This is a genomic window from Prosthecobacter vanneervenii (assembly GCF_014203095.1).
Taxonomy (GTDB): domain Bacteria; phylum Verrucomicrobiota; class Verrucomicrobiia; order Verrucomicrobiales; family Verrucomicrobiaceae; genus Prosthecobacter; species Prosthecobacter vanneervenii.
The window spans coordinates 55779-113449 of the sequence record NZ_JACHIG010000007.1 but is presented as its reverse complement, the minus strand read 5'-3'; the positions used below and the strand labels follow the sequence as shown (position 1 = coordinate 113449).

37 protein-coding genes (2 of these 37 cut by a window edge) are annotated in these 57671 nt (G+C 59.8%); 22 read left to right on the top strand and 15 right to left on the bottom strand.

Annotated features, from left to right (window positions below; all coding sequences use genetic code 11):
• From HNQ65_RS16485 to HNQ65_RS16465, 5 genes are all read left to right on the top strand, one after another.
• Positions 1-5733: the 3' portion of a filamentous haemagglutinin family protein gene (locus HNQ65_RS16485; protein WP_184340896.1), read on the top strand. 5559 nt of this gene lie to the left of the window's left edge; 5733 of the gene's 11292 nt are visible here — the last part of the coding sequence; its start codon lies beyond the left edge, outside the window; its stop codon occupies positions 5731-5733.
• A gap of 11 nt (positions 5734-5744) precedes the next feature.
• Positions 5745-7478 carry a tetratricopeptide repeat protein gene (locus HNQ65_RS16480; protein ID WP_184340894.1) on the top strand — a complete coding sequence of 578 codons (1734 nt, stop codon included), beginning with the start codon at positions 5745-5747 and terminating at the stop codon, positions 7476-7478.
• A 324-nt stretch (positions 7479-7802) separates the two neighbouring features.
• Positions 7803-8630, top strand: a complete 828-nt coding sequence (locus HNQ65_RS16475) for a hypothetical protein (RefSeq protein ID WP_184340892.1) — start codon at positions 7803-7805, stop codon at positions 8628-8630.
• Between the two features lie 40 nt (positions 8631-8670).
• Positions 8671-10038, top strand: a complete 1368-nt coding sequence (locus HNQ65_RS16470; RefSeq protein ID WP_184340890.1) for a hypothetical protein — start codon at positions 8671-8673, stop codon at positions 10036-10038.
• 105 nt (positions 10039-10143) lie between these two features.
• On the top strand, positions 10144-10815 hold the full coding sequence (locus HNQ65_RS16465; protein ID WP_184340888.1) for a hypothetical protein: 672 nt from the start codon (positions 10144-10146) through the stop codon (positions 10813-10815).
• Between the two features lie 239 nt (positions 10816-11054).
• Here the strand turns inward: HNQ65_RS16465 and HNQ65_RS16460 are convergent, their stop codons facing one another.
• Entirely contained in the window at positions 11055-11585 is a 531-nt protein-coding gene (locus HNQ65_RS16460) for an RrF2 family transcriptional regulator (protein ID WP_184340886.1), read from the bottom strand.
• Between the two features lie 285 nt (positions 11586-11870).
• Complete coding sequence (locus HNQ65_RS16455; RefSeq protein WP_184340884.1) at positions 11871-12131, bottom strand: helix-turn-helix domain-containing protein; 261 nt, start codon at positions 12129-12131, stop codon at positions 11871-11873.
• 230 nt (positions 12132-12361) lie between these two features.
• Between HNQ65_RS16455 and HNQ65_RS16450 the strand changes: the two genes are divergently transcribed.
• Together HNQ65_RS16450 and HNQ65_RS16445 are read left to right on the top strand one after the other, a co-directional pair.
• Entirely contained in the window at positions 12362-13195 is an 834-nt protein-coding gene (locus HNQ65_RS16450; protein ID WP_184340882.1) for a hypothetical protein, read from the top strand.
• 65 nt (positions 13196-13260) lie between these two features.
• On the top strand, positions 13261-13659 hold the full coding sequence (locus HNQ65_RS16445) for a hypothetical protein (protein WP_184340880.1): 399 nt from the start codon (positions 13261-13263) through the stop codon (positions 13657-13659).
• A gap of 274 nt (positions 13660-13933) precedes the next feature.
• Here HNQ65_RS16445 and HNQ65_RS16440 read toward each other — a convergent pair whose 3' ends face one another.
• From HNQ65_RS16440 to HNQ65_RS16410, 8 genes are all read right to left on the bottom strand, one after another.
• Positions 13934-15376: a hypothetical protein gene (locus HNQ65_RS16440; protein WP_184340878.1), complete on the bottom strand. Its 1443-nt coding sequence runs from the start codon at positions 15374-15376 to the stop codon at positions 13934-13936.
• A gap of 16 nt (positions 15377-15392) precedes the next feature.
• Positions 15393-16952 carry a hypothetical protein gene (locus HNQ65_RS16435; RefSeq protein ID WP_184340876.1) on the bottom strand — a complete coding sequence of 520 codons (1560 nt, stop codon included), beginning with the start codon at positions 16950-16952 and terminating at the stop codon, positions 15393-15395.
• Positions 16953-17109: 157 nt separating this feature from the next.
• Positions 17110-18966: a MarR family transcriptional regulator gene (locus tag HNQ65_RS16430; protein ID WP_184340874.1), complete on the bottom strand. Its 1857-nt coding sequence runs from the start codon at positions 18964-18966 to the stop codon at positions 17110-17112.
• Between the two features lie 52 nt (positions 18967-19018).
• Positions 19019-19204 carry a helix-turn-helix domain-containing protein gene (locus tag HNQ65_RS27110; protein ID WP_408004804.1) on the bottom strand — a complete coding sequence of 62 codons (186 nt, stop codon included), beginning with the start codon at positions 19202-19204 and terminating at the stop codon, positions 19019-19021.
• Between the two features lie 48 nt (positions 19205-19252).
• On the bottom strand, positions 19253-20032 hold the full coding sequence (locus HNQ65_RS16425; protein ID WP_184340872.1) for a hypothetical protein: 780 nt from the start codon (positions 20030-20032) through the stop codon (positions 19253-19255).
• 30 nt (positions 20033-20062) lie between these two features.
• Positions 20063-21463: a tyrosine-type recombinase/integrase gene (locus HNQ65_RS16420; RefSeq protein ID WP_184340870.1), complete on the bottom strand. Its 1401-nt coding sequence runs from the start codon at positions 21461-21463 to the stop codon at positions 20063-20065.
• A gap of 542 nt (positions 21464-22005) precedes the next feature.
• A complete protein-coding gene (locus tag HNQ65_RS16415) occupies positions 22006-22941 on the bottom strand; it encodes a GNAT family N-acetyltransferase (protein ID WP_184340868.1) in 936 nt (311 codons plus the stop codon).
• Positions 22942-22944: 3 nt separating this feature from the next.
• Positions 22945-24348 carry a Gfo/Idh/MocA family protein gene (locus tag HNQ65_RS16410; RefSeq protein ID WP_184340866.1) on the bottom strand — a complete coding sequence of 468 codons (1404 nt, stop codon included), beginning with the start codon at positions 24346-24348 and terminating at the stop codon, positions 22945-22947.
• Between the two features lie 96 nt (positions 24349-24444).
• On the opposite strand from HNQ65_RS16410, the gene HNQ65_RS16405 reads away from it, so the two are divergent.
• Positions 24445-26016 carry a hypothetical protein gene (locus HNQ65_RS16405; protein WP_184340864.1) on the top strand — a complete coding sequence of 524 codons (1572 nt, stop codon included), beginning with the start codon at positions 24445-24447 and terminating at the stop codon, positions 26014-26016.
• 25 nt (positions 26017-26041) lie between these two features.
• Here the strand turns inward: HNQ65_RS16405 and HNQ65_RS16400 are convergent, their stop codons facing one another.
• The gene (locus tag HNQ65_RS16400; RefSeq protein ID WP_184340862.1) at positions 26042-28054 is read right to left on the bottom strand and encodes an alpha/beta hydrolase domain-containing protein; all 2013 of its coding nucleotides are present in this window, start codon (positions 28052-28054) and stop codon (positions 26042-26044) included.
• A 158-nt stretch (positions 28055-28212) separates the two neighbouring features.
• Between HNQ65_RS16400 and HNQ65_RS16395 the strand changes: the two genes are divergently transcribed.
• The 5 genes from HNQ65_RS16395 (at position 28213) to HNQ65_RS16375 (ending at position 35113) form a co-directional block, all read left to right on the top strand.
• Positions 28213-29664, top strand: coding sequence for a hypothetical protein (locus HNQ65_RS16395; RefSeq protein ID WP_221306193.1), 1452 nt, complete (start codon positions 28213-28215; stop codon positions 29662-29664).
• Positions 29665-29769: 105 nt separating this feature from the next.
• A complete protein-coding gene (locus HNQ65_RS16390; protein WP_184340857.1) occupies positions 29770-30561 on the top strand; it encodes a Kelch repeat-containing protein in 792 nt (263 codons plus the stop codon).
• 16 nt (positions 30562-30577) lie between these two features.
• Positions 30578-31987 (top strand): hypothetical protein, encoded by a 1410-nt coding sequence (locus tag HNQ65_RS16385; protein WP_221306192.1) that lies wholly within the window; start codon positions 30578-30580, stop codon positions 31985-31987.
• Between the two features lie 81 nt (positions 31988-32068).
• Positions 32069-33505: a DUF1501 domain-containing protein gene (locus HNQ65_RS16380; RefSeq protein ID WP_221306191.1), complete on the top strand. Its 1437-nt coding sequence runs from the start codon at positions 32069-32071 to the stop codon at positions 33503-33505.
• A 48-nt stretch (positions 33506-33553) separates the two neighbouring features.
• A complete protein-coding gene (locus tag HNQ65_RS16375) occupies positions 33554-35113 on the top strand; it encodes a N,N-dimethylformamidase beta subunit family domain-containing protein (RefSeq protein ID WP_184340853.1) in 1560 nt (519 codons plus the stop codon).
• A gap of 208 nt (positions 35114-35321) precedes the next feature.
• Here the strand turns inward: HNQ65_RS16375 and HNQ65_RS16370 are convergent, their stop codons facing one another.
• On the bottom strand, positions 35322-36512 hold the full coding sequence (locus HNQ65_RS16370) for a hybrid sensor histidine kinase/response regulator (RefSeq protein WP_184340851.1): 1191 nt from the start codon (positions 36510-36512) through the stop codon (positions 35322-35324).
• Positions 36513-36639: 127 nt separating this feature from the next.
• Between HNQ65_RS16370 and HNQ65_RS16365 the strand changes: the two genes are divergently transcribed.
• On the top strand, positions 36640-37119 hold the full coding sequence (locus HNQ65_RS16365; RefSeq protein WP_184340850.1) for a response regulator: 480 nt from the start codon (positions 36640-36642) through the stop codon (positions 37117-37119).
• 6 nt (positions 37120-37125) lie between these two features.
• Positions 37126-41277, top strand: a complete 4152-nt coding sequence (locus tag HNQ65_RS16360) for a PAS domain-containing protein (RefSeq protein ID WP_184340848.1) — start codon at positions 37126-37128, stop codon at positions 41275-41277.
• 19 nt (positions 41278-41296) lie between these two features.
• Here the strand turns inward: HNQ65_RS16360 and HNQ65_RS16355 are convergent, their stop codons facing one another.
• On the bottom strand, positions 41297-45295 hold the full coding sequence (locus HNQ65_RS16355) for a PAS domain S-box protein (RefSeq protein ID WP_184340846.1): 3999 nt from the start codon (positions 45293-45295) through the stop codon (positions 41297-41299).
• A 468-nt stretch (positions 45296-45763) separates the two neighbouring features.
• Positions 45764-47437 carry a response regulator gene (locus tag HNQ65_RS16350; protein WP_184340844.1) on the bottom strand — a complete coding sequence of 558 codons (1674 nt, stop codon included), beginning with the start codon at positions 47435-47437 and terminating at the stop codon, positions 45764-45766.
• A 357-nt stretch (positions 47438-47794) separates the two neighbouring features.
• On the opposite strand from HNQ65_RS16350, the gene HNQ65_RS16345 reads away from it, so the two are divergent.
• The 7 genes from HNQ65_RS16345 to HNQ65_RS16315 all read left to right on the top strand — a co-directional run bounded on the left by HNQ65_RS16345 (position 47795) and on the right by HNQ65_RS16315 (position 57555).
• Complete coding sequence (locus HNQ65_RS16345) at positions 47795-48502, top strand: sensor histidine kinase (RefSeq protein WP_184340842.1); 708 nt, start codon at positions 47795-47797, stop codon at positions 48500-48502.
• Between the two features lie 27 nt (positions 48503-48529).
• Positions 48530-49177 (top strand): response regulator transcription factor, encoded by a 648-nt coding sequence (locus HNQ65_RS16340; protein ID WP_184340840.1) that lies wholly within the window; start codon positions 48530-48532, stop codon positions 49175-49177.
• An 18-nt stretch (positions 49178-49195) separates the two neighbouring features.
• Positions 49196-50458: an OmpP1/FadL family transporter gene (locus tag HNQ65_RS16335; protein WP_184340837.1), complete on the top strand. Its 1263-nt coding sequence runs from the start codon at positions 49196-49198 to the stop codon at positions 50456-50458.
• Positions 50459-50600: 142 nt separating this feature from the next.
• Positions 50601-52052, top strand: coding sequence for a class I SAM-dependent methyltransferase (locus tag HNQ65_RS16330; protein WP_184340835.1), 1452 nt, complete (start codon positions 50601-50603; stop codon positions 52050-52052).
• Positions 52049-54736 (top strand): ATP-binding protein, encoded by a 2688-nt coding sequence (locus HNQ65_RS16325; RefSeq protein WP_184340833.1) that lies wholly within the window; start codon positions 52049-52051, stop codon positions 54734-54736. The genes HNQ65_RS16330 and HNQ65_RS16325 overlap by 4 nt, the downstream gene beginning before the upstream one ends.
• A gap of 15 nt (positions 54737-54751) precedes the next feature.
• Positions 54752-55990, top strand: a complete 1239-nt coding sequence (locus tag HNQ65_RS16320) for a response regulator (RefSeq protein ID WP_184340832.1) — start codon at positions 54752-54754, stop codon at positions 55988-55990.
• Positions 55991-56367: 377 nt separating this feature from the next.
• On the top strand, positions 56368-57555 hold the full coding sequence (locus HNQ65_RS16315) for a 3-keto-disaccharide hydrolase (RefSeq protein WP_184340831.1): 1188 nt from the start codon (positions 56368-56370) through the stop codon (positions 57553-57555).
• A gap of 72 nt (positions 57556-57627) precedes the next feature.
• Here HNQ65_RS16315 and HNQ65_RS16310 read toward each other — a convergent pair whose 3' ends face one another.
• A protein-coding gene (locus tag HNQ65_RS16310; protein WP_184340830.1) for an ROK family protein crosses the window boundary here: on the bottom strand, positions 57628-57671 show its end. The gene runs 895 nt beyond the window's last position; the window shows 44 of its 939 coding nt (coding positions 896-939); its start codon lies beyond the right edge, outside the window; the stop codon is at positions 57628-57630.

Here is a 57671-nt window from a genome sequence, read left to right as displayed (position 1 = left end):
CAGTCCATGAGCCTGCTGGGCCAGGTGGCCTCCGCCTCTCTGGGCGGTGCCGGACGCGGTGCAAACATCGACATTGCTGCACCGCTGAATTTCTCCATCACCAATGCCGCCAGCTCCTCCACTCCGGGCACCATCTCGCTGAATGCGGCGGCGCTCAGCGCCTTTGGCGCAGAGAGCCTCATCATCGGCGGCAAACGCACCGTGAGCAGCAGCGGCACCACCCTTACGGTGATGAGCACCGGCATCACGGTGGACAATGCGGGCTCCGCGCTCAGTGCCAAGGACCTGACCCTGGCCACCACGGGAGTGATCACCCTGGCGGCGAATGCGCAGATCATCTCCACGGGCGCGCTCGCCAGCACGGCGGCTAATTTCAGCGTCAGCGGCAATGGCTCTCTCATCCGTGTGGCGCAGAGCACCGCCGCCACCCTCACCCGCAGCGGTGCCACCAGCGGCTCCGGCCCCGCCATCAACATCGGCGCCAATGCACGGGTGCAGGGCACCAGCGCCACGTTGGACACCACCGGCACCGCCACCCTGGATCCCACGGCGGTGGTCAGCGCCTCCGCCTATGCCATCAACAGCGGGCGCATCAGCATCCAGCTGGGAAATCCCGGCACGCTGCAGTCCTCTCCGGGGCTGGTGATCAGCAGCGCCTTCCTCAGCAGCCTGCAGAATGCGAGCGCCATCTCGCTGCTGAGCTATTCGTCCATTGATGTGTATGGCACTGGCACGCTGGGCAGTGCGGGTCTGGCCTCCCTGACCCTGAGCACGGGAGAAATTCGCGGCTTCAACCAGGCCGGGGGTACCGCGCAGTTCATGGCGCAGACTCTTCTGCTGAACAATCAGGCCGGAGTCAGCACCATCCCCGGCAGTGTGACCGCCGCCACTGGCATGCTGACGCTCAATGCCGGCATCCTGCGCCTGGGCATGAACCAGGTGGCGCTGGACCAGTTTTCCACCGTCAACTTCCTCGGTGCCGCAGGCGTCATTGGCGAAGGCGCAGGCGGCGTGGCCGTGCAGGGCGTGCTGAATGTGCAGACGCCGCTGCTCACCGCCGCCGCAGGTGCGGCGCGCACGCTGGCCGCCTCGGGCAATCTGGCGCTGATCTCCTCCGCCGGTCCGGTGGGAGTCACACCGGGCCTGGGTGCCACGCTGGGGATGGCAGGATCTGGTGTGACGCTCTCTGCGCCAGTCAGCCTGCCCAGCGGCGTGCTCTCCGTGCGTGCCACCAGTGGGAACGTGAGCGTGGGCGCGCTGCTGGATGTCTCCGGCATGGCGCAGACCTTTTTTGACAAGACCAAGTACTCTGACGGCGGCTCCGTGCTGCTGACGGCGGACGCAGGCAGCGTGGACATCACCGCCCAGGGCGGGCTGAGTGTGGCGGCCAGCAGCGGCGGGGGCAATGCAGGCAGCCTCACCGTCTCTGTGGTGAACGGCACCTTCAGCAGCAGCGGCACACTCCAGGCGCAGGGCGGCGCTGGCGGCAGCAGCGGCAGCTTCTCGCTGGACACCTCCGCACTGCCCACCACCAGCGCTCTGGCGGCGGCGCTCTCCAGCGCCTCCTTCACGCTCAGCCAGACCATCCGCGTGCGCACCGGCAGCGTGACGGTGGACGGCGTGGTGAAGGCCTCCACCTATAATCTGGCGGTGGACCAGGGAAGCATCACCGTGACCGGCACGATCAATGCCGCAGGCACCACCGGCGGCAGCATTGATCTGGCGGCCAATGGCAGTGTGACGCTCAGCAGCGGATCGCTGCTCACGGTGGCGGGGCAGAATTTCAACAATGCCGGCAAGGGCGGAGACATCACGCTGGAGTCTGGCACGCAGCGCAATGGCGTGGCAGGCACGGGCTCGGTGGACATCCGCACCGGCTCCACGCTGGATCTCTCCGTGGCGGCCAAGGTGGCGGGAGCTCAGACCGTCGTGGGCTCCAGTGCGTATCAGGGGCAGTTCAGCGGCAGGCTGCACATCCGCGCCCCGCAGAACAGCACCTTCAATGACGTGCTGGTGAACCCGATCAACGGCACCATCATCGACGCCTCCAGCATCCTGGTGGAAGGCTACCGGCTTTACAGCTTCAACCAGGCCAACGCCATCATCCGCGCCGGCAGCACCGCGATCGCCAGCGAAGCCATCACCACCACCACGCTGCAGACGAATGCCAACACTTTCCTCGGCGCGGCGGGCAGCACCTCGGCCAATTACACGGCCATGACGAACCGCCTGCTGGCCAACAACTCCTCGCTGAGCTCCGTCTTTGTGCTGGCCCCGGGCGTGGAGATCGTCAATCGCGGCGGAGACATCTCCCTGGGCACCGCCGCCACCACCACCGCAGCAGACTGGGATCTCTCCGGCTTCCGCTTCGGAGCCAAAAGCGCGCCCGGCGTGCTGACGCTGCGCGCCTCTGGAAACATCAACTTTTTCAACGCCCTGAGCGATGGCTTCACACCCACGCTGGCCAGCACCCGCACGCAGTCCGACTGGCTGTGGCTGGCGCCGCTGAGCGCGCAAAACACCGCGCTGCCGGTGAACACGCAGTCGTGGTCCTACCGCATCACCGCCGGTGCGGACGTGCTGGCGGCGGACTTCCGCCAGGCGCTGCCGCTGGCCTCCCTGGGCAGCAGCGCGGGGTCGGTGATCATTGGCAAAAACGGCGGCCTCATGATCACCACCACGGGCATCAATGGAGTGACCTCGGCGGTGATCAGCGCCACCTCCGGCACCGGGCGCGGTCTCTACCAGGTGGTGCGCACGGGCAGCGGAGACATCGACGTCAATGCCGGGCGCAGCATCCAGCTGGCCAACCAGTTTGCCACCATCTACACGGCGGGCGCGCAGGTGGCGGACCCCACGCTGGGCGGCACCTTTGATGTGTCCACCTTCAGCCAGGCGGGCGGCACCACGCAGCTGGGCGCGGCGCAGCAGGGCTACGGCATGTACTTCGGCGTGGCGGGCGGCAATGTGACGCTGGCCGCCGGGCAGAACATCGAGCGCACCGGCTCCAGCTCCTCCCGCGAACTGCCGAATAACTGGCTCTACCGCCGTGGCTACGTGAACCCCACCACGGGCGCCTTTGATCTCTCCAGCTTTGGCAGCGCCATCACCTCCACCTCCTGGTGGGTGGACTACAGCAACTTCTTTGAAGGCGTGGGCGCGCTGGGCGGCGGGAATGTGAGCCTGCGTGCCGGAAACAACATCACCAATGTGGACGCCGTGGCGCCCACCAATGCGCGCATGAGCAAAGGCACCACGGCCAATCCGCTGGCGGTGAACCAGACGCTGCTGGAGCTGGGCGGCGGAGACCTCAAGGTCTATGCGGGCAACAACATCGACGCAGGCGTTTACTACGTGGAGCGCGGCCAGGGCACGCTGTTTGCCGGAGGCCAGATCACCACGAATGCCACCCGCTCCACCGGCAGCATCAACATCACCACCGGAGTCAATGCCGTGCAGGATTCCAACACCTGGCTGCCGACCACGCTCTTTGTGGGCAGGGGGGGCTTTGATGTCAGCGCGCGCGGCAGCGTGCTGCTGGGCCCGGTGGCCAATGCCATGCTGCTGCCGCAGGGCGTGAACAACACCTACCGCCTCAAAAGCTACTTCTCCACCTACGCTGCCAGCAGTTATGTCAATGTGTCCTCCCTCGGGGGAAGTGTGACGCTGCGGGAGGGCGCCACCGTGAACAACACCTTCCAGCCGCTCCTTCTGCTGTGGGCCTCCAGCCAGCAGCTGCGCACCAACAGCTCCAGCTCCAACTACCAGCCGTGGCTGCGCCTGGCCGAGACCCAGGTCACCCCCTTTGCCACCGCGCTCGCACTCATGGCGCCGACGCTGCGCGCCACCTCCTACAGCGGCGGCATCAACATCGCGGGAAACATCACGCTCTCCCCCTCCCCCACCGGCACGCTGGAGCTGCTGGCCCGCACCAGCATCAACGGCCTGCAGCCCAACGGCCTGTATTCCCCCGTGACAGGCACTTTTTACACCGCCTGGGGCGCGGCCTCCATCAATGTGTCTGACGCCAATCCTCAGTCCCTGCCGGGAGTGAACACCCCGTTTGCCTACCAGGCGGTGGTAGGAACTGTCACCGCCCAGGCGGCCACCACGCGCAGCAGCTTTCTCTCCTCCATCGACCAGCTCTTCAGCGAGACCGGCGCCACCAGCGGCACCACGGTGGAGGCACGCCAGACACTGCACAAGGCCGGCCTGCTGCATGCGGGCGACTCCCAGCCCATCAGGCTCTACGCCGCCGGAGGGGACATCTCCGGGCTGATGCTCTTCTCCCCCAAGGTGAGCCAGATCTATGCGGCGCGGGACATCACCGATGTCTCCCTCTACCTGCAAAACACCAGCACACAGGACACCAGCATCGTGGCCGCAGGCCGCGACATCAGCGCCTACAACGCCAGCTCAGCGCTGCGGCTGCTGGCGGCGCAGACGGGCAATATCGTGGTCTCCACTGCCAGCGCGCTGGGCGCGGTGCCTCTGGCCGGAGACATCCAGATCGGCGGCGGTGGCACGCTGGAGGTGCTGGCGGGCCGGAATCTGGATCTGGGCAGCGGCGCCACGAACAGCAACGGCACCGGCGCGGGGATCACCAGCATCGGCAACACACGCAATCCCTACCTTCCCTACGCCGGAGCCAGCATCATCGCCGGAGCAGGCGTGGGCGCGGCCACCAGCCTGACCGGCAGCGGGATGGATTTCTCCGCCTTCATCAGCGGCTTTGTACTCAGCCCGGCTGGAGCCAAGTATCTGGCCGAGGTGTCTCCCACTCCGGGCGCGCCGCTCACCGCCACATCCTTCTCCCTGCTGCCCGCCGAGACGCAGAAAAAGCTGGCGCTGGCCATCTTTTACCGCGTGCTGCGGGACACCGGGCGTGACTACAATGATCCGGACAGCGCAGGCTACCGCAGCTACGCGCAGGGTTTTGCGGCCATCGCCGCGCTCTTTCCCAGTACCACCTGGAGCGGCAGCATCAACACCCAGTCGCGCGACATCCGCACGCTCAATGGCGGAGACATCAGCCTGCTGGCCCCCGGCGGCGGTCTGCAGCTGGCCAGCAGCGTGATCGGCTCTCCGCTCACCCCGCCGGGCATCATCACCGATTCCGGCGGCAGCGTCTCCGTCTTTGCCAAAGACAGCGTGAACCTCGGCATCTCGCGTATTTTCACACTCAAAGGCGGGGACATCACCATCTGGTCCAGCACGGGAGACATCGCCGCCGGGGCCTCTTCCAAGACGGTGCAGGCCGCGCCGCCCACTCGCGTGATCGTGGACCCGCAGAGCGCCAATGTGGCCACCGACCTCGCAGGCCTGGCCACGGGCGGCGGCATCGGCGTGCTGGCCTCCGTGAAAGGTGTGCCGCCGGGAAGCGTGGACCTCATTGCGCCCGTGGGTGTGGTGGATGCAGGCGATGCCGGCATCCGCGCCACGGGAAATCTGAACATCGCCGCCGTGCAGGTGCTGAACTCCAGCAACATCGTCGCCGGCGGCACCACCTCCGGCACTCCGGTGGCCTCGGTCTCCGCGCCAAACATGGGCGCGGTCAGCTCCGCCGCCAGCGCGGGCGCCGCCACCGCCAATGCCTCCATGGCACAGTCTGCCGCGCAGACGCAGCAGCCGCTGCCGCGCCAGGAGCTGCCCTCCATCATCACCGTCGAGGTGCTGGGCTACGGCGGTGGCGATGATGACGATGACGAGCGCAAAAACACAGGAGCTGAATAACCCCCACCGCCATGGCTGACGAAACTGACAAAACCTCCGCACCTGCCGTCACCCGCCGGGAGCCTACAGAGATGACCCTGCCCGGCGGCTTTGGCAGCTCGGTCAAATTTCTCGGCGTGCTGCTGGTGCTCTTGGTGGCGGCGCTTGTCTTTGGAAAGAAGGCCTGGGACGCACGCACTCATGCCAGCAGCGCCAGCCTGCTGAAGACAGCGCGGGAGGCCATCTCCAGGCAGGACTGGACCGTGGCGGCTGAAAACATCCGCCAGGCCCGGGAGGCTGAGCCGGATGACCTGACACTGCTGCGTGTGATGGTGGAGTATCTGGACAAGACGGGGCTGGATCCCGCCTTTCAGCTGCAGGCGCTGCGGCGGCTGCACGAGGCCGGGCAGAGAGAGCCGGCGGACCTGTGGGTGGCCGGGCGCGCCAGCCTGCGCAGTGGCGATGTGGCCGGGGCGCGCACCCTTCTGGAAAAACTGCCCGCAGACCTGCAGGCCACGCCGGAGGCCCTGGAACTGAAGGCCGCCATCCTTCAGCAGGAAGGCGGAGACGATCAGGCTCTCAAGCTGCAGCATCTGGCCGCCGAACGCACGGCGGATGATCCGCTGGCCGCCGTCAGGGCAGCAGTGCTGGATGCGGAGAGCGTGCACTCGGTGCAGCGTGCCTCAGGCATGGAACGGCTGTGGACCCTGGCTGAGCGCACAGACAAAGCGGGACTGGCGGCCATGCGTTTCCTGGTGGCGCAGCCCGGGCTGACACCACCGCAGGTGCAGGAGCTGGCGCACAAGGTGCAGGCACACCGTGAGGCCGGACTGGCGGACCAGCTGGCGGTGCTTTCCGCGCAGCTCCGGCTGGAGCCAGCGCAGCGCAGCAGCCAGATCGGGGACCTCGTGGCCCGGCACCAGAGCAGCAGCCTGGAGGTGAAGCTGGTGCTGGCACGCTGGCTGGCCGCCGAGCGCGAGCATGAAATGCTGGAGCGGCTGATCCCATGGGAGGTCGTGCTGAAGTCCGAAGATCTCTTCCCCATCGCCATCCAGTCCCTGGCAGAAGCCGGGCGCTGGCAGCAGATGAGCGAGGTGCTGCGGCAGCACACCCTGCCCATGAGCGAGGAAGGGCTGGCCGTGTGGCGCGCGCTGGCAGCCAGCCGCCTGCAGCCAGACATGAACGAAGCCCAGGTGCAGCTCAAGACGGCCATCAAGCGGGCCGCCGCCACCGGAAACTACGGACCGCTGCGCGCCGCCGCCCAGGTGGCGGAGGATCTGGAGCTCTGGGAGCTGGCCCTGGAGGGCTACCAGCTTCTGGCACAGCCCAAGGCCGGGCATGAACTGGAGATGCTGGAGAAATGCTGGCAGGCGGCCACGCACCTGGGAGACTCCACCCTTCTGCTGGACACCGCACGCCGGCAGAGCACCCTGCGCCCCACCAGCGCTCTCTATGCGCAGCGCCTGGACTACCTGCGCCTGCTGCGCGGGGAGGAGATCGAGTCGGTGTCATCCACGGCAGGCGGCCCCGGCGCGCCCGCCATTCTCTCCGCACTGAAAGCCTACCGCCTGGGAGACAGGCGGCAGGCCGCCGAGCTGCTGGCCGCAGCGCAGGGCACGGCCGTGCTGGAGGCCGGCCAGCGCGCAGTTTACGCCGGGCTGCTGGCCGTGCTGGGAGACCAGGCGCGCGCCTTCCAGCTGGCGGAGAAAATCTCTCCGCGCCTGCTCATGGCGGAGGAGCAGGCATTCCTCCAGAAAGCCCTCTGAAAAGAAGGGTGGAAATATTTCAAAATCATACTGGACAGGTGGACTTAAAACGCTACCTAAATCACACTCACGTAGTATGAGTTTAGTTCCTGAGGTGTTGACGCCAGGGGGCTGCGGCTGATCCGGACCACGGAAGGCCCGATGCGGCAGGCCGCTTTCCCAGCCGGGAAAGAGCCCTGCCAGACCAAGAATCCATCAACACCGGACCACTCCTGCCTGGAGCGTCCCGCCCTAGCAACCTCACTGGAGACGGCGCCGCAGCTCCATCCGCAGCCAAACCGGACGACGCCTCTCCGCGCTCCAGCAACCAGACTCATCATTCCTATGAAAAAACACAAGCAAACTTGGCTGGCGGCCCTGGCGCTGGCAGCCGTAGCGGTGCTGCAGGTTCCTGCATCAGCCGCCATCACCTACAGCGATGGAGACATCGTGCTGGCGGTGCGCGCCACAGCCGGCGTGGGAAACACCCAGACCTACCTCGTGGACATTGGCAACGTCTCGCAGTTCACCGGAGTCACAGGCTCCATCAATGTCAACACCCTGAACTCGCTCGGAAACCTCGGGGCGGATCTGGTGGCCACCTTTGGCACCGGGGCGGGCAGCTCCACGGAATGGTACAACCGCAGTGATCTCTCCTGGAGCCTCTTTGGCAAGGACAGCCTCAGTCCGGCCAGCATCTGGGCCTCCAAAGCGGAGACCACCGTGGGCACGCCTGCCTCTCCCTGGGCTGCGCTGAATACCACGGCCAGAAACGGCACCCGCAACCAGATCGCCTCCGTGACGGCCACCTTTGCCACCGCCACGGCCACCGCCAACAGCACCAAGGCCTTCATCCAGACCAATGCGCTGAACTCCGCCAGCTACAACTATCAGGTGACCAACGGCGGCACAGCCTTCGGCACCCTGAGCCAGTGGACGACCAGCAGCCTGGAAGGAAACTTTGCCAACGGTTCCGCAGGCACGGCGCTGGATCTCTTCCAGTTCAACTCGTCTTCGACACCCTCGAATCTGGGCACCTTCACCATCAGCAACAGCGGTGTGCTGACCTTCACGGGAACGTCCGCCGTGCCGGAGCCCTCCCGCGCGCTCTTTGGCATGCTGGGCATGGCAGCCATGCTCCTGCGCCGCCGCCGCCCAGCCGCCCGCGCCTGATCCCCCACTCCATCTTTAATTCCAACTCATTTCAAGCCTTATGAAAGCTTTCAAATCCATTCTCTTCGGCCTGCTCGGCATGGCCATGATCACGCCCGCCTCTGCGGTCACGACGACCATCCGCATCACCGGCTCCAATGGCGACCGCGCTGCCACGCAGTCCGCCATCACCAAACTCCTGGCCAGCGGCTGGGTTTTCCAGGGAAATAAAGGCAACGCAACCTCGGCCTCCACGGCCAATGCCCTCTCTTCCAACTACGGTGCCTATAACGGCACCTGGAACGGCAACCCGGTCATCATCAAGGTCTCCTTCGCAGGTGCCCTGGCCGGTGTGGCCTCCGTGGCCGGAAATCTGGACGCACGCTATGTCGTGAGCAATGGCACCGGCACCGGTGCCGTGGCGGACCCGACGGCGAACACCTCCGTGCTGGGCACCGACTATGAAGTCGCCAAGCCGGACTTTGGTTTTTCCACGAACTTCCAGAGCACCTCTCCCTTCCAGGGCACCTACCTCGGCACCTCCTACGCCACCCTCATCGAGGAAGTGGTGGGCGTGTCTCCGCTGATCTTCTACGCCAGCCCCGGCTTCCCCGGCTCTCCGGTCAACAGCTTCGGCGCCACCTACGCCAACGGAACGTACCTGCCCAACATCACCACCCAGCTGGGCCAGCTGCTCTACACCACCGGCGTCATCCGCCTGTCCCAGTTCACCGGCGACAGTGCGCATGAAAAGTACACCGTATTCGCCATCGGCCGCAACACGGATGCCGGCCAGCGCTTTGGCGCCTACACCGAGCTCGGCCTGGGCACCACCACCGCCGTCAGCGTCTGGCTGCCCACCTTTTCCACCCCACAGACCGTCTCCGGCTCTCTGACCTACGGCGGCGTGGTGGGCTCCCAGCAGCTCTGGCCCGTGGGCACCAGCAACTCCATCTACCTGCCCGTGACAGACATCGGCAATGGCGGCTACCCCACCGGTGCCACGCTGGCTCCCACGCTCACCACCACCCTCTCCACGGCTGCTGCCCAAACCGGTGGCAACACGGACGCCCTCGGTGGCTTCTACATCGGCTACCTGACCCCCTCTGACGGCAACGCCAGCGTGGTCAATGCCAGCATCCCCACCGCCAATCAAGGTGTGGCGCTGAGGTACAACGGCGTCCCCTACTCCGCCGCCAATGTGAAAAACGGCTCCTACACCGCCTGGGTGTACAACCGCATCATCCGCCGCCCCGGCTCCGCTGCTGACCCCAGCTCCGCCGCCAGCACCGTGCGCGACTTTGCCAATGCGCTGCGTGATCAGATCCTGAATGTGGACGCCACCAACGGCGGCGGCATCCTGATCGACTCCACCTTCCGCGTGGCTCGCTACACGGACGGCGGTCTGGTCATCCCCACCTTCTACTAATCTCAAACTCCTGGTTCAGGAACATCAGCCGTTGTGGGTATCGCATCCACAACGGCTTTTGTCTGCTGAGCGCCCGGCCCACTCTCCCCCTTTTTTCCCGGCATCATGCGCATCGGACTCCCCCCCAAAATCACCGCCCTCCCGCTGCACCGATGGGCAGCCGGCCTGGCCCTCGTGCTGACCACCGGCCTCATCGGCTGGAGCCTGGGGGCTGGAGGCGCTGCGGGATCTCGTGTCACCGCCTCGACTGAAACCGTGAAGCCCCAGCCTGCGCCAGCGGTGCCTGCACAATCACGACCGGACCTGCAGGCGGCCTCCTGGGCAACAGCAGCCTCACCCGCCGCTGCGCCAGAGCCGCCCGTGCGCTCATCAGGATTGGCCTCCGGACTCCCGCTGGCATCTCCGCCACCGGCTTCAGCACCTGCCTCGGCAGCACAGGCGGCCCCGGCCATCCCCGTCGATCCTCACCTCCCATCGAATCACTTCTGGTCGGGAAATCAGCAGGTGGCCGTCCAGGGATATGAGCCCGCCGGACCCGGCAGAGGCCTGGCCCTGGATCTCTCCCTGACTCCAGCCTCCGCAGCACCATCCACCACACAGACAACGGCCAGCTCTGCCGCCACCGACACAGCCACCTCTGGCACCGGCCCCGTGTCAGATACAAACACCAACACCCGCCTGCAGCGGGGCCTCACCTATGAGGAACAGCTCTTCCGCTCCAAATGGGGCTGGTCCGCCTACGCTGCCGCCCAGCGCATGGCGCAGTGGGACAAGTGAATGACACAATAGCAGCCAAAACACGCCGCGCTCCCGGTCTGGGAGCAAAAGCACAAGCCAACGGAGGGGGATCATCTTGATCCCCACACCTGCAGCATGTTTACAGACGAATCGAACACGCTGGGCGATGCTAAAACGTGTGGGATCGGGACGATTCCACTCCGCCGGAGCGCTGACAGGCCGCATGAGTGCGGGCCACCACGGATGATGATCCCCGTTTTCAGCAGATTGTGGTGTGTCTAAGCCACCGAATCCAGCAGCGTGGCCAGAAAGCCATCCGCAGGGTCCGCATGCTTTTCGCGTCCCGTCTTCTTCTTGGCCGTCTTTTTGGCAGCCTGCTGCTTTCTCAGCGTCACCTCCACCACGTTTTCCAGGGTGTAACGGTCCAGAATGTTGGCAATGGCATTGCGCACATCGATCATGAGCATGCGCAGGCCGCAGTGCGTCTCGTCCGGGCAGGTGCACTTTTCATACTCCGTCTCACTGGCGCAGCCGATGGGTGCCAGCTTGCCGTCGATCAGGCGCACCACCTCGCCCATCTTGATGGCTTTCATCGGCTTGGCCAGCCGGGTGCCACCGTACTTGCCACGCAGGCTTTCCACATAGCCGGCGGTGCGCAGCTCAAAGAGAATGGCCTCCAAAAACTTGAACGGCAGATGCTCCTGCTCCGCCAGGGTGGAAACAGAAATGACCCCCTCCTGCTGGCGCTCGGCAATGCCCAGCCGGATCAGGGTGCGCAGCGCATATTCACCTCGTTTGGTCAGTCGCATGGTTTGTGCCCATGAGTATGCAGCCCCAAGCCCCACAGGGCAAGTAGGAATATGAGAGTAAAAAGAACAACGCCGCTTCACGAGAAACAGCTGTCGGCATAATCGGTGGGACAGATATTGTTCACGACAGGAACCTCGGACCGCCGGTCTTCGTGGGGCCTATTTTTTCGCCGCTGAACACCCAGTTCCTTGCCCCTAGAGCCAGGCTTTGAAGCGTGGCGAACGAGCTCAGGCGACCGCACATGAACGGAAGGAAGCGTCATTCACACTCCGGTCAACCACGCTTCACTTGCTGTGACGAAGCACTGGCAGAACCGCCTTGGTGGTTGCTGGGAAAAGGTCAGTGATTTTGCAGCCGAGAATTTTGGCAAGCATCATGACTTCAGCATCGTTCACCCGACGAATGCAGGCCTCGATCTTGGACAGGGTTTCACGGGACAAGTCCCAGCCGGCAAGCTGGCAGCGAGCTGCAAAAGCATCCTGCGTCAGTTCTTTTTCGACGCGAATGCGCCGAACTGCTGAGCCAATGATGTTCTGCTGCGCCATGTTTCTGGCCGCAAATAGTAGGGAGTGGTGGCCCTTTGATTGCTCCGATATCGGAGCAAAATGGCTTGACGTGTGTAGAGTGCTGAATTGAATGCTCAGTGAAGTGACACGATCCAAACCAGCCAGGTCGCATCGGAGACCAGAACGATATCAGCGACCGGTGCCTTCGTTCGACCAATACGCAGCAGCGAATAGCTTCAAAAGCTCACAATCACCGAAACACGACCGTTATGAAATCGCCCACATTCCTGATTTTGATCTTTAGCTTTTGGCTGTGCACTTCACACGCCGACACTATCGATATGGCGGCTCTCTCGGGGACGTGTCACAACGTGACAGGAAACGCTGATGGTCATTTAAAGATCGTGTTCAGTGAGGAAGGTGGCAAGCTCGGTGGCTTCGTGTCAGTGAGCGGCTGGCTGAGAGGCGGAGGAAAAATCGCCGGCACACGCAGTGGAATGAAATTCCGGTTTAATACCACAGATTACACAGGGCTGATCATCAAGTGGCAGGGGGACGTTCAGGATGGGAAACTGTCCGGGGAATATTATATCGACGCACAGGGAGGGATGCCGCAACAAAATGGGGAATGGAGTGTAGCGCCGGAGGGCAGCCGAAAAGCCGGCGCGCCTTGCAATGCGAACGTCACCCTCAGCCTGCTCAAAATGGTTCTTGAAACCAGCTTGAACGATCCTGTCAAACAGGCGGACGGAACAGACATTCCAGGTGCTCAGGACCTGTTTAAATCGATTCATCCTGCAGGAGCAGGGATCAGCATTTGGGTTGAGAGCCTTGATGTGGACTGGATTGCCGACACACAGAGCAGGTGCTATGAAGACATTAACAAATTTCGCCTCAATTGTGTTTTATACTGGCAGGGGATTCTCAGGCCCACAGGAACGACAAAATTGCGCTTTGCCTACAATGTCAAACTTAATGCCGTCACATCCGCTGAGATTGTCGAAAGCACAGGGACGACCAACAAGGACGTAAATAATGCCCTTCTTGGGGTGGGCTCATTTTTGGGAGAAGCGGCCATCAAAGGCCTTCTGGGCGGGAAATAACAACAACAGGTTTAATGGCGAGGCAAAAAAATACCTCGCCATTCCCCCACAAAAGCTGGCTAATCATGAGCGATCAAAATGCACAAACCCAAGGCGGCTATCCGCCAGTTCCACAGCCTGTTAGACATCCAAATGCCGGATGTGCTTTGGCAGCTGCATGCGCGGCCCTCATTCTCTCGGTGTTGGTGCTTTCAAATTTCGTCTTTGTAAGCCAGGAACAAAGGCTGGTTGAGCCAGGAATCCTTTTTCCAAAATACGAAACTGTAGCAGTCACATCCTGGCTGCCAGTCATCTTTTGGACCGCCATATTTTGCGGCATCGTCTATGCACTCGTGTTGTGGAAACGCAGCAAACCATTCATCTGGCTGGCTATGGCAATTTTCATTTGGAAGAAAACCTGGCTGGACGCACAGAGAAGCGCCAATTCAACCAAGCCCATCGTTCCCAGCTATCAATCGAGATAAGCAGTGCATGCTTCAACAGCACCTCTACGGCTGGCTATGGTTGCATAAGCAGGACGCATTTAAATTCGGGTGGACTCGCATTTTCTGCCCCCCTTCTGGGCAGGAGGAGGAGAGGAGGTCTTCCCAATGGAGCTGTCATTATTGCGTCATGCAGATTGGGCAACTCTGCAGGCCGGAGCCGCGAGGTCGGACTTGTCACCGCCTTCCAAGCCAGCATCGCGTAATAGGCGTTTTACCATGCGCTGACACGCTGACATTCAGCGCCTGACCTCGTTTAAGCCGCCACTTCAAACCTTCCTTTGGAGTCTTTGGTCACCGCCCCCTTGCTTTTGAGCCTGAGGAGAGCCTCATCACGGGCCTGGGCGCGCAATTCATGGAAACTGCGTTGCAATTCCCGGGGTGATTGAGGGCCATTATCTTTGAGCTTCTGCAAAATGCCTTCCTCAAGCCGCTGTGTGTCGGTATTGTCGGAACCTGTCGAAAGTCTTGCCACCTCTGACTTTCCCATGAATCCGAGGAGCACTTGAAAGTGTTCGTTTGCAGCCCAGCGCGTAAGACGCACAGCGCTCATCATGGCCTGTTGCTTCTGCTGAATGGTAAATTCAGTTGGTTGTTTTTGGCCTTTTCCCATTGCGGTGGCAACGATTGTTTGCTCAAGAGAGTGTGCGATTAGCTGCAGGTGATACATACGTAGAGCGAGATCAGGAATCCACTGGAGCCATGGCTGCATTTCCTTCGGCAGAGTGGCGGTCGCGGAATCGAACTGTTTATAAAACAATTCGGCAATCACTTTCACGCTTTGCTCCAAAGCGATGTCCGAAGCCCCATTGATCACTCGTCGGCACTGGAATGCGATTTTTAGGAGCTGTGCCCAATCCGCGAATTCAGGGGCATTGACATCAGGCAGGCGTTTGGGAGAACCTGTGAATTTAAATAGTAGCACGGGTGGCGGATCGTGAGCGCAGATGCTGCGATTAGAAAACCACGTTTGCTGCAAGGACTGCGTACGGGTTTGCCAAAGGCAGGTGAGCGATGCTGGAATTTCTGTTCTTTGGGGTGTGACAGGCATGGGTTTGCACAACCAGCCAAGAATGAGCATCTCGTTAAATTGCCGTTGCAAGATGGGTTTCAATTGTCCCCACTCAATCAGTGGGTCTCTGGCCCCATTAATCATGGTCGTTGTTCGACCGCTGTTTTGGACGATGGCAAGGCCTGCCGCTGTTGGATCAGTCCTGGTTGTTAAATATTGTGTGTGAACCATCTTCAATGCATCGACTGGAATGGAATTCACAAGCTGGTCAATCTGGGGATCGCTTGATCGAGTGTTGGTATCCTGAGCGGCTGCGTCCCGCAAATGCCTCTGCAGAACGAGCTTGGCTTGATCAGATGTCCAAAAATTGGAAATGCCTTTTGCTTCCTCAAGCCATCCTCTTCCAAGGGTTGCCAGCCATTCACCCGGTGAAGTGCTGTCAGAAATCACGGCCAGACTAAAACATGGGGGGATTCGCGTGGTTCCATCATCAAGGAAGACACCACGTCCCATTGCTGCGGCCAGATGAGCTAATCCACCCATTGCCGCAGTCCGGGCGTCAATGCCAAGCAGGTCCTGAGATTTTTCGGCAAGCGCAAAAAGGCGAGGTGGCAAACATTGACGAACATCATCAAAAGTTTCACCTTTGCCAAATTCAAACGGTCTGATCGAGGTGTCGTAGTTCATGGTTTATCAGTTGGTTTTAATTGTGGGCGGCATATTGTGGTTCCCTGACGCTTCCACTGTCAGTTTCGGCTTGCAGGAGTTCATACCGGTTGTCGGCATGCTTTTTTACTCGGCCTTCTTTTTCCAGGATGCTTATCCCGGTTTTGAAAAACGACGCTGCCCGGCTTTTGGTGGAGCGCTGCATCTGCCGCACATTGCAGGGGCCCTTGTCCCGCAAGATGGCAGTCACTGCTGCCATTGACTTGGTCGCATTTTCTTTGGCTAGAGTCGTGCGTGCTTTGTGAAGCAATTGCTGTTGCTTTCGAATAGCGTAAACCGCCGAATAGAACGCGGTTTGAACGCACCAAAATGGCTCGTGCTCTTGGTGAAACTGCATGAACACCCATAGAAGGCGTTCAGGGAGATCAAAAAACTGTGCGGTGAAGTTCCCATCAACGCCCTTCACAGCTTGGAGCGCCTTGGAATATTCCATGCGGAGCTTAATATAGGACTGGTTGCAGTCCTGGGGAAGAGAGAGCCGCTTTTGCGCATGATTCGGATTAAAACAGCGTAGCTCAATGAGCTCCTGAATCACTTGCTCATAGCGCTGCCACGCAGCCATGAGGGCATTCCCGGGAATCGTTGGCGACTTCCATGGAGCCCCTTCCCAAAGCAGGCAGGTCTTGATGACTTCGTTCCAATTGGAACCTGGGTTTTGAAGAACGCCGCCTATGCGTAGGAGTGTGGATTTGGCGACCATTTGGATCCTTGCAAACTCCAAGGTGCCGCGCCCTTGATCACGGTGGTGTGGTGCAAATGACAGATCTCTTCCTTGCAAAAAGGAGCAAAGATTAGCAGCTGTATTTTCATCGCTGACAGCTTTCTTGGAAGCTAGATTAAAAATGCCACCGCTGGGATTAAAAACGAACAATTGGCGATGCAGTGCTTCATTCAAAGCCCCGCCAATTTGATCAACGAAAACTCCCTCGGCCATAAGGGTGGGCAAATAGGAGATGCCGGGTGAAGCACGAACTGGAACTCTTCTGCTTCCCAGATAATGGCTCTTCACCAAAGCCATTTCATTGAACTCTTGCCTTGGAAGATAATTCAAGCTCAACATTTCCTGCTGCTCCTGCGCCAGGCGGTGATCATTGTCTTTAATCCATGGATGGAGTGAATTTTGAAGCGGCTGGTATTGATCCACGGAGTGATCGCCAAACGTGTTTCTGTCCGAGAGAAGTTTTGACTGACAAGTGGCCGCATGTCGCAGCCATCGAAGGCGCTTTTGCAACGGTTCGAACAATGCTGCTTCGAGGTCATTGGCATTCGGAGAATCGCCATCAATCCGCACGAGGTTCAAATGTGGATGATATTTCCGTCCGAACGGATCAACAAATCCAGCGTACGGGCCAGAGATATTCGCCACTACGCTCGCGATGCTAAGGGCGACATCTCCGGGATTAATTCGGTGATAGGCCGCAATGCTTTCAATATGCGATCCAAAAAATTCATCAGGATCTTTGACCGATCTTTGATCGACATTTTTTGACTCTGCTTTCGCGGGTGGGTCGGATTGAACGGGCGTTTGTTGTTCCATGGTAATTAGTGCTTAAATGCGCATCGCTTTTTGCGTTTGCCGCTTTGCTTCAGTTAATTTTCATTAGGACAATTCTCAGAAAACGCACCGTTAGCAGCCGGCCGCTGGTTCATCTCTGCCATGTCTTTCTGGTAATGTGGGACGTGTGCCATAGGGATCAAAAATTGCGGTTCAACAGTCGCAGCGCCTCGTCGGCGGCGACAACATGGAACTTGGCCAGAACGTCGTATTCCGAGAAGCTGTGCCAGCCCGCCTCCGTGGCGAGGCAGAAATTTACCTCACCAGCCTTGTGCAGCTTCTGAATGCCGCGCACCACACGCCGCCCGGTTGATGTCACCAGCATGCACTGCCTCGTCCACGCGAGTGAGCAATCACAGCGCAGGTCCGCCAGCATGACTTCGTCACCCTGCGTCTTGGCGTGCACCCACATCGCCATCGTAGCCCGCAGGACGGTCCTGCGACTTTTCGGCATTTTGTCGCATTTCTGATTCTCCACGTAACACTCAATCCTGCCACGCATCGACAGGTTGTAAGGCGACATCTCTTTCACGAACTCGTAAACCTCCCGGCCTTCTTCGAGCAATTCAGCCCAAGTTTCCTCGGCATCGCACTCCGCCTTCGCTTCCTCCAGCAGCAAGCTGCCGCTGTTGTGCTCCAGATACTCGATCAAATTGCGGAGATCGTAATCGGCACACGGATCTGGCAGGACTCGATCGTACCAAGCCTGCAGGAAATCCTGCGCAGCCGTGAACGGCTTGCGCGCACCGGAGACGACTTCGGCCCACGTTTTGAAAACGAAGGCGCGGTTCATTTTGCCGCTGCGAAGCTTCTTCACGATCTGGAGCGCCTCCAGGTTGGTCACGTCATCGAAATCCTTGAAGCACTGCATGATCACAATGCCGATCTTGTGCGACATCAGCCACAGCTTCGCACCGTCGCCGTTGAGCTCGGTGCGAGGGATTTCTTCCAGGCCCAGCGGCAGCCCGTGCAGACACTCGTCCGCAATCGGCGTTTCAAACGCCGCCGGGGCCATGGGCGCAAACAGATCGTAGCCGACATGCGCACCTTCACCATACTCGGGCGCGACCAGCGCCCGCACCATCGCGTTGTTCAGGCTGGAGCGGAGCTCGGGGTGCACAACCGGGCAGATGTCGAAAATGAGCTTGTCGAACTCTTCGTCCCAAGCGCCCTCTTCCGCGCCGGAGGCGTCTGGAGCGCCGGAGGCGCCGGGTTCAACCGACGAAGTCCCAACCGCCGAACCTTCTGGAGAAACAAGATTGGGCACCTCCTTTTCCCCCGGAAAAGGAGGTAGGAGGATTTCCTTCTCCTCTTCCTCTGTTACATTACCATTATAAGGGTACGAGGGATCAGCTCCTGGGGTGCCAATTTCTGGGGGCCCCAGGGTTTCCGGTTCTTGGAAAGTGTCAGCTACCTGCACGGTCTCGTCACCGACTGCCCGGCGCTTGCGTTTCCCGCCCTTTCCAGGCCGGTCTGGGTTGCTGGGGTTGTGGGAGGCGCGGATCTCCTTCCGGCGCACTTCACGCATGGCTGCTTCCTTGGTGTTGGCCTCGACCGAGTAGTGGGTCACGTACCCGTTCAGTTTCTGGATGTTCCCGGCCAGGCAGGAGTGCAGGACATTCCCGAAGCGCCGGCCCGCCTTGCGGCACTCCACCCGCTCGATGTAGCCGGCATTGACAAGGGACTGGATGGCTTTGTCGCATGCGTACCGGCTGAGCTGGGTGCGCTCGGCGACGCGGGCCTGTGTCAGCTGGAACCCGGGCAGGTTGTTGCCGAGCTCGCTCATCACCACGAAAGCGTTGGTTCCCAGTGCTTTGCGAATCTTCTCCAGCCCTTGGTTATAGAGCGGGCTGTTCATCGAGGGGAAGTCCTGCAGCCGAGGTGCCACCAGCTCGCGCGATCCCACCGGTTCTTCCGGCTTGGCTTGGCGCTTTTTCTCGCGTGGCGCGCGGGGGTTGTTGTTGACCAGGGGAGGGTTGAAGCGGACGACAGACATGGGGATCGCAGGGAAAATTGTGGCCGGTATGGGGAACCCAAAACGGGCGTTTTTACGCTCGCGACTCTCTTTCGATCTGTTCAATTTCGGCCAGAGCAAACCTGACCCCGCGCCCAAAATGGTACGCGTGAAGTTTTCCACTTTTCCTCCAGATGCGGAGGGTTTTGGTCGTGATCTGCCACCGTTGAGCTAGGCAGCGGGCGGTAAGCCAAGGAGAGGGGAGGTCAGGTGTTTTCACAAGACCCTCAAAGTTCCTCCAATTCGCTCGCAGGCGAATTGCTATTCATTATGCACTTTTATCTTTTTTGGTAGGGACAATTATCTTGACAGCTTTTGAGTTGCCCCTCCATGGAGCCTGCTTGGCTAAGGCGGTCAGTCCAGCCTTTTTAAAAATCACCGACCAGTTAAAGGTGTTGAATTTCAGCTCATCATGTTGGCTTTCCATGCTGGTTTGCACTTCCAACCTTGACGGGGCTCTCAAGTGTTGATTTGCCAATTCCAACGCAACTTCGATGGCTCTTCTAGGTATGGTGACATGTGAGGAAAATCCGTTTTTATGCGTAACCTTAACGGTGTCCGCATTGCCGTGATTGATTTTTTCCAACTGAAAAAGTTTTAGTGCTGAGCCGAACCGTTTCTTTAGCTTTTCTTTGGATTCTTCCTTTTCAAGGAGGGACTTAACGGCGGATAGCTCATTCAACTCCTTTCCGCATGTGAATTGCAGCTGCATCACGATTCTACAGCATTCTGCCATGGTATTCACCAATTCGATCCTTGCGGTTGGTTCGATTGAATTCCCAAATTCCTCCTGTGACTCTTGATCCGGCAGTTGAAAAATCCTGTACAAATTTTGAGGTATTAACAAGTCCAGATTTGAAGACGAAATTTTTGGGACCAACGATAAGGCCCACGAGAGCATTTGAACTTCCACTCCTGCTTTCAAAGAGAGCTTGTCATATTTGCTTTGAAGGTCGGGATGCAGCCGGGCTTCGTATTGGCCGTTGAACCCAAGGTCAAAGATAAAGAGACCGGGAACATTTTGGGGCGCTGTATTGACAGGTTGCATTGTAAGCAGTGTCTAGAAAAGTGTGGAGGCTCATGCTTTGTCAGGATCAACGAGCATCAATCCAAGGCCAGCGGTGATGCGTTTCTTTTTATCCGTATAATAGGATGCTGTTGTGCTGATTTGCGCGTGTCTGAGGACGCTCTGAGCAGCGAAAATGCCCTGCTCCGATGCAAGGACTGCTCCCAGTTCTTTTCGCAATGTGTGCAGCTTTTTGGTGTCGCTGACACCATGCCCCTTCAGCCAAGCGTACAACGTTTTGAAGTGCCGGGTGCAGCGGTAATTGGATCGAGAAACATGTTTCTGCGGCTTGAGATCCGGTGCTATGACAAATTCGCCTTTGTCCTTCGCCTTCCAGGCTCGCATGAGCCCCAGAAGCTCGGCATCCAGATCTATAGCTCCGAAAGATTCCTCGCTCTTGGGTTGAAAAAGCTCAGTGGCCTCGATGCAAATCTGACCGCTGTGAAAATCAACCTGTCGCCACAGGAGCGTGTCGATCTCGCGCTTTCGCAGACCGCAAAGCAAACCAAGGCAAAAAATCTTGAATGGCTCGCCGCTCAGTTCGAGACGGGCCGTCTTGATCAGTGAGTGGGTGTTGATCCGGGAGACGTAACGAGTGCCCCCCATTTTGGGTATTTTGAGCCCGGCAAACGGGAGTGGAGTGGGCAGGGTAAGCGTTTCCAGCACGTATTTGAGCGCGCGCTCTGAGAACAACGCTCTGGCGCTTCTGAGGATAGATCCGGCCGTGTTGGTGGCTCTTCGAACTGCGTCAGGCGCCGTGCCTGCTTTTTCGATGTATGCAAGTTTCCAGCGTTGCACTGCAGCAGCTGTTAAAACATCCAGTGTTTGCGCCTCCACTTTCGCCACCCAGGCCTGGCGTCCCCCTGTTTGATGGTCGCGGCGCGAAAGATAAACGATCCGTTTTTTGCGGTCGCGCTTGGGTTGGCCGTTTTCATCGAGAGCCGGTTGGTCCCCGATGTCGCAGATCTCTGCGGTTATTTGTCGCAAGCTCTGAGAATAGACTGTGAATGTGGATGCGCGAAAACCTGCGGTTGCCTTCACTTCAGCCAAAAATTCTCCAACGGTGGCGATGTGCGTCGGTTTCGCTGCCTTCGGTTTGAATTCCGCAAGGGTCTTTTCCCATCCCTGGGTGAGAAGAGATGTGTAGATCTTCTGGGCGGTGCGTGCTGCCGCATCCCGGTTCGGTGAACCGAGGTTGAACGTTTCGCGTCTGCCTGCGCGGGAAATGCGCGCGCACCAATCCCGCGTAAGAGCTGTTTCGCCTCCGTTTTGATAGCTGTTTCGAAACAAGCGAGCCAGCCAGTATCGCGAATCAGTCTTCGGCAGCGTCTTCGTCTTCTTTTCTCTCGGAACAACCTTGGCCACTTCTTGGCCACTTTTCTGGTCCATGTTTGAACGCGCGCGTTCGCTCATGACCTCACCAGATGACTCTGGAGTCATTGATTCATAATGAACTGCGCCGACCATAAGCGAACATTAGCAAACTTGGCGAAACCCGCAACAACGAGACTTAGGATCTGGTTTGGAAACAAGTGCAGGTTCGAGTCCTGTCTCCGGCACTTACGAAGGAGAAATGACAATTTTCAGGGGCGGGGAAATATTTACCCGGCCACTTTTGGCGGAGCAGCACAAAGAGGCGTTTTCATGGCTAGTTTCCCTTTTTGACATCTCAATTTACGGCCTGCCCCACGAGGTGAACTGCAAACTCACCCTGCTTTGACGTTATCATATTTGTAGCGGTCGTCTTTATCCCCGGCGTTTCCAGTCCCCATACCTGCCACGACGAACCCACTATTCGCCCCTCATCAATCGAGGCTAGATCTTTGCGCCGGATCATGAAGGCCGTCCCATGACGCGACGAGTCAACGATCTGCTCAACTCATCTCTGATTTATACGAAGTTCCTGAGCATCTCAGCCACTCAGATGAGATTTCTTTCGATACGCAGCCAGGACCTCAAGCCGTCTCCGGCATGAAGGTTGGAAAGACGATGCCTTTCGCACCAGCGACAGGAGCAGTTGATTGCGCGACATGCAGCTCCACATTCCGAGCACCCCAGGAGTAAGCAGTGCGCACGAGGGAGGACGCTGCGCAGGGCGCGAGGAAGACGAGCGTCTGACCACGCAGGCTGTCGAGAGCGCGCCAGAGCAAGACGATGGCGGTTGTCTCATCGCTGGCGACACCAGGACCGATCATGGTGAACGATGGGTGCACACTCATGGCGAGGAAGCCGTTCACGCTGCCATCTGCGGCCTCGGAAACGAGCACACGCCAGGCACCGACTTCGTTGCGAATGAAAAATGTGAAGTCCTTTTCGCGACGAATGCCCTGCTGAGAGTACTCGAAGTCGGAGATTCGCGGCGCATCGGCCAAAACAGCTTCACGCACATGTGCGATGCCCGCAGGCGCGGCGGCGGCCAGGCCGGTTTCGGGAACGGTGATGAGCAAATCTTGATACATGGCCCCGGGGACGAATCCGAGCCGCGTGTAGAGCGAGAAGGAGTCGAGGTTCAGCAGGCTCGAAACAAGCCGTGCGGGCTTGCCAAGGCGTTTCGCCTTGTCCAGGACGAGCGACATCATCCTCTTCGCGATCCCACGCCCCCCAGCATCTGGCGCGGTGGCGACGATGCCCACAGAGACATGCGTTTCACGCTCATGCGAGAAGCACACGCCGACGATCTCGCCGCTGGCTGTGCGGGCAGTGACGCATTCGCCGGGGTCGAGCGCCTCATAGACGTCCGGAAAGAGGGTGAAGGGCTCATGGCTTCCGCCAAAGCGAGAGCCCTGGCCGAGGCGACTTTCATACCAGTGCACCAGCGCCCGGTGCAGAAGGCGGGCGATGGGTTCGCGGTCGGATGCGGTGAGGGCCGTGAAGGCAATGTGCTCGCTCATGGCTTAGACAATCTCCCAGCCTTTGCGGTATTGTTCTTTGGTGAAGGCGTCTGCGGCAGGCAGGCCTTTGGCCTTCATCGCTGCGGCGTCCCACTCGATGGGCTTTTGCGCACGGAGCGAGAGCACGCCCAGCAACGCGATCTCCGTGAGGTGGGCAGCATAGGCAAAGGGACTCGTCGCGGGCTCGCCGCCTTTGCATGCATCGATCCAGTCGCGATGATGGCCATTGGAGCGTTTCAGCCGTGGCGCGGGCTTCTGGTATTCCATGCGTCGCTTTTCGGGGAAGAGACGTGGAGGTCCGCCGCCGCCATCGCACTGGATCACACCTTTCTCGCCGATGAAAAGGCAGCCGCGTTTTGGCAGTGGGAAACCTCCCAGCGCCTCGGGCGTGGGCGGCATCATGCCGCCATCATACCAGGTCATGCGGATCTCCGGCCGCGAGCCCGCTGCGGGGAAGGTGTAATAAATGAGCGCGCCATGCCCAGCGATGTCGCTCGTCATCAAACCTGCTGCGTGCGCCTCGATACGTGAGGGCACCGGCAGATCAAAAGCGCGCACGGCAGTGTTCATGTCGTGGCAGGCGAAGTCGCCGATGCCTGTGCAACCAAAGTCCCAGAAATCACGCCACGCCACGGGGAAGTAGGCCGGATGAAACGGCCGCTCCTGGCGCGGGCCCAGCCACAGGTCCCAGTTCAGGCCCGCAGGCACTGGTGGTGTGTCGGTGGGCTTTCCGGCGAGGGTGGGATTCCAGCGCTTTGCGCCCACCCACACATGGATCTCCTTCACCGCGCCGATGGCGCCGTCCTGGATGTACTCGATCGTCTCGCGTGTGCCGAGAGACGAATGCCCCTGGCTGCCGAGCTGGGTGGCCACGCCGGTCTCTGCTGCCACCTTCGCCACGTGGCGTGCCTCCCAGATGTTGTGCGTGAGCGGCTTCTCGCAATAGACGTGCTTTCCGGCCCGCATGGCGATGACCGAGCAGTAGGCGTGCAGATGGTCTGGCGTGGCAATGAGCACGGCGTCGATGCTTTTCTCCTTCTCAAGCATCTCGCGGAAGTCGATGTAGTCTGCGCAGCGGAAGTTCGGTGTCTTGGTGGCGTAGTGCTTCTCGATCTCCGCCTTCACCGGCAGGCGGCCGCCCATGCCTTTGAAGTAAAAATTTTCAAGACTGAACGACTCTGCCGGATCTGCCACGGCGATGATCTGGCAATCCTCAAGCGGCAGGAGATTCCGTACATTAGTGCGACCCTGCCCACCGGTCCCGATGATGGCCACGTTCACCTTTTCGCTCGGCGGCACAAACCGCGGCCCGCCCAGAACATGCCGGGGAACGATGTTGAATGCTGTCACTGCAGCGGCGGTGGTCTTGAGGAAATGTCGGCGGGAGGTGCTCGGAGCAGGATTCATGCGGTGATGCAATACGCCGTCCTGCGCGACATTCTTCTGACGTGTTGCCGCCGATGACAGATGAAAGGTTTGTAGTGCCGCCGCCGACTTGCATGGATGAACCGCCGCAAGCTCCTCGCCACTCTCGCCGCCATGCCCGCCACCTCGTGGAGCGTGGGAGCGGGTCGTGAGCTGGAAAATCCGTATGCGGCGGTGGATTGGGACTCCTGGGAGTGCCTGCACTCGATGTCGCATCAGCACCAGGGGCAGAACGATGCCTCGCGCGATGGCTTCCTCGGCATGGGCTACGGCCATTTTGCCTTCAGCAACTACTACCCCTCCGCGCCGACCTATCCGCTGCCAGCGGAATATGCAGCGAAGCATCCTCAACTCATCGCCGCGCCCAATGCGGAGCATCACTCCTACACGGACACCGGCCTGCATGCCAATGCGCTGGGGAGCCTGCTCGCCACGGGTTACGGCAGTTCGGTGAGCGCTGCAAAATGTGCCTCGTCGCCTGTTTCTCACCGCTTTGAAAAACTGAATGTGTTCGATGCCTCAAAGCCCTGGATAGGCGTTTACCGGCTGGACGTGCGGCTCGCCGCCAAAGATGCCAAAGCCATGGCCACGCTCAGCCTCGATGGCGCGCATGAGTGTGATTTTCGCAATGGCTTCGCGGACAAGGGATCGGTGCATGAGCGCAAACTCCCGTCCGGCAGCCACACGATCTATCTGCGTGCCACGAGGGACAGCATCGACGCCAAGCTCGAGTTTGATGCCGCTGCCGTGTCAGTGACGCAGTACCGTCTCATGCAGGGCACGAACCGCCCGTGGCGGGATGTCTTCCGTGAAGCCTTCGACAATCTGCAATACTCCGATGGCGGAGGCATGACGCTGAATCATCCCACCGGAAAGCTGGCGGACTATCTGCCGATGCTGGACTTTGACCCCCGGGTGCTGGGCATTGAGGTGTGGAATCAGCTGACCTCCGGCTTTGGTTCCAGCCGTGGCTTCTATGACGACAGCGGCGCGCCCACTCTGCACTTCTACCAGCTTTGGGATGAGATCCTGCGCACCGGGCGGCGCTGCTGGGGCTTCTTTGTCAAAGACCACAACACTTACGGCCGTGGCCGGAATGTGCTGCTCGTGCCAAAGCTCGCTGCCATGCCTGCTGACAGTCGCGAATCTGCCGCGCTGCGTGCGTATCGCCAGGGAACGTTCTTTGGCTCCGTGGCCTCGCTCGCAGCGAGCGAAGCGGGAGAAGTGGTGGCGCCGTATGATCGCAGCGGCTTTCGCTTCAGCCACATCGTCGTGCAAAACGACACCCTCCACGTCACCGTGGCTGGCAACGACGCCAAACGCCCCAAGCTGCAGATCCGCTTCATCACGGATCAAGGCATCGCCAGCATCGTGGATGGCGCACAGGCGGAGTTTCCGCTGAAACGAGATAGCAGCGGCCGGCTCGAAGCGGCATTTGTGCGGGTGGAAGCCTTCGCTTATCCGGAGACCCATCAGCGCGGCCAGCCGCTCACCGCAGACATGCTGCGTGGCATGAGCGTGCATGACATCTCGCTGCTGCATGACCAGAAGGCCCTGCTCGGCCCCGCCTTTGCCAGCACCGCTCCGGCCCTGCGCACGCCAATACCGATTGTGGACATGATCTTTTCCCAGCCGCTGCGCCGGGTGTAAGTTCTTTCTGGAAGCAACGAGACGGCTACTGCGCTGAAGCCCGCTCGATGATCCTCGCCACGTCCTCCTCCAGCAAAAAGCCCTCTTCCTGGAGCTTCTCCGCCGCTTTCTTGAGACGGGCAAGGTAGGCTTCTCGTGTCGGGTAGCGTTCTTCCAGTGAGAGACGCGGGTCGCCGGTCTTTTCGCGTTCGGCTTTGGTTTTGGCGAAAGGGAGGAACATGCCGTCAAGCGACGAGAGCATCGTTTCAGCACCTGCCTGCGGCGAGCGGAGGTTCCAGCCAGTGTAGGTGCCACGAGGCACGGCGACTTCTGGGAGGACGATGCCACTTGTTTCATTGCCATCGGCATTCACGGCGGGCAGCAGCGTGCGAAACGGCTTTCCGACTTTGGGCGGGATGATGTCGGCGATGCCTTCGCTGTGAAAACGCGGTCCGAAATCAAGCCTCGGTGGCTGGTAGGCCTGCGTGGGCAGTTGGCAGCCCGGGATCTTGGGGAACTGCGCCTTCCATGCATCAAAGCTCACCAGCGTGTGATCTTCCATGCGCGGATATCGGCTTGGCGGCGGTGTTTTGCCATGCTTCACCCAATCGACGAGGTGCAGCAGCATGGCCCGCAGGACGGGGCCACGATCATCGAGCGTGTTGCGCGGCTGCTGGCAGATGCCGGTGGTGCCGTCGCTCTTGCCGAGATGCTGCGCCCCGGCCACGAGGTACACGCGCACATCGTCGGGCAGCGTGAGATCGCTTTTCCCTTCCACATCGGTGTGCAGCAGCGAGGCGGCGCGGCTCCAGTACTCGGTGGAGCTTTGTGTGAAAAGCAGACGCGGTGTGTGGCCGGACTTTCGGGAACGGGCCAGCGAGTCTCCTGATGCGCCCGTGATGGGATCCGTCTGCGGCAGCGGGGCCAGCGGGAAGAATTCGCTGCCGGAAAGATGCCCTTCGTGCTGCGTGCCGAACTCCGTGCTCATGCGGAAACGATGGTTGAACATGCCCTTACCGGAGCCCGCGACATGGATCAATGCGCCGTCGAAGACCGCGCGGCCCTGCTCGTCGGTGTTCAGCCCCTCATGCAGGAAGTGATGAATGACGCGGCCCGACTGGGAGATGCCGAACACGCAGGCTTTTTGCACCGCGCCTGCCAGCGGATTTTCCTTCGCCGCGCCGTGACGGAAAAACGCCGCGCAGTCTCGCAGGGCCGTGAGACCGAGCCCGGTCACGCGAGGCTCTTTCGCCGTGTACACGAGATCGTACAGCCAGCCGGGGCGCAGACCGGCTTTCACATAAACATGCGTGGCATCCGGGATGAATTTCCCATCCTCCATGCGTCCAAACGCCCACTCGCTGTGAGGAATCTCGATGCCTTCAGCATCGCGCTGCGGGCGCATCGTGAGCGTCGCGTCCGCATTGTCGAGGCTCACGGAAGGAAAAGCCGCGCCGATGCCCCAGGGACTCCATGAAAAGGCCCTGCTGAAAACTTTTTCCGTGGTGCTGATCTCCAGATGCGCCCGCCCAGTGATCGTCCGACCGCACTCGGTGGCCACCGGCAGTCCGCAGAGCAGACGCCGTGTGTCATCGGCCTGCACCTCGCCGTTCCAGCCGCACCACAGCACGGAAAAGCCGTGCTTCATGAGGAAGCCATGGCCCGCATGCGACTCGGACTTCGGATCGTTCGTGCGCTCGCCATCGTTGAAGGTCCAAAGGGCGAGCATGTTGCCGCGATTGTTCACGTCATACAGAAGCACGCCGTTGCCCTTCGTTGCGTCGATCGGTTTCAGCAGAAAGAAGTCCGCCCAGCTCTCCACACGGCCACTGGCGTTGCGCGGTGCCCGCTGAAGGTCGCTGATGCGCTCATTGGCCACATTGCGTGGGTCCGTTTCAAAATACATCCGCCCTTCAAGACGCTCGTAGGCGCCTACGGCTCCAAAGACCTTGCCCGCAGCAAACGGCGAGTGTCCGGTGATCTCGATGCGGCTGACTTCCGCATGAGCCAGGCCGATGAAGAAAACGGCGATGATGATTCGGGAGACAATGAGGCTCATCAGTAGGGTAGTGGAGGGCGTGTCTTGTCAGACGAGGCATGACTCTACGCACTCTGTTGGTGACGCTTATCGTGTCTATTGGAACCAAAGCCGATTGTGGTATCGGCCTCAGAGCAAAAACCATGACAAGAATCTTGTGGGTGAGGGGTATTACCCCAATGCGTCTTTTCCTGTTCTCTCTTTGCATCGCAAGCCTTGCCGCTTCTACCTCCGCATCAGATCTTCATGTGGGCGCGACCACGGTGGACATCACGCCAGATCGTCCCGTGGCACTCGACGGACAAATGCACGTGCGCATCTCTGAAAAACCCGAGACGCATATCTTTGCCACCGCACTGGGCCTGGAATCGCGCGAGGGAGACCGGGTGCTGGATCAGGCCATCATGGTTTCCTGTGACATCGTGGCCATCCGCGAAGGGCTCATCGAGCTGGTGCGCGAGAAGGCCAGGGACAGGCTGCCCGGATTTGATCTCAACAAGCTCGTCCTCAATGCCACGCACACTCACACCGCGCCGGTGACGATGAAGGGGGATCGCTACAGCCTGCTGGGCAAAAAAGTGATGCTGCCGATGGAATACACCGACTTCCTGGTGGAGCGTATCGTGGCAGCTGCGGCGCAAAGCTGGGAACAGCGCAAGCCCGCCAAAGCAGGCTGGGGCCAGGGACAGGCGGTGATCGCTCAGAACCGCCGTGCGACCTACGCGGACGGAACCGCGAAAATGTACGGCCCCACCAACGTGCCGGAGTTTCGCGGCATCGAAGGATATGAGGATCACAATCTCGAAGTGCTGTTCTTCTGGGATCTGAACAACACGCTCATCGCCACGGCGGTGAATGTCCCATGCCCTTCCCAGGAAGTCGAGGGGCTCAAAGTGATCCACGCCGACTTCTGGGATCCGGTACGCCGCCAGCTACGCGAGCGTCATGGCAAGGATCTCCACATCCTGGCCTGGACCGGAGCCGGAGGAGACCAGGTGCCGCGCCCGATGTATGGCAAGGCGGCGGATGAGCGCATGCGCCGTCTTCGCGGCCTCACACGGCTGGAAGAAGTCGCACGCCGTGTCGTGCGTGGCTGGGAGGAGGCCTATGAAGGAGCGAAGCTGGAGCCGGTGACCGGTGCGGTGCTGCAGCACCAGACGAAGAAGATCGACCTGCCCTGGCGAAAGGTGACGGAGAAGGAGCTGGCCGATGCGCAGAAAGCCGTCGAGCAATACAAGGACGACCCTAAGGAGCAATGGAAGTACCTTTGGAATCAAGGTGTGGTGGACCGCTACGAAACTGAGAAATCCGGGAAGGCCGGAGTCTTCCAGATGGAGCTGCATGCCCTTCGCCTCGGAGATGTGGCCATCGCCACCAATGAGTTTGAACTCTTCACCGACTACGGCGTGCAGATGAAGGCCCGTAGTCCTGCAGTGCAGACCTTTCTCATTCAGCTGACCGGCTCGGGCGGCTACCTGCCGACACCCCGCGCCGTGGCCGGAGGCAGCTACAGCGCCATCATTCAAAGCAGCCGGGTCGGCCCCGAAGGCGGCCAGGCGCTGGTGGATGAAACCGTGAAGGCCTTCAACGACCTCTGGCCCGCACCCGATGCAAAAGAGACCAGCAAATGAGAGAACGACTCCACGAAGCAGAAACCGAGCAGCACGCACGCGCCATTTCCAATTCACTCGTCCTCTTCACGTAACCGGTGCGTGCACCATCCCATATCCAATCCCATGAGGCTTATCCTTTTTGTTTCCCTTCTTCTCAGCCTGCACGGCCTTCGTGCCGCTGATGACTTTCATGCCACCGCCTGCGAAGGCAGCTACCCGCGCCATCTCCAGGGCATCTGCACCGATGGCAAGGGCTGCATTTACTGGTGCTGGACCGATGCGCTGGTGAAGACCGACGCCAGCGGCCGTGTGCTCAAGAAAGTGCCTGTGGCCAATCATCACGGAGATCTCTGCTACCACGACGGCCGCGTCTATGTAGCGACGAACCTTGGAAAGTTCAACCAGCCTGCCGGTGCGGCGGATTCGTGGGTCTATGTCTATGATGCCGACACTCTCGCGGAGCTTGCGAAACACCCCCTGCCCGAACTGGTTCACGGCGCGGGCGGCATGGAGCATCACGACGGAAAGTTCATCGTCATCGGCGGGCTGCCGCCCGGCGTGAACGAAAACTACCTCTACGAATACGACGAGGGTTTCCACTTTCAAAAACGCCACGTGCTCGCCAGCGGCTACACGCTCATGGGCATCCAGACGGTGGCCTATGCCAATGGCTCGTGGTGGTTTGGCTGCTATGGCAAGCCCGCAGTGCTGCTGCGGGCAGATGAAAAATTCCAGTTCACCGGCAAATGGGATTTCAACGCCTCCGTCGGCATCGCACCGATCAGCGGCGGTCGTTTCCTCATCGCCCAAAACACGGCCATCAAAGGCGACGATGGCAAAACCAAGGCCAACGAGGCGCGCGTCGTCATTGCCCGCGTCGACGAAAAGGCCGGGCTGGTCATCGACAAGCCCTGAACGCATTGACTCAACCATGAAAAACACGCTCCTCATCTGCCTTGCCCTTCTCCCCATCGTCACCACGGCACAGGACAAAATCTTCAAAGCCGGTGCCGCCACCAGCAACATCACTCCGCCAATCGGCATGACGATCGTGGGCAACTTTGCTCCGCAGCCCATCTCAAAGCAGGTGCACGACGAGCTGCATGTGCGCTGTCTCGCGCTTGATGACGGCAAGACAAAGCTGGTCTTTGCCGTGGCGGACAATCTTCATCTGGCACGTGATGTCTGGGACGAAGCCAGGAAGAAGCTGGAGGCTGACACGGGGATCCCGGCATCTCACATGATGTTCTCCGCCACCCACACGCACTCCAGCGTGTCCGCCATCAACAACAAAGAGGCAGGGTTCGACTACCGCAGCCTCGTCATCTCCCGCGTGGTGGATGGCGTGAAGCGCGCGCTGAACAACCTCGAACCTGCCCGCATCGCCTGGGGCACGGGCAAGCTGCCGCAGTGGGTCGGCAACCGCCGCTGGATTCTGAAAGAAGGTGTCACCAATCCCAATCCTTTTGGCGGACAAGACCGCGCTGTGATGAATCCGAGTAGTATGCTCATTCCGCGTCTGGAAGGACCCGCTGGCCCGACGAACCCCGAGGTCTATTGCCTCTCCCTGCAGGCCACTGATGGCCGCCAGATCGCACTGATGGCAAATTACTGGCTGCACTATGTCGGCGGCGTGCCACGCGAGGACTTGTCGGCAGATTATTTCGGCGAGTTCTGCCGCCGCATCGAGCAGTCTCTCGGAGCGCCGTGCGTTGGCCTCCTTCCCAACGGTCCCTGCGGTGATGTAAACAGCAACGACTACAGCGGCAAAACCCCCGCGGTGAATTACAAGCCGTATGAAAAGATCAAAGTCGTCGCAGGCGACCTCGCGCAGGAGGTGCTGCGTGTGCACAAAAACCTCAAGCATCAGGACTGGGTGCCCCTGCAAGCAGCCGCCAGCGATCTGGAGCTCGCCGTTCGCCGTCCGACTCCAGAGATGGTGAAGTGGGCAGAAGCTGTACTCGCCAAGCCAAAAGATGCCACGCCTGTGCACCGCCTCGAACAGCCCTACGCCGAACGTGTGATGGAAGTGAAGAGAGCCAAGCCCGACACGATCCAGGCTTACATTCAAGCCTTTCGCATCGGCGATCTCGGCATCACGTCCATTCCCTTTGAGGTCTTCACCGAAACAGGGCTTGAGATCAAAGCCAAGAGCCCCTTCAAAGACACCTTCACCATCGAGCTTGCTTCAGGCAGCAACGGCTATCTCCCCACACCGCGTCAGCACGACCTCGGCGGCTACGAAACATGGCTCGGCACCAATCGCGTCGAGCGCGAGGCGTCTGTCAAGATCACCGCCAAAGCTCTGGAGCTGCTGCAGAGCGTGCACGCCGCGCCATGAGGCCTGTTTTACGACCACCGTGCCAGGTTTGTTAATCTGCGAACGGAATCCTGCATGGTTGTTGCGTAGGTAGATCTAGCCATGAGTTCGGAGCCTCCCACACCACCACGCATTCGTTGCACGGGTCCGCTGACCTCGCGCAGGAGCTTCATGCAGATCGGACTTAGCGGCATGGCCTCCATGAGCTGGCCAGGATTGATGCGGCTGCGTGCGCAGAATGCGCTCAAACCAAAATCGGAACGCACGGCGGTCATCTTTGTCTTCCTGCCCGGCGGGCAGTCGCATATTGACACCTACGATCCCAAGCCGGATGCGAGCAGCGAGTATCGCGGGCCGTTCAAAACGATCGCAACAAAGGTTCCCGGGCTGCGCTTCACAGAGCTGATGCCTTTGCAGGCGAAGATCGCGGACAAGTTCACCGTGCTGCGCTCCATGTATCAGACGGCGGGCGGGCATCCCGCTGGCACGATGCAGATGCTCTCTGGCGACACCGACACCCGGGACAAACCGCAGCCACGCCTGCCTGATTGGATGTCAGTAGCACACTATTTGCGCTCGAAGGAAGGACAGCGCACGAATGCGCTGCCAAATTACACGAGCGTCAATCCCATCAATGGCTCCTACTGCGGCCCGGCTTATCTCGGCGATGCGTTCAGCGCTTTCTCCGTCACCGAGGACCCGAACCGTCCGCAGTTTCAGGTGCCCAACATCGGTCTTGCCGATGACGCAGAGACGCGACGCCTCAGCGACCGCATTGCGTTGCGCAAGAGCCTCGACCGCCTGGAGCGCGCGTTTGACCGTCAGCACGAGCTGCAGGCTCTGGACGAGTTTGAAGCGCAGGCCGCCTCGCTGCTCACCGCACCGGAGGCACGCGATGCCTTTGACCTCGGTAATGAGGATGCCAAGACGCGCGACCGCTACGGTCGCAACCGCTGGGGCCAGCAGCTCCTGCTGGCGCGGCGTCTGGTGGAGGCCGGCGTCGAGATCATCACCAGCAGCCTGCACGGGCCGTTGTGCGGACGCACCCAGGTGTGGGACGATCACGCGGTGGATCATCACATCTTTGAGGCACTGCGCTTTCGTATGGGCTACTACGATCAGGCCGTGGCCGCGCTGATCGAGGATATTCATGCACGCGGGCTCGACAAACGCGTGCTGGTAGTCGTCACCGGCGAGTTTGGCCGCACACCGCGCATCACCTTTGACCGCAGCACCGGCGCAGGAGATGCCAGCGGCCCCGCTGGCACGCTGCAGCCAGGCCGCGACCACTGGCCGCGTGCCTTCTCCAATCTCTGGGCAGGCGGCGGCATCCAGACTGGCGGCGTGATCGGCGCCACTGACAAGCGCGGCGAAGATGTCATCGAGCGCCCGTGCAGTGCGCACGATTTCCTCGCCACGATCTACCATCACCTCGGGATCGACTCCGCCAGGACCACGATCAACGACTTCAACGGCCGCCCGGTGCCAATCGTGACGAATGGCCGGCTCATTCCCGAGCTGAGCTATCGCCGTGCATGAGCCCATGCCTGACCTTAAACAACGACCTCCAGCACAACTTCCCCTCTCATGAGCACTGACAAGGACCCCGACTTCACCTCTTCCCGCCGCGCCTTTTTGAAGACCTCTGCCACCACCGCACTCGGCGGCGGCCTGCTGGCAGGGGCACCTGAGCCGGCGCATGCAGCCGCTCAGTCTGCGCGGAGCAATGTCATCGCCCAGGAGAACGCCAGGGAGGGCACCCTCGACTGGCAGCTCTCCCGTGTGCGGCTGGACAAGTCGGACGGCTTTCGCTCGCCGTTCATCGAGGGCTACTGCTCGCGGCAGAGTGTAAAGGCGGGCGAGACGATCGACATCATGGTCTCGACAGCGCCTGAGTCGAAGTTCACACTCGAAATCTTCCGCACCGGTTACTACGGCGGCAAAGGAGCGCGGCTGATGAAAGTGCTCGGGCCTTTCGATGGCAAGGCTCAGCCGATGCCAAAGCCGGGCGAAAAGGACCTCCACGAATGCCGCTGGGAACCCACCACGACACTCGCCATTCCCGAAGACTGGGTCAGCGGCGTCTATCTTGGCAGGCTCACCACGCTGCCGGAGCAGTCTGACAAGCCCTATTGGCAAACCTACGTCATCTTCATCGTGCGCGACGAGCGGCCTGCGAACATTCTGTTTCAATGCTCGGACAACACCTGGCAGGCCTACAATCGCTGGCCCACTCATTATTCAGTCTACACGCATCCAAAGGGGAACCAAGGCCCGTGGGCCGATGTGAGTTTCGACCGCCCTTACGGGCGGCAGTCGCAATACACCGGCATTGTCAATGACCCGCTCTCGGTCGGCTCCGGCGAGTTCACCTCCTTTGAGCAGCCGCTCTCCTACTGGCTGGAACAGCACGGCTACGATGTCAGCTATTGCTCCAACAGCGAAATGCTTACGCCAGATCGCGGCCTGAAGTGCCGGACATTCATCAGCGTCGGCCACGATGAGTATTGGGACATCCGCCAGTTCCACAGTGTCGAGAAGATGCGCGATGAGGGTGTGAATCTGATGTTCCTCTCTGGCAACGCGGTATGCTGGGTGACGCCCATGCGCGCGGGCTTCGACGGGCGTGAAAACCGCATCATGTTCCGCGGCGGCCCCTACGGCGGCGGGCAGGACTATGTGAAAGACCGTCAAGAAAAGAACGGCCCCTTCCCGGAGCATGGCCCCGACGAAGGTCTGCTGATAGGCGCACGCAACGGACGGCCCATCAATGGCGGTGGCGACTGGATCGTGACAAATCCCGGCCACTGGATTTTCGAAGGCACGGGGATGAAAAAAGGCGATCGCATTCCCGGCCTCGTCGGTTGGGAGTATCACAATCTCGCTGCGACTGAGATCCCCGGCTTGGAAATCATTGCTGAAGGGCCTGTGTGGGTCGGCGGAGAAACGCCTTCGCACTACACCGCCACCGTTTACCCAGGACCAAAAGGCAACTTCATTTTCAATGCCGCAACCATCTTCTGGTGCCAGGGACTCAGCCATCCGCCCGGCCACACGTTGCCTTGGTCACACTGGTCTCGCCCGTTTGGCCCCGATGAGCGCGTGCAGCAGATCACCCGGAACTTTTTGAATAAGGTCCTGGCATAGCAATCCACGACGTGCGCTGCTGGCGGGGGACCATCTTGGTCCCCCATTGATCCGCAGAGCCCGGTTTTTGGCCAGCCGTTGCAGGCCCGTTTCCAAGGCCTGACTTTCTTCCCGCTGATGCAGGGATTAGGATCTGGTCGGGAAACAAGTGCAGGTTCGAGTCTTGTCTCCGGCATCACAGTCGGCTCATGCAGCAGTCCCTCCGCGCTCAGCTTGCCGGGCGCACGAACTCCGAAATGATCCGGTCCAGTTCGCGAATGCCAAACGGCTTGTTCAGATAGGCGCTGGCGCCGGCGGCCAGGCACTTTTCCTTGTCAGCCGCAGTCGCATGGCCGGAAAGGCTCACGATGGCAATGTCGCGCGTCTTGGGATCTTCGGACGCACGGATCTGCCGGATGGCGCTCAGCCCGTCCACGACAGGCATCCGCACATCCATCAGGATGAGATCCGGCTGCAATAAACAGGCCTGCTTCACCGCCTCGCTTCCGTCCTGGGCAGTCACCACCTCAAATCCCAGGCTCTCAAAATAATTGCGCGTCACAGCGACCAAGGCCGGCTGGTCATCAGCAATCAGAATCAAAGATTGACGACAGCCCGCCGAACTCTGAGCAGGTGCAGGCAGAGGTGCCGCAGACTCTGCGTGGGCGGACACAGCCGCTGCTTGTGGCGCCACCGCCTCCACCTCTTCCACAATGCTCCCTCCAGACCTGCTCACGGGCACGCGGATGCACATTCCAAAATCCTGGTCCGTCATCTCATTCAGTACAAAAGTTCCGCCATGTACCTGCACCAGTTTCTGCAGCAGCGCCAGCCCGATGGGGCGGATTTTTCCCAGACGTCCCAGGACCTGTTCTGGGCCGTCATGCCCCGCTGCTTGTCCGGCTCCGCACTGCGTCTGCAGCACCAGCCCGCCCTGCTCATGCGTGATGGCCAGCTTCAGTAGCCCGCCCGTTTTCATGGACAGCAGCGCCGCAACCAGCAGTTCGGCGATGATCTGCTCCAGCCTCCGTGCATCCGCAACCACCCCAAGATCCTTGGGCCGCACATCTGCCACCACCTGGATGGATCGCGACTGCGCCAGTGCTTCCACCTCGGCCTTGCCATTCTCAAAGCACTCGCGCACCAGGCATGGCATGGGTGTCAGCGGCGTCACTCCCGCCTCGATCCTGCCCACATCCACTAGATCCGTCACCAGTCGCAGCATTCTCTGCGTGCTGTCCCTGATCGCCGCCACGGCATTCTCCTGCGTGTTTTGCAGCGGTCCGTACACCCCCGCCAGCAGGGTCTCAACCTGTGCAATCATGTTCGCAAGCGGGTTGCGCAGTTCATGCCCCATGCTCCCAAGAAAGTCGATCCGCTCTTCGACGGTACCTTCCAAAAACGAAAAACTCGGCCGCATGGCGTCATGCTGATGAAATTTAGCTCGGTCTAAATGATTATTCATTATCGTCCTTCAACACTACACGTGCCAGATTTGCTGTATGTTACTGCGGATTTTAGACACACTCAGAAACTAACGAGCATTCATGCAGCAGGCAAATTGGCATTCCAATCGTTCAGGAAATTCCAGGATCATCCTGCTGGTGGAGGATCATGACATGTATCGTGATGTGGTCAGGGCCGCCTTGGGCGCTTATCTGCCTGAATATGATCTGCTTGAGGCAGATTGCGTGGCCGCCGCTCTGCCGCTTTTAAAGACGCGCCGGATCAATGTGGTCGTGGCGGACATGACCCTTCCAGACGGCTCGGCTATCGACCTGCTGGAGCAAAGCGCTTCTCTCCTCTCTCCAGAAGTCAAAGTCATCGTTCTGAGCAGCCACTCAGCGGCCGACATGCTGCCGGTGCTGAGCCGGCATGATGTCCATGGATTCATCTCCAAGGAGCAGGGGCTCAAGGCTCTGGCAGATGAGATTACCTCCATCTGCGGCCCGGAGGATGCTGCGTCTCCCGTGCCTTCTGGGGGTACGACTGGAACTGGCACAGGCCGGTTAATGACTGCCCACTGATGAGCCATGATCACTCCCACCATGCCCAGAGCCGCAGCCAAAAATGACCTGGACGTCACGCTTCAGGACGACTGGTTCCGCAGCGTCTTTGACTGCCTGAACGACGCCGTGTTCATCCACGACCCCGCCACCGGAATGATCCTGGAGGTCAACCAGCGCGCCTGTGAGATGTATGGCTGCAGCGCCCAGGAAATACGGCGCATGTCCATAGCGGATCTCAGCGTCAACATTCCCCCCTATACCCTGGAGGAGGCCCTGCAGTGGATGAAGAAGGCGGAAAGCGGCCCGCAGCTTTTCGAATGGCAGGCCCGTTCGGTCTCCGGGCGCATTTTTTGGGTGGAGGTGAGCATGCGAAAGGTCGAGATCCTGCGCCATGTGCGCCTCGTCGTCACCGTGCGTGACATCTCCCGGCGCAAACAGACCGAAAGCGAACTCCGTCGTAGCGAAGAGCGCTTCCGCACCGTTCTCGGAAACTCCAAAGACCCCGTTTACTGCCTCAGCCTGCCCACGCTCACCTACGACTACATCAGCCCGGCGGTGGAGCAGGTGCTCGGCTTCAGCATTGAGGAGTGCATTGCAGGCGGAATCCGCTTCATGTTCTCCCGGATTCACCCAGAGGACTTCCAGCAAAAACGCGACAGGCTTGAAAAACTCATGTCCCGCGACCTCGACGGGGATTTCGAGTCCGTGCTGGAATACCGCTTCCAGCATAAAAATAATGGCTACCGATGGATCAGCGACCACCGCTCCATAGTCAGGGACAGCGAAGGCAGGCCGGTGGCGATCATCGGAAATCTGCGTGACTTCACCGCACGCCGTGAACAGGAGGAGGCCCTCCAGCAGCAGGCGCACGCCACACTCCTTTACCATCTGGAAAACACCTCGCTGGCCCTGGTGGAATATGACACCAGCGGGCGCATCTGCCGGTGGTCTCCTCAGGCGGAAAAAATCTTTGGCTGGAAAGAAGCCTCCGTCATGGGCCGCAGCCATCAAGACTGGCATTTCACCCACCCTGACGATGTCCCGCGTGTGGAGGCCACGCTCAACCGCCTCCTCAACCGCTTCGAATCCCGCAACACCTGCATCAACCGCAATTTCACCAACGACGGCCGCGTGATCGTCTGCGAGTGGCACCACTCCGCCCTTCTCAATGAAGAGGGGGAGCTGCAGTCCATCCTCTCCTTGGCCTCGGACATCACCGTGGAAAAAAAAGTGGAGGAAGCCCTCCGCGCCATGGCGGAAGGCGTGGACGCACGCAGTGGCGAGACTTTCTTCCAGTCCCTCTGCCTTCAGGTGGCGCGTGCCGTTGAGGCCAGATACGCCGCCGTCGCCATGCTCCTGCCGGAACGCGACCGCATGGTGCGTACTCTCGGCTTCTGCGCAGATGGCAAGATCCTGCCAAACAAGACCTGCTCCCTGGTAGGCACTCCCTGTTACAATGTAGCCAGCGGCGACGTCTGCTACTATGACCGCGATGTGCGCAAACACTTCCCGGACGACCAGCTCCTCCAGGAGCTGGACGCCAACAGCTACATGGGCATGCCCCTCCATGCCACGGACGGCCGTGTCATCGGTGTCATCTCGGTGTTTAGCGACAAAGCCCTCGACCACAGGGAGAGGCTTCAGGCCATGTTTCAGCTCTTTGCAGTACGCGCCGCCGCAGAGATGGAGCGCCATCAGGCGGAGATGGCCCTCCGGCAGAGCGAGGAGCGCTACGCACTGGCAGCCACCGGTTCCACAGGCGGTGTGTGGGACTGGGACATCCGCACTGGCGGCGTCTATTATTCTGCGCGCTTTCGCGAGCTGCTCGGCTACACCCATGAGGAGTTCCCCAGCTTGTTTTTTGCCTGGGAGCAGCGCATGCATCCCAATGACCTGCCGCTCGTGCGTGCCGCGCTCGAAAGCCACCTGGAATACCGCAAGGAATACTGCATCGAATTCCGTGTACAGGTAAAGTCGGGCGGCTACCGCTGGTTTGAGGCGCGCGGCCAGGCACTCTGGGACAAAAATGGCGAGCCCTACCGCATGGCGGGCTCTGCGCTCGACATCCACGAACGCAAGCTCGACGAGCAGCGCCTTCTGCGCCTGAACCGGCTGCACGCCATGTCCAGCAGCATCAACGAGGCCATCGTCCGCATCCGCGAGCCCCAGCTGCTTTATGAAGCCGCCGTCAACATCGCCGTGGAAAAAGGCAGCATGAAAATGGCCTGGATCGGCTTCTACGATGAAGCATCCCAGGTGCTGAAGCCCGCCGCATGCGCCGGCAGCTATCAGAGCTACCTCGATGGCCTGACCCTCATCACCCGCGGAGATCACCCCTCGGGCCGCGGCCCGGCAGGGCGTGTCTTCCGCAGCGGCACGCATGAAATCTCCAACGACATCGAGCACGACGAGACCTTCTATTTCCGCGAGCGGGCACTGGAGCGCGGCTTCCGTTCCTGTGCCGCCTTCCCCCTGAAACCCGGCGGCACTCCTCTGGGCGTGCTGCTTATCTATGCCGACGAGCGCGACTGCTTCCAAGAAGAGGAAATCCGCGTCCTCAGCGCTCTCGCCAACGACCTCTCCTTTGCCATGGAGACCGTTGAACGCGAGAAAGAACGCCAGCAGGCCATCGAGGCCCTTCGTGAAAACGAGCGCATGATCTCGACGCTCATGGGAAACCTGCCCGGCGCCGCCTACCGCTCTCTCATCGACGAAAAATGGACTCTCGAGTTCATCAGCGAGGGCTGCCTGGAGCTCACAGGTTACGAAGCCGACATGTTCGCCAGCAATGGCGACGTCTTCTTCGGCGACCTCATTCACCCTGAGGACCGTGATCAGGTGCGGCAGATCGTGAACGAAGCCGTCGCAGCAGGCAAACGGTTTGAAGTCAGCTACCGCATCCGCACCGCCGAGGGCGCGGTGAAGTGGATCTGGGAGCGCGGCCAGGGCATCCCTTCCGAAGATGGCGTCATCCGCCACCTCGAAGGCTTCATGACTGATGTCACTGAAAAACGCCGCATGGAGTCACAGTCACTGCGCAACCAGCGTCTGGAGAGCATCGGCACCCTGGCAGGCGGCGTGGCGCATGACCTGAACAACGTGCTCACCCCCATCCTCATGTCCCTGAGCATCCTGCGCATGAAGCTGCAGCAGCCGCGGGACATTGATCTGCTCAACGCCATGGAAAACAGCGCCAACCGCGGCGCGGAAATGGTGAAGCAGATCCTCAGCTTCGCTCGTGGAGTCGAAGGCCGCAGCATGCGCCTGCGCCTGCAGGATGTGCTCCAGGAGATCGAGCAGCTCATCCACGAAACCTTCCCCAAGTTCATCAAGTGCCGCATCTCCTGTGCTGAGGACACCTGGAATGTGGAAGGAGACCCCACCCAGCTGCATCAGGTGCTGCTCAATCTCAGCGTCAACGCCCGGGACGCCATGCCCTCCGGCGGGGAGCTGGACATCACCGCCAGCAACATGGTCGTGGACGAGCAGTTTGCCAGCATGCACCCGGACGCCACCACTGGACCTCATGTAGTCCTCGAAGTTCGGGATACCGGCACCGGCATCCCGCTCGAAGTTCGGGACCGCATTTTCGACCCTTTCTTCACCACCAAGGAAATGGGCAAGGGCACCGGTCTCGGTCTGGCCACCACCCTCGGCATCGTCAAATCGCACCACGGCTTCATCGATCTCACCAGCCGCATGGGCAAAGGCACGGTGTTCCGTGTTTACCTTCCCGCCAAGACCGACACCGAGATCAAAGAGGCTCAGGTCGTCGAAATTCCACGCCGCATGGGCCAGGGCGAACTCATCCTCATCGTGGATGATGAAAGCGCCATCCTCACGGCCACCAAGCACACGCTGGAAACTTTCGGCTACCGGGTCATCGCTGCCAGCGATGGCACAGACGCCATCGCCACCTTCCTCAAAAGCGCGGAAAAGCCAGCTGCCCTCATCACGGACATGATGATGCCCAACATGGACGGCCCCACCCTCATTCAGGCGCTGCTCAAGATCCATCCCTCGCTGCCGATCATCGGCGCCAGCGGTCTGAGCCACCAGATGCAGGCCCAGGTCAACAGTCTCGGAGTAAAGCATTTCCTGCGCAAACCCTACAACGCCGACGCCCTGCTTGAGGCACTCAGCGACGTGCTGCAAAACGCCCCCAAAACGGCCTGATTCCATGCAGCCTCAGCGCTCATTCACCATGCAGAGCATGATAAAGCGCACGCAGAATCGTTTCGGCCGTGTACGGCTTGGGCAGAAACTGCCTCACTCCCGCTCCTGCAGACCTGGCGACGCCGTTGTTGGAATTGATGCCGCTGGCCGCGATGATGCAGACGTCAGGGTTCATTTTCATCAACACTTGAATGGTGGTTGAGCCGTCCATGACCGGCATGCGCATGTCCGTCAGCACCAGCGCAATCTCATTCTGCTGCTTGGCATAGACAGAAACCGCCTCCGCACCGTCGGCAGCCAGCAGCACTCGATAGCCATAGGCTTCCAGTGTCTGTCGTGTGATCTCCCTCACAGCTGCCTCGTCATCCACCAGCAGCACCAGTTCATTGTTTCCACGCGGCAGCACTGGCTCGTCCACCACTGGCCTCGCCATCATCTCCGAAGGTTGCGTCGGCAGGTACACCCGGAAGCAGGACCCCTGACCAGGCTCGCTATACACACGGAAGAACCCGCCATGGCTTTTCATGATGGCCAGGGAGGTGGAAAGCCCCAGCCCGGTGCCCTTGCCCATCTCCTTGGTGGTGAAGAAGGGGTCAAAAATCTTTGGCATCAACTCTGGCGCGATGCCCAGCCCGTCGTCCTCCACACTGATCATGATGTGCGGCCCCTCACGTGCCTCGATGTTCATGGCTGCATACTGCGCATCGATCAGGATGTGCTCCGCGCTGATCGTCAGCTTGCCTCCGCCCGGCATCGCGTCACGAGCATTCACGCAAAGATTCAGCAGCACTTGATGGAGCTGGGTGGGGTCTCCGGTCACGACTCCGCTCTCATGCAGTTCGTCCTTCACCCGCAGATGGATGTTTTTGGGGAAGGTGTCCCCAACGATCCGCGCCAGATCCTGCAGCAACCGGCTCACTTGCAGCTGCGTCTTCTGCCCCTCCATCCCCCGCGCAAACGAGAGCACCTGGTTCAGCATGTCCGCCCCGCGCCGTGCACTGGCGGCGATGGTGTCCAGTGTCTCCCTGAACGACGCATCCTTGATTCGTAGATTCAGCAGATCCACAGACATCAGGATCGGTGTCAGCACATTGTTCAGGTCATGGGCTATCCCGCCCGCCAGCGTGCCGATGCTCTCCATCCGCTGCGCCCGCAGGAACTGGTCCTCAAGGCGCTTCTGCTCAGTGATGTTTGTGTTGATGGCCAGGATGCACTTGGGCTTGCCCTCAATGTCTCGTACCAGCGTCCAGCGCCCTTCCACCGTGATTACCACACCCGATTTGGACACCTGCTGCACCTCTCCTGCCCACTCACCATGACTCAACACCTTGCTGTTTCTTTCCTCAAACTGCGCAGGGTCAAGATACAGAAGCTCCGAGACCTTGCGCCCGCAAGCCTCCTCCGCCGTCCAGCCATAGAGTTTCTCCGCGCTCTTGTTCCAGTAGGTGATCCGGTGGTCAAGACCACGCACCAGGATCGCGTCGTTCGCCTTGTCCAGCAATGAAGCCTGCTGCCGCAGCATCTCCTCCACCTGCCTGCGCTCCCACTGCGCTAGCACAAGGGAAATGAAATGCGCCAGCGAGGTGGCAAAGCTCTTCTCCTCCGGCAGCCACGTCCTCTGCGGCCCCACATGCTCGTGACATAATACCCCCGCCAGCACGCCCCCCACATGCAGCGGCGCATCCAGCATGGACGTAATGCCCAGCGGCGTCAGATAGCTCTCCGTAAACTCGCACGTGCGTGCATCTTTCCGCGCATCATCTGCGGCGATCGTTTCGTTCTGCGCCATCGCGCGGAAATACGCCGGAAAATCCTTGCAGTGCAGCTCCGCGCCGGACGAATGCCGCCGCGCCGCGGATTCAAACAGCACCTGGCACACGATCATGCTCCGGCTCTGGTCATACCGCCAGATGCTCACACGCTCCACCTCCATCGCATGCGCAATCTCTTCCGTGATCAGCCGGAACGCCGCATCCAGATGCACCGCCTGCATTACTCCTCCGCGGATCATCCGTGCCAGCGCGATGTGCTGCCTCTCATACCTCAGGTTGCTCTTCCACAGCCGGTCCGCCGCCTCTTTGCGTGCCGTGATGTCACGCTGCACCGCCACAAAATGCGTCGTCTTCCCGCTCGCATCCGCCATCGGCACCACGTCCATCTCCACCGCAAACGACGAACCGTCCTTCCGGTAGTTCGTCAGCTCCTCCTTGATCGGCAGCCCCTGCGCCAGCGCCGCATGCATCCGCGCCAGGGCAAAGCGGTCGCTTCCAGGCCCTTGCAAAAACCGCGGGCTGCACCCCAGCGCCTCTTCCGGCGTGTATCCCGTCTGCTTCGTAAATGCCTCGTTCACAAACACGATCCTCGGGCCCGGCTCCTGCAGCGGCTCCGCATCCGTGATGATCACGATGTCGTTCAGGTGCGCAACGCTCGTCTCCAGCAGTTGAAGCTGCTCCTGGTCCTGCCTCGACTTGGTGATGTCCTTGCAAAGCACCACCATGTTTTGCACCGCGCCAGTCGCGTCATGGATTGCCGATACACTGTTCTCCACCCACGCCACCTTGCCGTTCTTCCGCAGATAGCGCTTCTCCACTACAAAGTCGGTGATCTCCCCTGCCAGCAGCCGTTTGTTCAGCTCCTGCTTGCGTCTCACATCCTCCGGATGCGTGATCGCCGCAAAGCTACGTCCGATCATCTCATTCTCCGCATATCCCGTGATCTGGCAGTAATGCTTGTTGATGTGCAGGATCCCACCACGCGTGTCAGTGATCGCAAAGCCCACCGTCGCGTTGTCAAACGCACGCCGGAAGCGCAGCTCGCTGCTCTTGAATGCCTCCTCCGCCAGTTTGCGTTCCGTGATGTCATGCGCCGTTCCCACCATCTTCACCGGTCGGCCCGTATGCTCATCCAGAAAAATCTGCGCGTCCTCATGGATGTACCTCACCTCTCCGTTCGGCAGGATGATGCGGTGGTCGATCGAGTACCTCCCCCGAGTACGGATCGCTTCACTCACCGCCAGCCGGATCTGCTCACGATCTTCTGGATGCACCAAACGGAAAAAATTCTCATTCGTGGTTTCGATGCCCCCCACCTCGTAGCCAAAAATCCGGTACACCTCGTCAGACCAGCTAAGCCGGCCGGTAGGGTTGACGTTCTCCTCCTTCAGGTCCAGCTCCCAGCTGCCAAAATGTGAAATCCTCTGCGCCACCGCCATCGTCGCTTCATTCTGGCGCAGCCTTGCTTCCACCCTTTTGGTTTCAGAAATATCGCGCGACACGCTCAGCACCGAGACCACCTGCCCCTTCGCATCTCTCAGCGGCACCGAGTGCGTCTCCACCCAGACCAGCCTGCCTTTCATCCCGGCCACACGGAATACCTCACTCCCCGCTCCCCCGGCCATCACACGTTGGTGCAGTTGCAGGAATTTTTCCTGGTCTTCACGATGCACCAGCTTCGTGATTTCCATGCCCTGCACCTGCTCCAGGCTGTCAGCGCCGATGATCTTCAGTCCGGCGGGGTTCATTTCGAGCAGCCTTCCTTCACGATCCACCACCTTCACACACTCGGGCTCGGAATCCACAATGGCACGCCCCTGCAGATCACGAGCGCGGAGTTCCAGCTCCTCGTTCTTGCGAACAGAAATGTCCACGCAGGTAACCAGCGCCCCCGGGCCGCCGTCCACCGTTAGTGGCAGCACTGTGAGCTCCACCCACAGCAGAGGCTTGGTTCCCGTCGTGCACGACTCGATCCTCACTCCCGCTGAGCACTGCCCCAGCACTTCTCTCAGCGCAGTCACCCACTGGTCCACACCCTCAAACACAGCTTCGCATTTCGTTGCAAAAAACTCAAAGCAGTCCTCGCCTGGCCCCGTCCCCAGAATCTGCGCCCCCTCCGCCAGCCCCAGCTTCAATGCCCCATGCGTCGAATGCACGACACCATCATGCCCTGCCTGGATGACCATGCTGCTGGCGAGAGCCTGCCCCCTCACATTCATGCTGAAATCTGAGCCTTCAGATTTCATGATAAAATGAAATCCCGGCCCACCCTCCCATTTTTTGCGAGTTCACTATCGCCGCTGAGCAGAGAATTTTTGAACATTTTTCATCCCGGAGGAACCTATACATGGCACAGCACCCGTCTGTCCTGCAATGGGCAGACAGGCCCTGACCTTGGTTGGGATATGCGACCATAAGCAACAGATGGGCAATAAGCTATGCTTGTATGCCACTATCATTCTCTCGGCCATCACCCGGTCAGGTCAAGATTATGTCGCATCCAAATTGCGACATGGCAGCGGGTTGATAAAAACCATGCCCACCATCTTTTCCGCAGTCGTCATTCCCAGCCTGCATCAACAGAAGAAGACTCTCTTTTTGGGCCCCAAGTCTTGAAGGGCTTTTAGATCCTTTCTCAAAATGCAGTCCATTTAGCCCCGGCAGCCGCTCTGCCGTCCAGGTCATTCATAGGAGATGTTTTTTTGAGCGCTGGTCTATAACCGGGCCGGTTTTAGCAGCGCCTGTCCCACAATGTTGAGCAGTTCCACCATCCCAAACGGTTTGGGAAGAAAGTTTTCACCCGCCTTCAGCTCCTTCGCGTTGCTCAAGCTCGTCGGTGAGTACCCGCAGGTAAAAATCACAGGCAGAGTCGGATCTTCATTCGCCAGTGCCTTCTCTAGATCAAAACCGCTCACTCCTCCGGGGAGCTTCACATCGATCAGCGCCAGCTTGATCACTGAAGCCTTCTCCCGCCAAATCGCCCACGCTTCGTTGGCATCCGCCGCTGTCAGCACCCTGTGTCCCTGGCTGGTCAATACATACTCCATCACCTGGCGGACAGAATCCTCATCGTCCACCACCAAAATCGTGGAGGACTCCTCCTCAATTTTTTGACCCAGCAATTTTTTATCAGTCATAGCTGCAAAAGACGCGCCCGGCACCGGCGCTTCAGGAACCGGACCTGAGGCAACAGGCAGATAAATCGAGAACTCCGTTCCCACCTCCAGCACACTGCGTGCATCAATCCAGCCCGCCTGCATCCGCACCAGGCCTAGCACCAGGATCAATGCAATATCGGCTCCGCCCTCCTGTCCGGACGAAAGTTTAGATGCGTCAAACAGCCCCGCCTGCTCTTCTGCGGTGAGTCCCCTGCCGGTGTCTGAGATGCTCATCACCACATAATTGCCTGGCTTGGCCTCCGCATGCAGCTGGCTTGCTGCTCCTGCGTCAGGGATGTTCACTTCTCTAGTCTGAATCATCAGTCGGCCGCCATTCGGCATCGACTCCCGCGCATGGATCAGCAGATTGAAAATGATCTGCTCCAAAGAAGCCTGATCCGCCATCACGCATGGCAGCCCTGTCTGATGATTAATCTGGATGGAGATCTGCTCTCCCACGGCCTTCTGCAGCACTTCGGCCTGTGCCTCGATGATCTGCGGCAGGTGCAGCGGCGCAGGCTGCAGGTATTCACGTCGGTTGAATGCCACAAACTGGGATGTCACTCCTGCCGCACGCTGCGTGGCGATCAGAAGCTCTTTCAGTATCGCCTCCTGGGAGGTCGTGCCTCCTCCGCTCAGCGCCACATCCAGGTGGCCTTGGATCACTGTCAGGTAATTGTTGAAAAAGTGCCCCATGGCAGCCGCAAAGCGGCCCACCGTTTCCAATCGTTGATTCTTGCAAAGCTGATCCTCCAGCTGCCGGCGGTGATCCTGCTCCAGGCACAGCCTGTTGCTCACATCCTCAAAACGCGAGGTCATCTCCAGCAGCTGCGCGTTCAGATTCAGCGAGCGGTGGGAACTCTGCTGGTCCGCCGCATGTCGCGTCGTCAGCGTGCGGATCAGCTGCGTGATCTCAAAGGGCACCAGTCGGAACTTAAACACCAGCAGTTGTGGATTGGCCCCCAGGTCGATGGGGATCTGCTCATACGCCTCAAGTTGTGACACCGCATGCAACACCACATGCAAATCACGCTGCACCTGCCACAGTCGACCAATCAGATGACGATAATCTTTTCCATAAAAGATGCGTCCGTCCATAATCACCAGACTGAACGGCCGATGCTCCTGTGAAGCTGCCTCCACCAGCCCAATCACTTCTTTCTCGTTCGGAGTACACACCACCTCAGGCGGCAGCGCGGCTGCCTTGGTCTTGCTGGCAGACGTTGACATCCCGCTCATCATCGCAGAGGAGCTTCCTCCCATGCTTGTGTTCTGCAGGGCATGAGAAATTCGTAGATCTTCTTGTACGGTACGCTCTTCGGTCACAATCAGAATCCGACTGCAAGTAGTGGCGTTGTGCTGAATGGTATTTAGGTACATGCACTGAATCTTAAATTCAGAATGCTATAAAATTAATAAAAATAGGTTTATTTTAGGAATCAGAAGCACTCACCATATCCGAATGTAAGAACTGATCGTTCAATCGGTTTAGGCCAGGCCTAAATATTGAATTAACATTTAGATGCCGGGGCAGCCGCAATGTGGTTCTTCTAAATCACCCGACCGCTAATTTAAATTTATTGCTGCATGTTGTCACTCTCCCCGGAACTGGACAAAAACTCAGTCGCCACCTTGCTCCAGGCCCTGCGCCTCTTGGTACAGGAGGAGGATTCACAGCGCGTGGATCTCGCCAATGTTCTTCATAAAGACATGGCCGGCGGGTTGGTGGCCTGTGCTTCTCTCGGAGAAATGATCCGCCATGAGCTCGCAAATGGAGCCAACACCGCCAGCATGGGCCGCCTTCTGGGCAGCTTGGACTCCACCCTGAGGAAAACGCTCCAGTTGGTGCGCGACATGACGGAAAAACAGTTTCCGCCAGTGCTCAAGGCCTTCGGTCTCAATGTCGCTCTGCAGCAGCTCGTACGCACCATTGGCGAAAACTTCGCTGGCTCTCTGGTCCTGCACATCAACGGCGACGAACCTCCGTTCGACCTCGCCAGCCGCCTCAACCTCTTCCGCATCATGCAGTCCCTCCTCCACCACTGCGTCCGCTATGCCAACACCTCCTGGGTGGAGGTCACCTGCCGCGCCAGTGCCGACAAACTGGAAATCACCATCGACCACGATGGCGGGGACGACATCTGGAGAGACCCTGTCAATGGCTCGGAGCTAGCCCTCATCGAAGCCAGGTGCGCTCTCCTTGGCACCAGCTTGGAGATCATGGGCGCAGGACCGGGAGGCACTTCCAGAGTTTGCCTCATCACCCACGCAGCGCCTGTCCAGCTTCAAGCATGACCCCTCACCCCAACGCACTCCACTTTCATGCAATCTCCACCTCCTTTCAACATTCTGATTGTCGACGACCACGCACTGGTGCGTGAGGCTTTCACCAGCATGCTAAAGGGCGAGTTTCCCCAGGCCACCGTCGTCTCCACTGGCTCCTGCGCAGAAGCCATGGTTGAAGCGCGCCTTCACAATTTCGAAATCGCCCTCGTGGACATCGAGCTCGGAGACCGCTCCGGCATGGAGCTCACCACCGAGCTGCGCACCCTCCCCAATCCGCCCAAGATCATCGCCGTCTCCATGCATCAGGAGGAGACTTTCGTCTCCCGCACCATGCAGCTCGGCGCGCGCTCCTACGTCACCAAGGACGCCCCTCCCCACGAGCTCTTTGACGCCATCCGCTGCACCCTCGAAGGACGCAGCTACATCTCGCGAGAGCTCGCGCAGAAGTTCGCAGACCGCTCCATCCGAAAAGGTTCCGCCAGCCAGGTCCATGAAAAGCTCTCCAACCGTGAGCTCGAAGTCCTCATGCAGCTCGCCCGCGGCAAGAGCCTCAAGCAGGTGGCTCTGGATCTCTCTCTCAGTCCGCGGACCGTCGCGGTGCACAAACACAACCTGTGCCGCAAAACCGGTCTCAAAGGAACTGTGGAGATCCTCAGATACTGCCAGTCCAACGGACTGGCTTAACTCCTCCCTCAAGACCACATGAAAGCCTGCGCCTACTACTCTGTCCTCCTACTGGCACTTTTGGCGATAAAGACGCATGCATCCGAGACTCTCTCGGTGGTGCCGGACTCCGCACAAGCTCTGGGCATCGTCGGCGGCAGATACGCCAATCTCAGCGACGCCTCCGCTGTGCGCGTCTCTCCGGCCAACATCATGCAGATCAAAAAGACAGAGCTGCTGATCAATGCCGCCATGTGGCATGGAGACATTCGCTTCACCCAGAACGGCGGCCAGTCTGTCGACATGAACCGGCCATGGGTTTATCCCGCCAGCATGTACCTTGTCCAGCCCATCATTGATGACAGGCTCTCCTTCGGCCTGGGCATCAGCACGCCTTACGGCATGGCTTCCGCCTACCCCAAGGGCATGGGCGCCCCGCTGCGCTACGCACTCCCCTATCTCTCCAACCTCATCACCGTGGACATCACGCCGGCTTTCGCCGTCAAAGTCACCGAAGACCTCAGCTTCGCCGTCGGCATGGACATCATGTATGCAGACCTGCAGATGAAGCAGTTCTATCCCTGGGGCTCTCTCGTTCCGGGTGCTTCCGAGGGCGACATCCAGATTCACGGCCAGGGCTGGGGCGTCGGAGCCTATGCAGGCGTTAATTGGACAGTCGCCAAAAGACATCGCTTTGCCTTGGTAGGCAGATTGCCTGTAAAAGTCCGCTTCCGTGGCGACTTCAAGGCCTCCAACATGCCGCCCGCTCTGATGGGTCTTGGGTTCAGCCAGAACAGCAACTTCAATTCTGACATGACCTTCCCGGGCTCTATATCAGCAGGTTATGGCTTTGATGTCACGGATCGCTTCACCATCGGCTTTGATTTCAAATGGTCCCAGAACTCCTCTCACGATGATCTCCCGCTTCTCATTGGCAACAACCAGCCCTTGCTTGGAGGTGCTACCAGTTCTGTTTTCGGATGGCGCAATTCCATCGACCTAGGGACTGGAATGACTTACAAGTTAAATGAAAGCTGGGTGCTTCGTGGCGGCTACATGTATTCTGAAAACTCGCAGCCTGCCAACAGCTACAGCCCCATGGTCTGCACCAATGACCGCAGCATCCTGAGCCTCGGTGTCGGCTGGCGTGGCAAGTCGCGCAGCGTCGATTTCACATACGCATATGTTTACAATCCCACACGTGTGATCAGCGGTTCGTCATCCAATCCTCCGGGACAGTTTGATGGCAGCTACAGGCATCAATGGCAGGTCTTCTCATTGAGTGTCACACAGCGGTTTTAATTCATTAAATAATGACAACATGTTGAATCCGATTGTATGTCAGCGGCACCTCCGAGTGCCCTCCCGCAACACGCTGTCCTCCCTTCTCAGGAGAGCCATGCCAGCTAAAAGGCGCTCAGTGCACTAGCAGAGGATCCGTATCATGGAGAACACCGAAAATTCACTTCCTAACATCGCCGCAACAGGAGAGCGGCTCAGCTTTATCATCTGCCGCAACAGCCAGGGGGCTGAAGTCAGGGGCACTTTGCACCGGCTTACACGCTACCTCGGAGTCTTTGAAGTTTACAATCCTTACAGCATCGTCCAGCTCTCCGAAGTTCTGAATGACTTCAGGATCATGATGAACGAGCGCGTGGTTTACTCAGGCCGCGCCGTCATCGCCAACTTGGTGAACACCGGCATCATGCTCATCTGCGAGGCCTCCCTCTCAGATGACGGCTGGATCGACATCGACATCCTCTCCCCGGCGCAGAACAAAAGCCGCCTCCTCGCGGACTTTGCCGAGTTCCTCAAGGAAACAGAAAAAAACTACCGCGTCGTGCCCGACTTCAAGCTCGTCGTCGCGGACATGCACACCCTGCTCTCCGACCTCCGTCGCTGGATGGAGCAGGTGGAGCTCGGCGTCCGCTCTCTGCCTTCTGGAGACCGCATCCAGGCCGAGCGCGAAACCATCAAACAGCTCGAAGACCCCATCCTTCCCGCTGTCGTCCCTCTTCTTGACCGCTTTGAACACACCGCTGCAGAGATCACGCAGGAGCAGCAGCCTGTGCATCGCAGCTACATCAAACGCCAGCTTCACCCTCTGGTCCTCTGCTCTCCCTTCATCTATCGTACCTTCCAGAAACCCCTCGGTTATGCGGGCGACTATGAGATGGTCAGCATGATGCTTCGGGACCCCTACGAGGGCAGCTCCATGTTTGCCAAGATCCTCAACAGGCTCTTCCTCGATACCGCCCCGGTCGTGGCTCACCGCAACCGCATCGTTTACCTCAAGCAGCGCCTGCATGAGGAAACCGCCCGCATGCATGCTCAGGGCAAGGTTGCACGCATCTTCAATCTCGGCTGCGGTCCGGCCCAGGAGGTGCAGAACTTCCTCATCGACGACGATCTCTGCGACCACGCCGACTTCCTCCTCCTCGACTTCAACGACGAAACCATCGCCAATACCACGCGCGATCTCGAAAGCCTGCGCGCCAGACACCGCCGTCGCACCGGCATCAAGCTCGAAAAGCGCTCTGTGCACCAGATCCTCAAGGAATCCTCCCGCACCGGTGCCGGCTTCGAGCCCGCCAGCTATGACGTAGTCTATTGCGCGGGCCTGTTTGACTACCTCTCCGACCGCATCTGCCGCCGCCTGCTCGAAGTGTTTTATGATCTGGTCGCCCCCGGCGGCCTCCTCATCGCCACCAACGTGGACATCTCCAATCCCTCCCGCAACTGGATGGAGTACGTCCTCGAATGGCATCTGGTTTATCGTGACAAGGCTCAGTTCGCCAAGATCGCTCCTGACAAAGCCCCGCCAGAGGCAGTCCAAGTCAAGGCAGACGAGACAGGGGTGAACATCTTCCTCGAAGTCCGCAAACCCGCACAATGACCGAAGCGCCGTCAGTTCCGGTGGACAGTTTGGAGCACTCGTTTGACACCTACGAGCGCCCCATCCGTATCCGCAACTACAAGCTGGGAGCCCTCCTGGCGGGCATCTTCATGCCCGCAGGAGCGTCGTTGGATTACTTCATGTACGGCTGGGATCAGGCGCTGGTCTTCTTCCCCGTGCGCATGATCTCGGCAGTGCTCCTCGGCCTCGTATGGGCTGCGCTTCACTACCTCCCCAACTCACGCTACTACCGCAATCTGGGTCTCTCCGTGGCTCTCATCCCGCTGCTCGCCATCTCCTGGATGATCTTTACCAAGGAGGGTGCCATCTCCCCCTACTACGCCGGCCTCAATCTCATCATGCTCGGATCGGCCCTCCTGCTTCGCTGGACGCTCCGGGACAGTGTCCTCATCTTTGTCCTCACCTTCGTCGCCTACTTGGCAGCGACCATGCTGCACGGGCCTTTCTCTTTTCACGGCCTGTTCTTCAACAACATCTACTTCCTGTTCGTCACCGGTGTGTTCATTGTCGCTGGCAGCTGGTACTACAACACCATCCGCCTCTCTGAGTTCAAGCTCCGTCATGATCTGGACCTCAACCGTGCCGAGTTGGAAACCAGCAACCAGAAGCTCCGGGAGCTGGACGAGGCCAAGAATCGCTTCTTTGCCAATATCAGCCACGAACTGCGCACGCCCCTCACGCTTCTTATCGCTCCCCTGGAAAGCCTCATCCAGCGCACCAACTCCGTCAACCGCCCTCAGGAGGAACGCGATCTCCTCGGCACCATGCAGGGCAATGCCATGCGCCTGCTCAAGCTCATCAATGACCTCCTCGATCTCGTCCGCCTCGAGTCTGGTCGCGCCAAAGTTCGCGCACGCCGCGTGAACGTGAACGACTTCATCAACGGCCTCGCCACCGCTGTCAGCCCCGTCGCCAAAGACAAACGTATTCAGCTTCATGCCCATGTGGATTCTTCTCTGGGAACGGTTGTCGCCGACCCCGAAAAACTTGAGCGCATCTGCCTCAACCTTCTCTTCAATGCCCTCAAATTCACTGCCGCCAGCGGCCGTGTAAGCTTCAGCGCCATGAAGGAGGACAACATGCTCGTCATTGAGGTGACGGACACCGGCATGGGCATTCCGGCTGATCAGCTACCAAATATCTTCAGCCGCTTCTGGCAGGCTGACACCTCTTCCCAGCGCAAATTCCAGGGCATGGGCATCGGTCTCGCTCTGGTCAAGGAGCTGGCCGAAGTCCAGGGCGGCACTGTCTCCGCCACCAGCGAGGTCGGCAAAGGCACCACCATGTCAGTGCGGCTGCCGTTGCTGCAAAACGAAGACATCGTTGCCGATGAAGAGGAAGAAGAGTCTCACGAGCAGCAGGGAGAAGAAGCGCCAAAGAACAAGGACTGGATCGCCGACCTCTATCGCCGCGCCGAGCTCTTCCCCGCCATGACTTCCCTCCAGGCCACTCTGCGTCCGGTGGAAACCAGCATCGGCCGCAGCCGCAAGCCCAAACTCCTCATTGCCGACGACGAACCCGACATGCTGCGCTTCCTCAAGAGCCAGCTCAGCGCCACCTTTGAGGTACTCGAAGCAGTGGATGGTCAGCAGGCCGTGGACAAGGCCGTCCAGTTCCTCCCGGACATCATTCTCTCTGATATGATGATGCCGGAAAAAGACGGCCTCCAGGTCTGCCGGGACCTCCGTGAACGCACCTCCACCCGCTCCATCCCTGTTGTGCTTCTGACAGCCCGCGCAGATGAAAAAACCAAGCTCGACTGCCTGGCTGCCGGTGCCAGCGACTTCCTCGCCAAGCCCTTCTCCCTCACCGAGATCATGGTGCGCCTGAAAAACCTCGTGGACACCCGCCTCTACCAGAAGGAGCTCGTGGTCCAGAAGCAGCAGCTCGAGTCGGCCTTGGAGCAGATCAAGGAGACGGAGTCCATGCTCGTGCGCAATGAGAAGCTCGCCTCCCTCGGCCGTCTCAGCGCGGGCCTCATCCACGAGATCAACAACCCCCTCAACTACGCACGCCAGGGCCTGCACATCATCGCGCGCTCCACCAAGCTGCTCCCCGAGGAGGAACGCGCCGACTTCACCGACACTCTCAAAGACGTGGAAGACGGCGTGAACCGCGTCATCCAGATCATCTCCGACCTGCGCGGCTTCACCCGCAACACCAGCCAGCTCAATCACTCCTTCGACCTCCAGACCATCGTCAACACCGGCCTGCGCTTCTTCTCTCATATCTGGAAGGAGGGCATCCAGCGGGAGGTGGACATCCCCGATGAGCTTGAAGTCCGCGGAGACAGCAACCAGTTTGTCCAGGTGCTCATCAACTTCATCCAAAATGCCTTGGATGCCATGGCCACCAAAAAATATCCCGAGGGGCAGGTCCCCTGCATCAAGCTCTCAGCATTCACCCGCCGGGACAAAGTCATCTTCTCCGTCAAGGACAACGGCCCCGGCATCCCTCAGGAAATCCGGGACAAAATCTTCGATCCCTTTTTCACGACAAAAGACGTGGGACAGGGCATGGGTCTCGGCCTTGCCATCTGCAACCGCATCATTGCCGACCACGGAGGCCGCATCGAGGTGCTCAGCCAGCCCGGCGAGTACACCGAGTTCGTTCTTGAGCTTCCAACAACCGCAAGCACACCCAACAACCACGCAGCTGTTTAAAAAGGATCACTCCACATGCAAAACCAATACGACCTCAAACGCTATGCTGTTCTCTATGTCGATGATGAAGAGAAGGCGCTGAAAAACTTCGAGAAGCTCTTTGCTGACGAGTTCCGCATCCTCACCGCCAACAACGCGGCGGACGGTCTCAAGCTCATCGAGCAGCATGGGGAGGACATCGGCATCCTGCTCTCCGACCAGCGCATGCCCGGAGAAAAAGGTGTGCAGCTTCTGGAGCGCGCCCGCCAGCTCCGCCCCCGCCTCGTCCGCATGATGGTCACCGCCTATGCGGACTACGATGTGACGGTGGACGCCGTCAATCTCGGCAGCATCTTCCGCTACATCTCCAAGCCCATCTCCCCGGATGACGTGCGCAATACCCTGCACCGCGCCATGGAGTACTACATCCTCCAGCAGGAGCGTGATGGACTGCTCCAGGAAAAGCTCTCCGTGCTCCAGAATCTCCTCATCACCGACCGCGTAATGGGCCTGGGCGTCGTCGCCGCTGGTCTCAACCAGAACCTCAACCAGCCCCTGCGCGCCGTGCATGCCTTCCTGGACATCACCCCAGGACGCCTCGGCCAGCAGAACTTCGACCTTGACCGCCTCCGTCAGGCCACCTTTTGGCGCGATTTCCACGCTCATGTGGTCAGCCAGGCCTCCCGCATTGGCGATCTCCTCGGCGACCTCAAGGCCGCCGCAAGTGGCGCACAGTCTGTGGATGCAGCCCAGGCCCTCCCTGCAGCAGTCGAGCAGCAGCGCGCGGCCTTTGCAGCCAAAGGAATCGAGCTCAAATACGAAGCCTCAGGCGCTCTGCCCGCGCTCCAGGCCAGTCCGGCCACTCTCGAAAAGCTGGTGCAGCTGCTCCTCCAGACCGAGCTCACCCAGCTCGCTTCCGGCACCCATGTCGCCCTCACGGCTGCCACAGGTGCTGATGGTGCCCTGACGCTGACTCTCACCGACGACGGCCCAGGCCTCGCAGGCACCGTCTTCCGCTCCGTGTTTGATCCCTTCTTCACGCACGCAGACGCTGCTACGGACGCCCCCGGCCTCGCCCTCATGGGCGCCTTCTTCCTGGCATTCCACCTCGGTGGCAGCATCACCTCCAAGCGCGGCTCCAAAGGCCTCCACCTCGAAGTCGTGGTGCCCGCCTCCGCCCCGGCTCCGGCACCCGCTCCGGAAAGCAGCCGCGAGTTCATCACCAACGTGCTCATGAACGACATCCTCTGGGAGCGCCTGCTGCCCAACGGCTGATCGATCCTCTGAAACAGCCCCTCCTTGGGAAGGTGCGCAGCGCGCCGTCGTTTATCTGACGGCCATGCGCACCTTCTTCTTTTTAGACCTTTTCTCGAAAAGAATGTCCGATTGAACCGGCGAGCGCAGCGGCCCCAGTGGCAAGGCGGGAGAGCCGCCTGCTATTTGAAGATAACAGGCAAGCGACTAACGCAGCCAATGGGGCCGCTCCGCCGCCCGGGCAATGTGACAGGCTTTTCGAGAACAGGTATAACACTCCACCTCAGCTTCGCTGCGCTGCCGTCCCATTTTCATCTCCGCGAATGATTTGGCCCGCGGCGCGCAGTCCCCGAGATCCTCATTGCTCCCTGCACCTTCCCACCTACAGCTGCACCACCATGAACCGACCCACGTTTCACACTCTGGCCCTGTCTCTTCTTACCACCGCTGCGCTGGCTGATGGCGCATTCTATGGCGACCCACCGGATGCCACCCATCCCTGGGCCATTCACGACATGAACCGTCCGCAGCCCGTGCGCGTGGAGCCAGGCACTTTCAGTTCGCAGGAAAAGCCCGGCACTCCTCCTTCCGACGCCGTCATTCTTTTCAGCGGCAAGCCGGAGGAAATCGAAAAATGGCAGGCGGACAAAACACCCGCCCAGCCCACCAAGTGGGAAGTGAAGGACGGCGTGCTGCAGTGCGTGCCGGGCAGCGGCTATGTGCGCACCAAGGAAGAATTCTCCGACTGCCAGCTCCACATTGAATGGAGCGCTCCCTCTAAGGTGGAAGGCAGCAGCCAGGGCCGCGGGAACAGCGGCGTCTTCCTCATGGGCCAGGTTGAAGTGCAGGTGCTGGATAATTACAACAACCCCAGCTACCCCGATGGCATGGCCTCCTCCATCTACGGCATCAATCCGCCGATGGCCAATCCGCTGCGCGCGCCGGGCGAATGGCAGGTCTATGACATCGTTTTCCGCCGCCCGATCTTCAAGGACGGCAAGGAAGTGGATCCCGGTTACATCACCGTCTTCGTGAACGGCGTGCTCACTCAGGACCACACCCCTCTGGAGGGCGGTGGCGGCCATATGAAGCGTTCCTCGCCGAAAGCATTCCCTGACCAAGGCCCGCTCAAGCTGCAAGACCACGGCAATCCCGTGCGCTACCGCAACATCTGGTACCGCCCGCTGCCCAAACGTGCCATCGACGGCGGCGAAGCCAGCCACATGACCGAGGCCGCCACCGCTGCCAAGCGTGCGCAGATCGCCAAGGGCATCCGTGAGGCTGCTGCCAAGATGGAAGGAAACGAAAAGATGCTGCATCTCTTTGAATCCCTCTGCTACGAGGACAATGCAGACGCCCGGAAGACCGCTCTCACCTCATTGGGCGACTTTGTCGGCAAGATCAAGGAGGTGCCTGCCGACAAGATCGAAACCAAAAAAGGTGAGATCATGCAGGTGACCAAGGCGCTGCGCTATCTGACCAAGTTTAAGTTCCTGCCAGAAGACATCTCCGCCAAGAAGGATCTCGAAGCGATCATCAAGGTGGAGGAATGGGAGCCCAAGCCGCAGCCCAAGGGGAAGAAATAAAAACCAGCCATTCTGCAAAAAGGCCCAGTTCCTACGGAGCTGGGCCTTTTTTAACGCTCATGTTTTGCTGAATCAGACGGCGTCGGCAGCCAGGGCGGCGTTGCCGATGATGCCGG

Coding starts and splice junctions, on each gene's coding strand:
- HNQ65_RS16475 (WP_184340892.1), top strand. CDS start 7,803: ATGAAAAAACACAAGCAAACTTGGCTGGCGGCCCTGGCGCTGGCAGCC.
- HNQ65_RS16385 (WP_221306192.1), top strand. CDS start 30,578: ATGAAAAACACGCTCCTCATCTGCCTTGCCCTTCTCCCCATCGTCACC.
- HNQ65_RS16420 (WP_184340870.1), bottom strand. CDS start 21,463: ATGAGCGAACGCGCGCGTTCAAACATGGACCAGAAAAGTGGCCAAGAA.
- HNQ65_RS16335 (WP_184340837.1), top strand. CDS start 49,196: ATGAAAGCCTGCGCCTACTACTCTGTCCTCCTACTGGCACTTTTGGCG.
- HNQ65_RS16415 (WP_184340868.1), bottom strand. CDS start 22,941: ATGAGCGAGCACATTGCCTTCACGGCCCTCACCGCATCCGACCGCGAA.
- HNQ65_RS16425 (WP_184340872.1), bottom strand. CDS start 20,032: ATGCAACCTGTCAATACAGCGCCCCAAAATGTTCCCGGTCTCTTTATC.
- HNQ65_RS16365 (WP_184340850.1), top strand. CDS start 36,640: ATGCAGCAGGCAAATTGGCATTCCAATCGTTCAGGAAATTCCAGGATC.
- HNQ65_RS16440 (WP_184340878.1), bottom strand. CDS start 15,376: ATGAACTACGACACCTCGATCAGACCGTTTGAATTTGGCAAAGGTGAA.
- HNQ65_RS16435 (WP_184340876.1), bottom strand. CDS start 16,952: ATGGAACAACAAACGCCCGTTCAATCCGACCCACCCGCGAAAGCAGAG.
- HNQ65_RS16390 (WP_184340857.1), top strand. CDS start 29,770: ATGAGGCTTATCCTTTTTGTTTCCCTTCTTCTCAGCCTGCACGGCCTT.
- HNQ65_RS16325 (WP_184340833.1), top strand. CDS start 52,049: ATGACCGAAGCGCCGTCAGTTCCGGTGGACAGTTTGGAGCACTCGTTT.
- HNQ65_RS16330 (WP_184340835.1), top strand. CDS start 50,601: ATGGAGAACACCGAAAATTCACTTCCTAACATCGCCGCAACAGGAGAG.
- HNQ65_RS16395 (WP_221306193.1), top strand. CDS start 28,213: ATGCGTCTTTTCCTGTTCTCTCTTTGCATCGCAAGCCTTGCCGCTTCT.
- HNQ65_RS16470 (WP_184340890.1), top strand. CDS start 8,671: ATGAAAGCTTTCAAATCCATTCTCTTCGGCCTGCTCGGCATGGCCATG.
- HNQ65_RS16360 (WP_184340848.1), top strand. CDS start 37,126: ATGATCACTCCCACCATGCCCAGAGCCGCAGCCAAAAATGACCTGGAC.
- HNQ65_RS16400 (WP_184340862.1), bottom strand. CDS start 28,054: ATGAGCCTCATTGTCTCCCGAATCATCATCGCCGTTTTCTTCATCGGC.
- HNQ65_RS16355 (WP_184340846.1), bottom strand. CDS start 45,295: ATGAAATCTGAAGGCTCAGATTTCAGCATGAATGTGAGGGGGCAGGCT.
- HNQ65_RS16410 (WP_184340866.1), bottom strand. CDS start 24,348: ATGAATCCTGCTCCGAGCACCTCCCGCCGACATTTCCTCAAGACCACC.
- HNQ65_RS16345 (WP_184340842.1), top strand. CDS start 47,795: ATGTTGTCACTCTCCCCGGAACTGGACAAAAACTCAGTCGCCACCTTG.
- HNQ65_RS16430 (WP_184340874.1), bottom strand. CDS start 18,966: ATGTCTGTCGTCCGCTTCAACCCTCCCCTGGTCAACAACAACCCCCGC.
- HNQ65_RS16405 (WP_184340864.1), top strand. CDS start 24,445: ATGAACCGCCGCAAGCTCCTCGCCACTCTCGCCGCCATGCCCGCCACC.
- HNQ65_RS16340 (WP_184340840.1), top strand. CDS start 48,530: ATGCAATCTCCACCTCCTTTCAACATTCTGATTGTCGACGACCACGCA.
- HNQ65_RS16455 (WP_184340884.1), bottom strand. CDS start 12,131: ATGGCGCAGCAGAACATCATTGGCTCAGCAGTTCGGCGCATTCGCGTC.
- HNQ65_RS16450 (WP_184340882.1), top strand. CDS start 12,362: ATGAAATCGCCCACATTCCTGATTTTGATCTTTAGCTTTTGGCTGTGC.
- HNQ65_RS16480 (WP_184340894.1), top strand. CDS start 5,745: ATGGCTGACGAAACTGACAAAACCTCCGCACCTGCCGTCACCCGCCGG.
- HNQ65_RS16320 (WP_184340832.1), top strand. CDS start 54,752: ATGCAAAACCAATACGACCTCAAACGCTATGCTGTTCTCTATGTCGAT.
- HNQ65_RS16370 (WP_184340851.1), bottom strand. CDS start 36,512: ATGCGGCCGAGTTTTTCGTTTTTGGAAGGTACCGTCGAAGAGCGGATC.
- HNQ65_RS16375 (WP_184340853.1), top strand. CDS start 33,554: ATGAGCACTGACAAGGACCCCGACTTCACCTCTTCCCGCCGCGCCTTT.
- HNQ65_RS16315 (WP_184340831.1), top strand. CDS start 56,368: ATGAACCGACCCACGTTTCACACTCTGGCCCTGTCTCTTCTTACCACC.
- HNQ65_RS16465 (WP_184340888.1), top strand. CDS start 10,144: ATGCGCATCGGACTCCCCCCCAAAATCACCGCCCTCCCGCTGCACCGA.
- HNQ65_RS16380 (WP_221306191.1), top strand. CDS start 32,069: ATGAGTTCGGAGCCTCCCACACCACCACGCATTCGTTGCACGGGTCCG.
- HNQ65_RS16460 (WP_184340886.1), bottom strand. CDS start 11,585: ATGCGACTGACCAAACGAGGTGAATATGCGCTGCGCACCCTGATCCGG.
- HNQ65_RS16350 (WP_184340844.1), bottom strand. CDS start 47,437: ATGTCAACGTCTGCCAGCAAGACCAAGGCAGCCGCGCTGCCGCCTGAG.
- HNQ65_RS16445 (WP_184340880.1), top strand. CDS start 13,261: ATGAGCGATCAAAATGCACAAACCCAAGGCGGCTATCCGCCAGTTCCA.